This window comes from Nonomuraea sp. NPDC049655 (assembly GCF_044465465.1).
Lineage (GTDB): Bacteria > Actinomycetota > Actinomycetes > Streptosporangiales > Streptosporangiaceae > Nonomuraea.
In genome coordinates, this window is sequence record NZ_JBITLS010000009.1 from 302,441 (window position 1) to 358,365 (window position 55,925).

Annotated in this window: 50 protein-coding genes (1 of these 50 cut by a window edge); 27 read left to right on the top strand and 23 right to left on the bottom strand. The window is 73.6% G+C overall.

Annotation, left to right across the window (positions count from 1 at the left end; translation table 11 throughout):
• Nucleotides 1–129 precede the first annotated feature (129 nt).
• The 4 genes from ACIBQ6_RS28940 (at nucleotide 130) to ACIBQ6_RS28955 (ending at nucleotide 4,886) form a co-directional block, all read left to right on the top strand.
• The gene (locus ACIBQ6_RS28940) at nucleotides 130–1,200 is read left to right on the top strand and encodes a right-handed parallel beta-helix repeat-containing protein (protein WP_358297681.1); all 1,071 of its coding nucleotides are present in this window, start codon (nucleotides 130–132) and stop codon (nucleotides 1,198–1,200) included.
• 255 nt (nucleotides 1,201–1,455) lie between these two features.
• Nucleotides 1,456–2,763, top strand: a complete 1,308-nt coding sequence (locus ACIBQ6_RS28945; RefSeq protein WP_358297678.1) for a discoidin domain-containing protein — start codon at nucleotides 1,456–1,458, stop codon at nucleotides 2,761–2,763.
• On the top strand, nucleotides 2,764–3,954 hold the full coding sequence (locus tag ACIBQ6_RS28950; RefSeq protein ID WP_397215752.1) for an MFS transporter: 1,191 nt from the start codon (nucleotides 2,764–2,766) through the stop codon (nucleotides 3,952–3,954).
• Nucleotides 3,951–4,886, top strand: a complete 936-nt coding sequence (locus ACIBQ6_RS28955; RefSeq protein ID WP_397215754.1) for a TolB family protein — start codon at nucleotides 3,951–3,953, stop codon at nucleotides 4,884–4,886. Before ACIBQ6_RS28950 ends, ACIBQ6_RS28955 begins: the two co-directional genes overlap by 4 nt.
• A gap of 23 nt (nucleotides 4,887–4,909) precedes the next feature.
• On the opposite strand, the gene ACIBQ6_RS28960 is transcribed toward ACIBQ6_RS28955, so the two are convergent.
• Together ACIBQ6_RS28960 and ACIBQ6_RS28965 are read right to left on the bottom strand one after the other, a co-directional pair.
• A complete protein-coding gene (locus tag ACIBQ6_RS28960; protein WP_397215756.1) occupies nucleotides 4,910–5,533 on the bottom strand; it encodes a response regulator in 624 nt (207 codons plus the stop codon).
• On the bottom strand, nucleotides 5,530–6,726 hold the full coding sequence (locus ACIBQ6_RS28965) for a sensor histidine kinase (RefSeq protein ID WP_387682400.1): 1,197 nt from the start codon (nucleotides 6,724–6,726) through the stop codon (nucleotides 5,530–5,532). The genes ACIBQ6_RS28960 and ACIBQ6_RS28965 overlap by 4 nt, the downstream gene beginning before the upstream one ends.
• Nucleotides 6,727–6,926: 200 nt before the next feature.
• On the opposite strand from ACIBQ6_RS28965, the gene ACIBQ6_RS28970 reads away from it, so the two are divergent.
• The 5 genes from ACIBQ6_RS28970 (at nucleotide 6,927) to katG (ending at nucleotide 12,908) form a co-directional block, all read left to right on the top strand.
• On the top strand, nucleotides 6,927–7,484 hold the full coding sequence (locus tag ACIBQ6_RS28970; RefSeq protein WP_397215758.1) for a heme-binding protein: 558 nt from the start codon (nucleotides 6,927–6,929) through the stop codon (nucleotides 7,482–7,484).
• 57 nt (nucleotides 7,485–7,541) lie between these two features.
• Nucleotides 7,542–8,216 carry an ankyrin repeat domain-containing protein gene (locus tag ACIBQ6_RS28975; protein ID WP_397215760.1) on the top strand — a complete coding sequence of 225 codons (675 nt, stop codon included), beginning with the start codon at nucleotides 7,542–7,544 and terminating at the stop codon, nucleotides 8,214–8,216.
• A 270-nt stretch (nucleotides 8,217–8,486) separates the two neighbouring features.
• Nucleotides 8,487–10,112: an ABC-F family ATP-binding cassette domain-containing protein gene (locus ACIBQ6_RS28980; RefSeq protein ID WP_358297661.1), complete on the top strand. Its 1,626-nt coding sequence runs from the start codon at nucleotides 8,487–8,489 to the stop codon at nucleotides 10,110–10,112.
• A gap of 95 nt (nucleotides 10,113–10,207) precedes the next feature.
• Nucleotides 10,208–10,645: a Fur family transcriptional regulator gene (locus ACIBQ6_RS28985; RefSeq protein WP_352327424.1), complete on the top strand. Its 438-nt coding sequence runs from the start codon at nucleotides 10,208–10,210 to the stop codon at nucleotides 10,643–10,645.
• A 34-nt stretch (nucleotides 10,646–10,679) separates the two neighbouring features.
• Nucleotides 10,680–12,908 (top strand): catalase/peroxidase HPI, encoded by a 2,229-nt coding sequence (gene katG, locus ACIBQ6_RS28990; protein WP_358297658.1) that lies wholly within the window; start codon nucleotides 10,680–10,682, stop codon nucleotides 12,906–12,908.
• A gap of 104 nt (nucleotides 12,909–13,012) precedes the next feature.
• Here the strand turns inward: katG and ACIBQ6_RS28995 are convergent, their stop codons facing one another.
• On the bottom strand, nucleotides 13,013–13,600 hold the full coding sequence (locus tag ACIBQ6_RS28995) for a TetR family transcriptional regulator (RefSeq protein ID WP_358297655.1): 588 nt from the start codon (nucleotides 13,598–13,600) through the stop codon (nucleotides 13,013–13,015).
• Nucleotides 13,601–13,710: 110 nt separating this feature from the next.
• Between ACIBQ6_RS28995 and ACIBQ6_RS29000 the strand changes: the two genes are divergently transcribed.
• Both ACIBQ6_RS29000 and ACIBQ6_RS29005 read left to right on the top strand, forming a co-directional pair.
• The gene (locus ACIBQ6_RS29000; RefSeq protein WP_397215763.1) at nucleotides 13,711–15,954 is read left to right on the top strand and encodes an arylsulfatase; all 2,244 of its coding nucleotides are present in this window, start codon (nucleotides 13,711–13,713) and stop codon (nucleotides 15,952–15,954) included.
• Nucleotides 15,955–16,127: 173 nt separating this feature from the next.
• Nucleotides 16,128–17,312: an MFS transporter gene (locus ACIBQ6_RS29005; protein ID WP_397215765.1), complete on the top strand. Its 1,185-nt coding sequence runs from the start codon at nucleotides 16,128–16,130 to the stop codon at nucleotides 17,310–17,312.
• 20 nt (nucleotides 17,313–17,332) lie between these two features.
• Here ACIBQ6_RS29005 and ACIBQ6_RS29010 read toward each other — a convergent pair whose 3' ends face one another.
• From ACIBQ6_RS29010 to ACIBQ6_RS29020, 3 genes are read right to left on the bottom strand one after another with little or no spacing between them, the layout of a single operon-like run.
• Nucleotides 17,333–17,665, bottom strand: a complete 333-nt coding sequence (locus tag ACIBQ6_RS29010) for a metalloregulator ArsR/SmtB family transcription factor (RefSeq protein WP_364335006.1) — start codon at nucleotides 17,663–17,665, stop codon at nucleotides 17,333–17,335.
• Nucleotides 17,652–18,083, bottom strand: coding sequence for an SRPBCC domain-containing protein (locus tag ACIBQ6_RS29015; RefSeq protein WP_352365156.1), 432 nt, complete (start codon nucleotides 18,081–18,083; stop codon nucleotides 17,652–17,654). Before ACIBQ6_RS29015 ends, ACIBQ6_RS29010 begins: the two co-directional genes overlap by 14 nt.
• Before the next feature lie 60 nt (nucleotides 18,084–18,143).
• On the bottom strand, nucleotides 18,144–19,520 hold the full coding sequence (locus tag ACIBQ6_RS29020; RefSeq protein WP_397215767.1) for an MFS transporter: 1,377 nt from the start codon (nucleotides 19,518–19,520) through the stop codon (nucleotides 18,144–18,146).
• A 123-nt stretch (nucleotides 19,521–19,643) separates the two neighbouring features.
• On the opposite strand from ACIBQ6_RS29020, the gene ACIBQ6_RS29025 reads away from it, so the two are divergent.
• The 6 genes from ACIBQ6_RS29025 (at nucleotide 19,644) to ACIBQ6_RS29050 (ending at nucleotide 28,262) form a co-directional block, all read left to right on the top strand.
• Entirely contained in the window at nucleotides 19,644–20,408 is a 765-nt protein-coding gene (locus ACIBQ6_RS29025; protein ID WP_358297639.1) for an IclR family transcriptional regulator, read from the top strand.
• 25 nt (nucleotides 20,409–20,433) lie between these two features.
• On the top strand, nucleotides 20,434–21,282 hold the full coding sequence (locus ACIBQ6_RS29030; RefSeq protein ID WP_358297637.1) for a fumarylacetoacetate hydrolase family protein: 849 nt from the start codon (nucleotides 20,434–20,436) through the stop codon (nucleotides 21,280–21,282).
• Nucleotides 21,282–22,295 carry a zinc-binding dehydrogenase gene (locus tag ACIBQ6_RS29035; RefSeq protein ID WP_397215769.1) on the top strand — a complete coding sequence of 338 codons (1,014 nt, stop codon included), beginning with the start codon at nucleotides 21,282–21,284 and terminating at the stop codon, nucleotides 22,293–22,295. Before ACIBQ6_RS29030 ends, ACIBQ6_RS29035 begins: the two co-directional genes overlap by 1 nt.
• A 20-nt stretch (nucleotides 22,296–22,315) precedes the next feature.
• On the top strand, nucleotides 22,316–25,105 hold the full coding sequence (locus ACIBQ6_RS29040; protein WP_397215771.1) for an FAD-binding and (Fe-S)-binding domain-containing protein: 2,790 nt from the start codon (nucleotides 22,316–22,318) through the stop codon (nucleotides 25,103–25,105).
• 71 nt (nucleotides 25,106–25,176) lie between these two features.
• Entirely contained in the window at nucleotides 25,177–26,745 is a 1,569-nt protein-coding gene (locus ACIBQ6_RS29045) for a protein kinase (protein ID WP_397215773.1), read from the top strand.
• Nucleotides 26,746–26,918: 173 nt separating this feature from the next.
• Nucleotides 26,919–28,262, top strand: coding sequence for a cytochrome P450 (locus ACIBQ6_RS29050; RefSeq protein WP_397215775.1), 1,344 nt, complete (start codon nucleotides 26,919–26,921; stop codon nucleotides 28,260–28,262).
• Nucleotides 28,263–28,487: 225 nt separating this feature from the next.
• On the opposite strand, the gene ACIBQ6_RS29055 is transcribed toward ACIBQ6_RS29050, so the two are convergent.
• The 6 genes from ACIBQ6_RS29055 to ACIBQ6_RS29080 form a co-directional block, all read right to left on the bottom strand.
• The gene (locus ACIBQ6_RS29055) at nucleotides 28,488–28,787 is read right to left on the bottom strand and encodes a sensor histidine kinase (protein ID WP_397215777.1); all 300 of its coding nucleotides are present in this window, start codon (nucleotides 28,785–28,787) and stop codon (nucleotides 28,488–28,490) included.
• Complete coding sequence (locus ACIBQ6_RS29060; protein WP_397215779.1) at nucleotides 28,760–29,800, bottom strand: response regulator; 1,041 nt, start codon at nucleotides 29,798–29,800, stop codon at nucleotides 28,760–28,762. The genes ACIBQ6_RS29055 and ACIBQ6_RS29060 overlap by 28 nt, the downstream gene beginning before the upstream one ends.
• 107 nt (nucleotides 29,801–29,907) lie before the next feature.
• Nucleotides 29,908–30,879, bottom strand: coding sequence for a prolyl aminopeptidase (gene pip / locus ACIBQ6_RS29065; RefSeq protein WP_397215901.1), 972 nt, complete (start codon nucleotides 30,877–30,879; stop codon nucleotides 29,908–29,910).
• A 123-nt stretch (nucleotides 30,880–31,002) separates the two neighbouring features.
• Nucleotides 31,003–32,010 (bottom strand): FAD binding domain-containing protein, encoded by a 1,008-nt coding sequence (locus ACIBQ6_RS29070; RefSeq protein ID WP_397215781.1) that lies wholly within the window; start codon nucleotides 32,008–32,010, stop codon nucleotides 31,003–31,005.
• Nucleotides 32,007–32,522: a (2Fe-2S)-binding protein gene (locus ACIBQ6_RS29075; protein ID WP_397215783.1), complete on the bottom strand. Its 516-nt coding sequence runs from the start codon at nucleotides 32,520–32,522 to the stop codon at nucleotides 32,007–32,009. Before ACIBQ6_RS29075 ends, ACIBQ6_RS29070 begins: the two co-directional genes overlap by 4 nt.
• Before the next feature lie 170 nt (nucleotides 32,523–32,692).
• On the bottom strand, nucleotides 32,693–33,115 hold the full coding sequence (locus ACIBQ6_RS29080) for a nuclear transport factor 2 family protein (protein WP_397215785.1): 423 nt from the start codon (nucleotides 33,113–33,115) through the stop codon (nucleotides 32,693–32,695).
• A 135-nt stretch (nucleotides 33,116–33,250) separates the two neighbouring features.
• On the opposite strand from ACIBQ6_RS29080, the gene ACIBQ6_RS29085 reads away from it, so the two are divergent.
• From ACIBQ6_RS29085 to atpB, 5 genes are all read left to right on the top strand, one after another.
• Complete coding sequence (locus ACIBQ6_RS29085; RefSeq protein ID WP_352365705.1) at nucleotides 33,251–33,844, top strand: winged helix-turn-helix domain-containing protein; 594 nt, start codon at nucleotides 33,251–33,253, stop codon at nucleotides 33,842–33,844.
• A gap of 145 nt (nucleotides 33,845–33,989) precedes the next feature.
• Nucleotides 33,990–35,183, top strand: a complete 1,194-nt coding sequence (locus ACIBQ6_RS29090; RefSeq protein WP_397215787.1) for an MFS transporter — start codon at nucleotides 33,990–33,992, stop codon at nucleotides 35,181–35,183.
• A gap of 140 nt (nucleotides 35,184–35,323) precedes the next feature.
• Nucleotides 35,324–36,763 carry a histidine kinase gene (locus ACIBQ6_RS29095; RefSeq protein ID WP_397215789.1) on the top strand — a complete coding sequence of 480 codons (1,440 nt, stop codon included), beginning with the start codon at nucleotides 35,324–35,326 and terminating at the stop codon, nucleotides 36,761–36,763.
• Entirely contained in the window at nucleotides 36,760–37,353 is a 594-nt protein-coding gene (locus tag ACIBQ6_RS29100; RefSeq protein ID WP_358297601.1) for a response regulator transcription factor, read from the top strand. Before ACIBQ6_RS29095 ends, ACIBQ6_RS29100 begins: the two co-directional genes overlap by 4 nt.
• Nucleotides 37,354–37,449: 96 nt before the next feature.
• A complete protein-coding gene (gene atpB / locus ACIBQ6_RS29105; RefSeq protein ID WP_397215791.1) occupies nucleotides 37,450–38,226 on the top strand; it encodes a F0F1 ATP synthase subunit A in 777 nt (258 codons plus the stop codon).
• Nucleotides 38,227–38,230: 4 nt separating this feature from the next.
• Here atpB and ACIBQ6_RS29110 read toward each other — a convergent pair whose 3' ends face one another.
• Complete coding sequence (locus ACIBQ6_RS29110) at nucleotides 38,231–39,106, bottom strand: diacylglycerol/lipid kinase family protein (protein WP_397215793.1); 876 nt, start codon at nucleotides 39,104–39,106, stop codon at nucleotides 38,231–38,233.
• Between the two features lie 260 nt (nucleotides 39,107–39,366).
• Here ACIBQ6_RS29110 and ACIBQ6_RS29115 point away from each other — a divergent pair, with 260 nt between their 5' ends.
• The 3 genes from ACIBQ6_RS29115 to ACIBQ6_RS29125 are packed head-to-tail and all read left to right on the top strand — an operon-like array spanning nucleotide 39,367 to nucleotide 41,996.
• Complete coding sequence (locus ACIBQ6_RS29115) at nucleotides 39,367–39,942, top strand: hypothetical protein (protein WP_397215795.1); 576 nt, start codon at nucleotides 39,367–39,369, stop codon at nucleotides 39,940–39,942.
• A 51-nt stretch (nucleotides 39,943–39,993) separates the two neighbouring features.
• Complete coding sequence (locus tag ACIBQ6_RS29120) at nucleotides 39,994–40,665, top strand: response regulator transcription factor (protein WP_358297590.1); 672 nt, start codon at nucleotides 39,994–39,996, stop codon at nucleotides 40,663–40,665.
• Nucleotides 40,662–41,996, top strand: a complete 1,335-nt coding sequence (locus ACIBQ6_RS29125; RefSeq protein ID WP_397215796.1) for a sensor histidine kinase — start codon at nucleotides 40,662–40,664, stop codon at nucleotides 41,994–41,996. Before ACIBQ6_RS29120 ends, ACIBQ6_RS29125 begins: the two co-directional genes overlap by 4 nt.
• A gap of 83 nt (nucleotides 41,997–42,079) precedes the next feature.
• Here ACIBQ6_RS29125 and ACIBQ6_RS29130 read toward each other — a convergent pair whose 3' ends face one another.
• The 3 genes from ACIBQ6_RS29130 to ACIBQ6_RS29140 all read right to left on the bottom strand — a co-directional run bounded on the left by ACIBQ6_RS29130 (nucleotide 42,080) and on the right by ACIBQ6_RS29140 (nucleotide 45,432).
• The gene (locus ACIBQ6_RS29130) at nucleotides 42,080–43,042 is read right to left on the bottom strand and encodes a hypothetical protein (protein ID WP_397215797.1); all 963 of its coding nucleotides are present in this window, start codon (nucleotides 43,040–43,042) and stop codon (nucleotides 42,080–42,082) included.
• Nucleotides 43,043–43,132: 90 nt separating this feature from the next.
• The gene (locus ACIBQ6_RS29135; RefSeq protein WP_397215798.1) at nucleotides 43,133–44,245 is read right to left on the bottom strand and encodes a low temperature requirement protein A; all 1,113 of its coding nucleotides are present in this window, start codon (nucleotides 44,243–44,245) and stop codon (nucleotides 43,133–43,135) included.
• A 35-nt stretch (nucleotides 44,246–44,280) separates the two neighbouring features.
• Nucleotides 44,281–45,432: an IS701 family transposase gene (locus ACIBQ6_RS29140; protein WP_397215799.1), complete on the bottom strand. Its 1,152-nt coding sequence runs from the start codon at nucleotides 45,430–45,432 to the stop codon at nucleotides 44,281–44,283.
• 331 nt (nucleotides 45,433–45,763) lie between these two features.
• Between ACIBQ6_RS29140 and ACIBQ6_RS29145 the strand changes: the two genes are divergently transcribed.
• Nucleotides 45,764–46,645 carry a histidine kinase gene (locus tag ACIBQ6_RS29145; protein WP_358297577.1) on the top strand — a complete coding sequence of 294 codons (882 nt, stop codon included), beginning with the start codon at nucleotides 45,764–45,766 and terminating at the stop codon, nucleotides 46,643–46,645.
• Nucleotides 46,623–47,261 carry a response regulator transcription factor gene (locus tag ACIBQ6_RS29150; protein WP_358297574.1) on the top strand — a complete coding sequence of 213 codons (639 nt, stop codon included), beginning with the start codon at nucleotides 46,623–46,625 and terminating at the stop codon, nucleotides 47,259–47,261. Before ACIBQ6_RS29145 ends, ACIBQ6_RS29150 begins: the two co-directional genes overlap by 23 nt.
• 22 nt (nucleotides 47,262–47,283) lie before the next feature.
• On the opposite strand, the gene glgB is transcribed toward ACIBQ6_RS29150, so the two are convergent.
• The 7 genes in view from glgB to glgX are tightly spaced (at most 19 nt apart) and all read right to left on the bottom strand, a layout consistent with a single transcriptional unit that may run on beyond the window.
• On the bottom strand, nucleotides 47,284–49,179 hold the full coding sequence (gene glgB / locus ACIBQ6_RS29155; protein ID WP_397215801.1) for a 1,4-alpha-glucan branching protein GlgB: 1,896 nt from the start codon (nucleotides 49,177–49,179) through the stop codon (nucleotides 47,284–47,286).
• Nucleotides 49,179–51,161, bottom strand: coding sequence for an alpha-1,4-glucan--maltose-1-phosphate maltosyltransferase (locus ACIBQ6_RS29160; RefSeq protein WP_397215803.1), 1,983 nt, complete (start codon nucleotides 51,159–51,161; stop codon nucleotides 49,179–49,181). Before ACIBQ6_RS29160 ends, glgB begins: the two co-directional genes overlap by 1 nt.
• Before the next feature lie 3 nt (nucleotides 51,162–51,164).
• Complete coding sequence (locus ACIBQ6_RS29165) at nucleotides 51,165–52,472, bottom strand: NDP-sugar synthase (protein WP_358297565.1); 1,308 nt, start codon at nucleotides 52,470–52,472, stop codon at nucleotides 51,165–51,167.
• Nucleotides 52,469–53,641 carry a PP2C family protein-serine/threonine phosphatase gene (locus ACIBQ6_RS29170; protein ID WP_358297562.1) on the bottom strand — a complete coding sequence of 391 codons (1,173 nt, stop codon included), beginning with the start codon at nucleotides 53,639–53,641 and terminating at the stop codon, nucleotides 52,469–52,471. Before ACIBQ6_RS29170 ends, ACIBQ6_RS29165 begins: the two co-directional genes overlap by 4 nt.
• Before the next feature lie 9 nt (nucleotides 53,642–53,650).
• A complete protein-coding gene (locus ACIBQ6_RS29175; protein ID WP_358297559.1) occupies nucleotides 53,651–54,082 on the bottom strand; it encodes an ATP-binding protein in 432 nt (143 codons plus the stop codon).
• Entirely contained in the window at nucleotides 54,066–54,386 is a 321-nt protein-coding gene (locus ACIBQ6_RS29180; RefSeq protein ID WP_352329001.1) for an anti-sigma factor antagonist, read from the bottom strand. Before ACIBQ6_RS29180 ends, ACIBQ6_RS29175 begins: the two co-directional genes overlap by 17 nt.
• A 19-nt stretch (nucleotides 54,387–54,405) precedes the next feature.
• Nucleotides 54,406–55,925: the 3' portion of a glycogen debranching protein GlgX gene (gene glgX / locus ACIBQ6_RS29185; protein WP_397215808.1), read on the bottom strand. 613 nt of this gene lie beyond the right edge of the window; only the last 1,520 of its 2,133 coding nucleotides appear in the window; its start codon lies beyond the right edge, outside the window — the gene reads right to left on this strand; its stop codon occupies nucleotides 54,406–54,408.

Genomic DNA, 55,925 nt, shown 5'->3' on the forward strand with positions numbered 1-55,925 from the left:
CCCCAACCCTGCTCCTGGAAGTTAGCCGGGTGCCCGCCACCCCGTGCCGCCCCCCCCGGGGGGGGGGCCCCCCCCCCCCCGCCCGGGGCCCCCCCCCCCCCCCCCCGGCCCCCCGAAGGGAGGATCCCCATGAGACGGGCCCTGCTGACCGGCCTGCTGCCACTCCTGCTGTCCGCCCCGGCCGCCGCGACGCCACTTTCCGGAGAGACCGGTGCAGAGGTGGTCGAGGTGGTCGAGGTGGCCACGGCGGCCCAGCTCGCCGGCGCGCTGGCCGCGGCGGTTCCCGGGCAGACCATCAGGCTCGCGCCCGGCGAGTACCACGGCGCCTTCGTCGCCCGGCGCCCCGGAACGTCCGCCGCCCCGATCACGCTGACCGGACCGGCGGACGCCGTCCTGGTCAACGACGGTCCCTCCGGCGCCGCGCCGTCCTGCCCCGCGCCCGGCGGCGGCTGGGACTCCGGCTACGGGCTGTGGCTGTACGAGGCGCCGTACTGGCGGCTCACCGGGTTCACCGTCAAGGACTCCAAGAAGGGCGTCGTCCTGGACGCCTCCCCGCACGTGGTCATCGACGGCGTGTACGTGCACCACGTCGAGGACGAGGGCGTGCACTTCCGGCGCAGCTCGTCCGACGGCGTGCTGCGCGACTCCCGCATCACCCACACCGGCCTCGTCCAGCCCGGTTACGGCGAGGGCGTCTACCTCGGCTCGGCCGGCTCCAACTGGGGCTGCCACGGCAACACCGGCGGCGCGGACCGCTCGGACCGCGTCCAGGTCACCGGGAACACCATCGGCCCGTACGTCGCCGCCGAGCACATCGACGTCAAGGAGGGCACCAGCGGCGGCCTGATCAGCGGCAACACCTTCGACGGCACCGGCGTCAGCGGCCAGAACTCCGCCGACTCCTGGGTGGACGTCAAGGGCTCCGGCTACACCATCGAGAACAACACCGGCACGTTCGCCCCGCCCGGCACCTTCGCCAACGGCTACGAGACGCACAATCCGGCCACCACGCCGTCCTTCCTCAACGGCTGCGGCAACGTGTGGCGCGGCAACCGGTCCGATCTCGGCGGCGTCGGCGGGTACGCCATCAAGATCACCTCGACGTCGAAGTGCGCGGCCGATCCCAACGTCGTGCACTCCTCCAACACCGTCACCGGCGCCACCCGCGGCCTGACGAACGTCCCGGTGACCCCGGGCTGACGGCCCGCTCAGGACCGGCCGCCCGGCCTCCGGGCGGCCGTCCCGCCGTGCCGCGCGCCGCCCAGGTGAACCCCGCCCAGCAGGGTTAAGAAACCTTCCTAACTTCATTGACAGCCCTCAGCGCCCTGCGCCACGATCCCGGTAAGCGGCTCGGCGCGGCTTCCTTCCCCAGGATGTGACGCGCTCAGCGAAAGACCTCCTGCCCCGGCCGCCCACCGGACCGTGCTCCGATCTCTCACCCCCAGGAGAATCGCCATGTCCAGAGTCCGCCTGGCCGTCATGGCCGTGATCGGCCTGCTGGCCGGCCTGCTCGTGGCCGCCAACGCCTCGGCCGGCACCGCCGAGACGCTGCTGTCACAGGGCAAACCCGCCACCTCCTCCTCCAAGGAAGCCACCTCCTACGCCGCCGCCAAGGCCTTCGACGGCGACCTCGCCGCCACCCGGTGGGCATCGGCCGAGGGCCACGACCCCGAATGGCTGCGCGTCGACCTCGGCGCCGCCCAGCAGATCAGCCGGGTCAAGCTGACCTGGGAGGACGCCTACGCCACGTCGTACAAGATCCAGACCTCCCCGGACGGGAGCGCCTGGACCGACGTCTACTCCACCACCAGCGGCGACGGCGGCGTGGACGACCTCACCCTGACCGCCACCGGCCGCTACGTCCGCATGTACGGGACCGCGCGCGGCACCGACTACGGCTACTCCCTGTGGGAGATGCAGGTCTACGGCGGCGGCACCCAGCCCACCGACCCGCCGGGCGACACGTTCGTGGTGGCCGCCGCCGGTGACATCGCCGAGCAGTGCACCGCGAGCTCGTCCTCCTGCGTGCACCCGAAGACGGCCGCCCTGGTCGAGTCGATGAACCCCGAGTTCGTCATCACCATGGGCGACAACCAGTACGACGACGCCCTGCTGTCGGACTTCCGCAACTACTACGACAAGACGTGGGGCAGGTTCAAGGCCAAGACCCACCCGGTCCCCGGCAACCACGAGACCTACGACCCGGCCGGATCGGAAGCCGGGTACAAGTCGTACTTCGGCGCGATCGCCTTCCCGCAGGGCAAGAGCTACTACAGCTACGACCGGGGCAACTGGCACTTCGTCGCGCTCGACTCCAACCACTTCGACCAGTCCGCCCAGCTCACCTGGCTCAAGAGCGACCTCGCCGCCACCACCAAGCCGTGCGTGGCCGCGTACTGGCACCACCCGCTGTTCAGCTCCGGCGAGCACGGCAACGACCCCGTCTCCAAGCCCGTGTGGCAGGCCCTGTACGCGGCCGGCGCCGAGTTCGTGCTCAACGGGCACGACCACCACTACGAGCGGTTCGGGCCGCAGAACCCCAGCGCCCAGGCCGACACCGCGAAGGGCATCGTCGAGGTGCTCGGCGGGATGGGCGGCGCGTCGCCGTACCAGATCGAGAACGTGCAGCCGAACAGCCAGAAGCGGCTGAGCGGCACGTTCGGCGTGCTGAAGCTGACCTTCACCGGCAGCACGTTCGGCTGGCAGCTGATCGGGACCGACGGCTCGGTCAAGGACAGCAGCCCGACCTACTCCTGCCACTAGATGTACATCTCGCTTCTCGGCACCCGGCTGACCAGGGCGGTGCCCGCCAACGTGGTGGCGCTCGGCCTGGTCAGCCTGGTCACGGACGTCTCGTCGGAGATGGTCACCGCGGTGCTGCCGCTGTACCTGGTGGGCACGCTCGGGCTCAGCCTGGTGCAGTTCGGCCTGCTGGACGGCCTGTACTTCGGCGTCACCGCGCTGGTCAGGCTGGCCGGCGGGCACGCCGCCGACCGGTGGAGCCGCCGCAAGCTGGTCGCCGGGCTCGGGTACGGGCTCTCGGCCGTCTGCAAGCTGGGCCTGCTCGCGGCCGGCGGATCGGCCGCCGCGCTCGGGCTGGTGCTGGCCGCCGACCGCACCGGCAAGGGGCTGCGCACCGCGCCCCGGGACGCCCTCATCACCCTGAGCGCCCCGCCCGACCGGCTGGGCGGCGCGTTCGGGGTGCACCGGGCGATGGACACCGTGGGCGCCTTCCTCGGGCCGCTGGCCGCCTTCGCGGTGCTGACGGCGACGGCCGGCGCCTACGACGCGGTGTTCGTGACGAGCTTCTGCGTGGCCGCGCTGGCCGTGCTGCTGCTGATCCTCTACGTACGCGACCGGCGTGGCCCGCTGACCGTCCGCGTCCGGCTGCGGGCGGCGGTGACGCGGGAGCCCGGGTTCCGCCGGGCCTGCCTGGTGGCGGTCGCGCTCGGCCTGGTCACGGTCAGCGACTCGTTCGTCTACCTCGTGCTGCAGCGGCGGCTGGCGATCGCGCCCGAACTGTTCCCGCTGCTGCCGCTCGGCACGGCGGGCGCGTACCTGCTGCTCGCCGTGCCGCTCGGCCGGCTGGCGGACCGGTTCGGGCGCGCGGCGGTGTTCGTCACCGGGCACGTGGCGCTGCTCGCGGTCTACCTGGTGCTGATGGGCCCGGCCTGGCTGCTGCCCGCGCTGTTGCTGCACGGCCTGTTCTACGCCGCCACCGACGGAGTGCTGATGGCCCTGACCGGGCCGATGCTGCCCGAGAGCGCGCGCACCGGCGGGCTGGCGCTGCTGCAGACCGGGCAGGCCACGGCCCGGATGGTGTCGTCCATCCTGTTCGGCCTGCTGTGGGCGGGGACGGGGGAGGGGCCGGCGCTGGCGGTGATGGCCGCGGGGCTGGTGACGGCGTCCGCGATCGCGTGGCGGGCGCTGCGATCACAAGGAGGTCGTCCATGAGACGGGTGCTCGTGCTCCTGGCCGCGGTGGTCCTGCTGGCGGGCGGCGCGACCGCGTACGCCACCTGGGCGGCGTCCTCGCGGCAGACCGGGCCCGCCGTCGCGGGCTTCGACGCCGGCGAGCCGGGCCGGGTGCTGGTGCGCAGCGGCGGACGCGTCGCCTCCGTGCCGCTCGCCGACCCGGGCGCGCCGCCGCGGGTCAGCTCCCGGGCCTGCGACCGCTTCTACACGGCGAACGGCACCACCCTCTGCCTGGTCACCCGGCCCGGCCCGCTGCCGAAGACCGAGGCGCTCGTCCTGGACCGGTCGCTCAAGGAGACGCGCCGGATCAACCTGGCCGGCGTCCCGAGCCGGGCGCGCGTGTCGGCCAGCGGCCGGATGGCCTCCTGGACGGTGTTCGTCACCGGCGACTCCTACAGCACCGGCGGCTTCTCCACCTGGACCGGCATCCTCGACACCCGGACCGGCTACCTCGTCACCAACATGGAGGACATCCCGCTCTACCTCGACGGCCGCCGCTACCACTCGGCCGACGTCAACTACTGGGGGGTCACGTTCGCCGCCGACGACAACCGCTTCTACGCGACCGTCTCGACCAAGGGCAGGACGTACCTGGTGGAGGGCGACTTCGGGGCCTGGCGGGCGCGCGCGCTCAGGGAGAACGCCGAGTGCCCGTCCCTGTCGCCGGACGGGACCCGGCTGGTGTTCAAGAAACGCCTCTCGCCGGGCCCGTGGCGGCTGCACCTGCTGGACCTGGGCACGATGCGGGAGACCCCGCTGGGGGAGCGGGCCAGCATCGACGACCAGGCCGCCTGGCTGGACGACCGCACCGTCATGTACGCCAAGGACGGCGACGTGTGGGCGGCCGACGTCGGCGGCGGCCCGCCCCGACGGCTGATCCCCGGCGCGAGCTCCCCGGCCGCCGTCCGCTGACACGCGGCTCTGGCCGGGGGCGGTCAGGGGAGCCGGATGAGACGCCGCTCGACCGCGGCCGTGACCGCGGCCGTGCGCGTGTCCACGCCGAGCTTGTCGTAGATGTGCACCAGGTGGGTCTTGACCGTCGCCTCGGTGATGTAGAGCCGCCGGGCGATCTCCCGGTTGCTCGCCCCGCTGGCCAGCAGCTCCAGCAGCTCGACCTCGCGGGCGCTCAGCGCCGGGCCAGGCTCGCGCATGCGCCGCATCATCCGGGTCGCCACCTTGGCCGACAACACGCTCTCGCCCCTGGCCGCGGCCCGGATGCCCTGGAACAGCTCCTCCGGCGGGCACACCTTGAGCAGGTAGCCGATGGCCCCCGCGTCGACGGCCCGCATGATGTCGGCGTCGCTCTCGTACGTCGTCAGCACCAGCACCTGCGGCGGCGCGGGCAGCTCGCGGACCCGCCGGGTGACCTCCACGCCGTCGACGCCCTCCCCGAGTTGCAGGTCCATGAGGACGACGTCGGGGGAGCAGGCGGCGATGCCGCGCAACGCCTCGGCGCCGTCGGCCGCCTCGCCGACGATCTCCATGTCGGGCTCGCCGCCGAGCAGCGCCACCAGCCCCGCCCGGACCACCGGATGGTCGTCGACCAGGAACAACCTCATGCCCCACCGCCGTCCAGGGCCCGCGGCGGCCACGCGGCGGGCACCCGGGCCGCGACCGCCGTGCCCTCGCCGGGCGCGCTCTCGACGACCAGGACGCCGTGCACCTCCGCCAGCCGGTCGCGCATCGCCCGCAACCCGTAGCCGCGGCCGGGAGCGGGGGCCGGTTCGGCGAAGCCGACGCCGTCGTCGAACACGTCGAGCGTCACCTCGCCGTCGAGGTAGGACAGCGTCACCGTGACCGTCACGCCGGCCGCCGGGTCCGCCGCCGGGGCGGCGTGGTCGCGGACGTTGGCCAGCGCCGCCTGCGCCACCCGCAGCAGCGCCGCCTGCACCTCCGGCGCCAGCGGGTACTCCTCGCCCGCCAGCCGGAAGCGCACCCGCGGCCCGGTCTCGCCGGCGTCCGCGCAGAGCCGGGCGAGGGCCTCGGGCAGCGTGACGTCCACCAGACCGGGCGGCTGAAGGTCGCGGACGAACCGCCGCGCCTCGGCCAGGTTGTCGGCGGCGGCCGCGGCGGCCCGCCGTACGTGGGCGCGGGCCTGGGCCGGGTCGGTGGCCCACATGCGGTCGGCGGCCTGGAGCAGGATGCCCATGCTGGTCAGGCCCTGGGCGAGGGTGTCGTGGATCTCCCTGGCCAGCCGCTCGCGCTCCTCCAGGACGCCGGTGCGGTGACGGGAGTCGGCCAGCGTGCCGCGGGTGCTGATCAGGTCGTCGATGAGCAGCTGCCGGGCGGCGCTCTCGCGCTGCAGCTCCCCGAAGATCACCGCCGTCATGGCCGCGATGCCGACCGGCGCGAGGATCAGGCTGACGTCGAGCTCGCGGGCGATCTCCAGCTGGGCCACGATCACCACCAGGGTCAGCGCCGCGGCGGCCACCGCGAAGCCGTGCGCGTTGAGCAGCCGCAGGCACAGGAAGAGCAGGGGGACCGCGCACCAGCTGAACGACGGCGCCAGCACCACCAGCGCCAGCCACACCGCCGCCACGCCGCCCAGCCAGACCAGCCGCCCCTGCCGCCCCAGCCGGTGCCACCAGACGATCCCCGCCGCGTACGCCAGCGCGAGCAGGCCGCAGACGGCCAGCGACGTCACCGTCTGGGCGCTCATGCCGTGGCGGGACACCAGCCGCAGGGCCGAGGCGGCGAGCAGCAGGTAGAAGCCGACGTGCATGGCCCAGTTGAGCCAGGTGCGCTCCCTCATGGCCCTCCCCGTCGCCGCGCCCTTCGACACTATCCCCTGCCCGAGAATGGCCCCTGCCAGGGCGGCGGCGCATCAACCGATCGGTTGACCCGGCCCTCGACCGCTCGGCGCGCGCAGATCGCCCGTGCTCCCGATGGCCCGCGGCGGCCCGCCCGCAAATCTAGAGGTGTCCGACTTCGCCCTGACGAACTGGAGAAACCATGAACATCCGTACTCGCCTGGTCGCCGGCTCGCTGTCGGGGCTGGCCGTGCTGGCCGGCGCCGTCGCCGCCACCTCGCCCGCCCAGGCCGCCGACGCCGCCCACGGCGCTCGGGTCGCCCGGGTCGCCGCGGCCGAGCCCGTCGTGCAGACCGGCACGCTCTCCGCCGACGCCGCGCTGAAGATCGCCGACGCCGCCCTGAAGGAGGCCGTCAAGCAGAAGCAGCGCGTCACCGTCGTGATCGTCGACCGGTCCGGCGCGACCCGCCTGGTGCTCAAGGGCGACGGCGCGGGCCCGCAGACCGAGGAGTCGGCCCGGCGCAAGGCGTTCACCGCGGTCTCCTTCGGCCGGACGACGTCCGAGCTGGGCAAGGGCATCAACGGCGGCGGGCCGTCCATCGCCGACATCCCGGGCACCCTCTTCCTCGGCGGCGGCGTGCCGGTCGCCTCGGCCGGCGCCCCCGTCGCGGGCATCGGCGTCGGCGGCGCCCCCAGCGGCGACATCGACGAGTCCATCGCCCAGGCGGGCCTCAAGGCGGTCGCCGGGCAGCTGCGCTGACCGGTTGGACCGGCCCCCGGCGCGCCGCCGGGGGCGGGCGGACGGAAGGATGAGGGGATGAACCGCCGAGCCATCCTGACCTGGGGACTCGGTCTGATGCTCGCGGCCTGCGGCGGGCGCGAGGTGAAGGGAGCGGGAATGGCCGACGAGGAACTGCTGGCGGGAGCCGCGCGCGGGGACGCCGCCGCCGTCCGGGACGCGCTCGGCGCCGGGGCCGACGTCGAGGCCCGCGACGGGCAACGCCGTACGGCCCTGCTGCTCGCGGCGGCGGCCGACCACGTCGAGGTGGCCAAGGTGCTCGTCGCGGCGGGCGCCGACCCCGACGCCCAGGACGCCAGGAAGGACACCCCCTGGCTGGTCACCGGCGTCACCGGGAGCGTGGCGATGCTCAAGGCGCTGCTGCCCGCCGGGCCCGACCTGACCAGGCGCAACCGGTACGGAGGCGTCTCCCTCATCCCGGCCTGCGAGCGCGGGCACGTCGCGTACGTGCGCGAGGTGCTGAAGACCGGCATCGACGTCGACCACGTCAACGACCTGGGCTGGACGGGCCTGCTGGAGGCGGTCATCCTGGGCGACGGCGGCGAGCGCCACCAGGAGGTCGTGCGGCTGCTCATCGCCGCGGGCGCCGACGTCGACCTGGCCGACCGCGACGGCGTCACGCCGCTCGCCCACGCCGTCTCCAAGGGCCAGAGGGAAGTGGCCGCCCTGCTCCGCGCAGCCGGAGCCCACTGACCCGGCGGGGCCCGGCCTCGGCGGGCGCGCAGGAGGCAGGCGTCCGGAGCGCGGCAGGCGCCTGCTAAAGTGTGAAATGCTTGTGATTCTCAGCTAGGAGACCAGACATGGCAGGTGACGACGACATCTCCGGGTGATACCGGAGGGTGATCGGCCCCGGCGTGAGCGTGTGAGCGCCGCCGGTGTGGCCGCGTTCGTCGTTTCCCGAATCCCTGTCCTTTCAGCGGGCGGCTTCGGCATGCCCGCGTTCTCCGTCGAGGTCTTCTTCACATGTCCGACGCGTTCATCGTCTGCTCCAACCTGTCCTTCTCCTGGCCTGACGACACCCCCGTCTTCAGCGACCTGTCCTTCAGCGTGCCCGGCGGCCGTACCGGCCTGGTCGCCCCCAACGGCGCCGGCAAGAGCACGCTGCTCAAGCTGATCGCCGGGGAGTACCGGCCGCGCTCGGGCGGCGTGTCCGTCAACGGCGTGCTCGGCTACCTGCCGCAGAGCCTGCCGCTGGCCGGCGACCTGACCGTGGCCGAGGTCCTGGGCATCGCCCCGGTGATCGCCGCGCTCAACGCCATCGAGGCGGGCGACACCGCCGAGGAGCACTTCACCACAATCGGCAACGACTGGGACATCGAGGAGCGCACCCGTGCCCAGCTCGACCGGCTCGGGCTCGGCCACCTCGACTTCGCCCGCACCCTGCGCACGCTGAGCGGCGGGCAGATCGTCTCGCTCGGCCTGGCCGCGCAGCTGCTCCGGCGGCCCGACGTGCTGCTGCTCGACGAGCCCACGAACAACCTCGACCTCGACGCCCGCCACCGGCTGCACGCCGTGCTCGGCGACTGGAAGGGCTGCCTGCTCGTGGTCAGCCACGACCGCGCCCTGCTCGACCGCATGGACCGCATCGCCGAGCTCGACCGGGGCGAGGTGCGCTTCTACGGCGGCGACTTCACCGCCTACGAGGAGGCCGTACGCACCGAGCAGGAGGCCGCCGAGCGCAACGTGCGCACGGCCGAGCAGGAGCTCAAGCGCGAGAAGCGGGAGATGCAGCAGGCTCGCGAGCGCGCCGAGCGCAGGGCCGGCAACGCCGCCCGCAACCTCAAGAACGCCGGCCTGCCGCGCATCTTCGCCGGGAACATGAAGCGCGGCGCCCAGGAGTCGGCCGGCCGGGCGAGCCAGACGCACGCCGCCCGCGTCAGCGACGCCAAGGCCCGGCTCGACGAGGCGGGCCGCGCCCTGCGCGACGACCAGCGCATCTCCCTGCAACTGCCGGGCACCAACGTGCCCGCCGGGCGCACGGTCTTCCAGGGCGAGCACCTCATGGCCCGCGGCCTGTTCGCCGAGCCCGGCATCGACCTGGTCGTGCGCGGGCCCGAGCGCATCGCGCTGACCGGCCCCAACGGCGCCGGCAAGTCCACGCTGCTGCGCCTGATCACCGGCGACCTGGAGCCCGACGGCGGCGCCGCCAGGCGGGCCGACGGCCGGGTGGCCTACCTGTCGCAGCGGCTCGACCTGCTCGACGACGACCTCACCGTCGCCGAGAACCTGGCCGCCTTCGCCCCCGCGATGCCGGCCGCCGAGCGGATGAACCTGCTGGCCCGTTTCCTGTTCCGGGGAGCGCGGGCCCATCTGCGGGTAGGTGTGCTGTCGGGCGGCGAACGGCTGCGCGCCACGCTGGCCTGCGTGTTGTGCGCGGAGCCGGCGCCCCAGCTGCTGCTGCTGGACGAGCCGACCAACAACCTCGACCTGGTCAGCGTGGGCCAGCTGGAGAGCGCGCTCGGCGCGTACGAGGGGGCGTTCGTGGTGGTCAGCCACGACGAGCGGTTCCTGGCGGAGATCCGGGTGGACCGCAGGCTGGAGCTGTCCGGCGGGCGGCTGCTGGAGGGCGGCGGGCCGGAGCTGGGGTGACGTCCCCTGTAGGGGGCTATTTCCGGACATATTACTAAACTTGGATGGTTCGTTCTCTTGTGTCATTCAGGTTTGTATAGGTAGGTTTGGCGGCTATGACCGCATCGAAGGCTCCGACGACCGCCGAGGAGCTGCGCGGAGCCGGGCTGCGGGTGACCGCCGCCCGGGTCGCGCTGCTCGAGACCGTCCGCGAGGGTGACCACCTCGGGGTCGAGGCGATCGCGTCCGGGGTGCGCGAGCGCGTGGGTCATATCTCGTTGCAGGCCGTGTACGACGCCCTCCACGCGCTGGCCGCCGCGGGGCTCGTCCGCCGCCTCGACCCCCCGGGCAGCTCGGCCCTGTACGAGGGCCGCGTCGGGGACAACCACCACCATCTCGTGTGCCGGTCCTGCGGCGCCGTGGCCGACGTCGACTGCGCCGTCGGCCACGCCCCCTGCCTGACCGCCTCCGACGACCGCGGCTTCGCCATCGACGAGGCCGAGGTCATCTATTGGGGCCTGTGCCCCGCCTGTTCCACCGGCAGCAGTTCCTGAGCACCCAGATTCCGCCTCGTCCGGAAGGATTCCCATGTCTGAGAACCATGATGCGATCGTCACAGACGCCAAGTCGGAGGACTCGGGCGGCTGTCCGGTCGCGCACGAGCGCGCCCCGCACCCGACCCAGGGCGGCGGCAACCGCCAGTGGTGGCCGGAGCGGCTCAACGTCAAGATCCTGGCCAAGAACCCGGCCGTGGCCAACCCGTTCGGCGAGGACTTCGACTACGCGGCGGAGTTCAAGACCCTCGACCTCGCGGCCGTCAAGCGGGACATCGCCGAGGTGCTGACGACCTCGCAGGACTGGTGGCCGGCCGACTTCGGCCACTACGGCCCGTTCATGATCCGGATGGCCTGGCACAGCGCGGGCACGTACCGCATCAGCGACGGACGCGGCGGCGCCGGCGCCGGGCAGCAGCGCTTCGCGCCGCTCAACAGCTGGCCCGACAACGGCAACCTGGACAAGGCCCGCCGCCTGCTGTGGCCGGTCAAGAAGAAGTACGGCCGCAAGATCTCCTGGGCCGACCTGCTGATCCTCACCGGCAACGTGGCCCTGGAGTCGATGGGCTTCAAGACCTTCGGCTACGCCGGCGGCCGCGTGGACGCCTGGGAGCCCGACGAGGACGTCTACTGGGGCCCCGAGTCCACCTGGCTCGGCGACCAGCGCTACACCGGCGACCGCGAGCTGGAGAACCCGCTGGCCGCGGTCCAGATGGGCCTCATCTACGTCAACCCCGAGGGCCCCAACGGCAACCCCGACCCGCTGGCGGCGGCCCGCGACATCCGCGAGACCTTCCGCCGCATGGCGATGAACGACGAGGAGACCGCCGCCCTCATCGTGGGCGGTCACACCTTCGGCAAGACGCACGGCGCCGGCCCGGCCGACCACGTCGGCCCCGACCCCGAGGCCGCCCCGATCGAGCAGATGGGCCTCGGCTGGCGCAACACCTTCGGCACCGGCAAGGGCGGCGACGCCATCACCAGCGGCCTTGAGGGCATCTGGACGAACACCCCCACGACCTGGGACAACAGCTTCCTGGAGATCCTGTACGGCTACGAGTGGGAGCTGTTCAAGAGCCCCGCGGGAGCCAACCAGTGGCGGCCGAAGGACGGCGCCGGCGCCGGCACCGTGCCCGACGCCCACGACCCGGCCAAGCGGCACGCCCCGACGATGCTGACGACCGACCTGGCCCTGCGCGTGGACCCGATCTACGAGCAGATCACCCGCCGCTGGCTGGAGCACCCCGACGAGCTCGCCGACGCCTTCGCCCGCGCCTGGTACAAGCTCACCCACCGCGACATGGGCCCGCGCGCCCGCTACCTCGGCCCGGAGGTCCCGGCCGAGACCCTGCTGTGGCAGGACCCGCTGCCCGCGGTGACGCACGAGCTCGTCGACGCGGCCGACGTCGCCGCGCTCAAGGAGCAGATCCTCGCCACGGGGCTGTCGGTGTCCGAGCTGGTCTCCACCGCGTGGGCCTCGGCCTCCTCCTTCCGCGGCAGCGACAAGCGCGGCGGCGCCGACGGCGCGCGCATCCGCCTGCAGCCGCAGAGCGCGTGGGAGGTCAACGACCCCGACCGGCTGGCGACCGTGCTGGGCACGCTGGAGGGCGTCCAGAAGGCGTTCAACGGCGCCCAGACCGGCGGCAAGCAGGTCTCGCTGGCCGACCTGATCGTGCTGGCCGGGTGCGCGGGCGTCGAGCGGGCCGCCAAGGAGGCCGGCTTCGACGTCCAGGTGCCCTTCACGCCGGGACGCGCGGACGCCACGCAGGAGCAGACCGACGTGGAGTCGTTCGCCGCGCTGGAGCCGGTCGCCGACGGGTTCCGCAACTACCTCGGCAAGGGCAACCGGCTTCCGGCCGAGTACCTGCTGCTCGACCGGGCCAACCTGCTGACGCTGAGCGCGCCGGAGATGACCGTCCTCGTGGGCGGCCTGCGGGTGCTGGGCGCCAACCACCGGCAGTCGACGCTCGGCGTCCTCACCACGACCCCGGGGACGCTGACCAACGACTTCTTCGTCAACCTGCTCGACCTGGGCACGACGTGGCACTCGACCGAGGACGCCAACCTCTTCGAGGGCCGCGACGCCGCCACCGGCGAGGTGCGGTGGACCGGCACCCGCGCCGACCTCGTCTTCGGCGCGAACTCCGAGCTGCGCGCGGTCGCCGAGGTCTACGCCAGCGACGACGCCAAGGAGAAGTTCGTCCGTGACTTCGTCGCGGCGTGGGACAAGGTCATGAACCTCGACCGGTTCGACCTGGCCTGAGCCTGACCGGAACGCCCGGGGCGGCCGCCCCGGGCGTTCCGCGTGCCCGGCGACCGCGTGGCGGGCCGGGACGCCTTCCGCCCCGGCGCGGGCCCTCCCGGACGTCAGGCGGTGAGCAGGGCCTGAGAGGTGACGTGCAGGTCGGCGACGGCCGCCGCGGCCCGCCCGGCGTCGAAGGCGGGGTCGCACAGGCGCTGCTCCAGGTCGGCCAGCACCACGACGACGTGCAGGTTGAGCACCCGCAGGCGCTCCCGCGTCAGGCCGGGCAGCCGCCGCCGCAGCAGCACGGCCAGCTCGGCGACCCCGGGATGGTGGTCGCTGGAGTAGGGCCAGGAGCGGTAGCCGCCGGACAACACGTAACGGCTGGTGAAGCGCAGGTACCAGCTCGTGCCCGGGTGGCCGAGCACGTGCTCGGCCAGCGGGGCCAGGTACGCCGCGACCAGGGCGGGAAGGTCCTCCTCCAGGCCGCGGGCGCGCAGGTCGCCGATCAGCGCGCGGCGGCGCTCGTTGAGGGGGGTCATGCGGTGGGCGTACAGGGCGTCGATCAGGCCGGCCTTGCCGTCGAAGTGGTACTGGACCGCCGAATGGTTGCCCTGCCCGGCCGCGACGGCGATCTCCCGGAGCGAGACGTCGAGGCCGCGTTCGGCGAAGAGCCGTTCGGCCGCCAGGAGAATCTTCTCTTTGGCCTGCATTCCCACCTTTTCCGGATCACCGAGGTATCGTCGCGGATTAAGACAACCTGTCTTACTCTCGTGCCGTCTGCTGTCCAAGACCGTACGCCTCTCCTGGCAGGAGCCTCGCCGTGACCGCAGAACCGATCTTCCGCCGGGCCGGCCGCCCGCCGGAGCACGCTCCGAACGTCCTGGCCGTCGTCCTGGACGACACCGGCTTCGCCCAGCTCGGCTGCTTCGGCTCCGGCATCGCCACGCCGCACATCGACCGGCTCGCGGCCGGCGGCCTGCGCTACAACCGGTTCCACGTGACCGCGCTGTGCTCTCCGTCGCGCGCCTGCTTCCTCACCGGGCGCAACCACCACGCCGTCGGCATGGGCTTCCTCGCCGACATCCCGCTCGACCACCCCGGCTACACCGCCCGCATCCCGCGCTCGGCCGCGACCCTGCCGCGGATCCTGCGCGACCACGGCTACTCCACCATCGCCATCGGCAAGTGGCACCTCACGCCGCGCTACGAGCGCTCGGCCGCCGGCCCGTTCGGCCACTGGCCGCTCGGCCAGGGCTTCGAGCGCTACTACGGCTTCCTGCAGGGCGACACCAACCACTACGCGCCCAACCTCGTCCGGGACAACCACCACGTGGAGCCGCCCGCCACCCCCGAGGAGGGCTACCACCTCACCGAGGACCTCCTCACGCAGGCCGTCCGGCACCTCGACGACCAGCGCCACGCCGCCCCCGGCAAACCCTTCTTCCTCCACCTCGGCCTCGGCGCCACGCACTCCCCGCACCACGTCCCGCCCGAGTGGAGCGAGCCCTACCGGGGCCGCTTCGACCAGGGGTGGGACGCCTGGCGGGAGGAGATCTTCCGGCGCCAGACCGAGACGGGCGTCGTCCCGCCCGGCGCCGTGCTCACGCCGCGCCCGGAGTGGGTGCCCGCCTGGGACGGCCTCCCCGCCGACCGCCGCCGCCTGTACGCCCGCCAGCAGGAGGTCTTCGCGGGCTTCCTCACCCACGCCGACGCCCAGCTCGGCCGCCTGATCGCCCACCTGGAGGAGACAGGGCGGCTCCACGACACCATCATCGTGATCTTCTCCGACAACGGCGCCAGCGCCGAGGGCGGCGTGGACGGCAGCGTCAACGAGCACCGCTTCTCCGCCGGCATCCGCGAGTCCCCGCAGGACAACCTGGCCCACCACGACGACTGGGGCGGGCCGCGCACCTACAACCACTACGCGTGGGGCTGGGCGTGGGCCGGGAACACGCCGTTCCGGCTGTGGAAGCGCTACACCTGGCTCGGCGGCACCCGTACGCCGCTCATCGTGCACTGGCCGGCCGGGATCGGCGGCGGCGGCGCGGTGCGCGACCAGATCGTGCACGTCAACGACCTGTTCCCGACCCTGCTGGACGCGATCGGCATCCAGGCGCCCGACGTCGTGGACGGGATCGAGCAGCAGCCGGTGGACGGGGCCAGCTTCCTGGCCACCTTCGCCGACCCCGGGGCGCCCGCGCCGCGCACCACCCAGTACTTCGAGATGCTGGGCTCGCGCTCCCTCATCCACGGCCGCTGGAAGGTCACCACCGACCACGTGTCCACGGGCGTCCTGGACGAGGAGGAACTGCTCACCGGCAGCCGCGAGCTCGACGCCGACCACTGGGCGCTGTTCGACCTGGCGGCCGACTTCTCCGAGGCGGCCGACGTGTCCGCCGGGCATCCGGACGTGGTCGCCGAGCTGCGGCGGTTGTGGGACCGGGAGGCCGGGCGCAACAACGTCCTGCCGCTGTACGACGACCTGGTGGCCCGCCTCGGCGCGCTCATCGGGCCGGCGTGGCAGCCCGGCGACGACCGCACGTTCCGGCCCGGGGCCTCGCCCGTGTGCGACGAGTCGTTGCCGCTGCTGTTCGGCGGCTTCCGCTGGACGGCCGAGATCGAGGCGGCCCGCGAGCCCGAAGGCGTGCTGTTCGCGCTGGGCGACTGGAACGGCGGCTTCGCCCTGTACGTCACCGGAGGCCGCCTGGCCTTCACCTTCTCCCGCGCCGGGGAGCCGCTGGAGCTCACCGCCGACCGCCCGCTGCCCGCCGGCCGCCAGTCCGTGGACGTCGTGCACACCACGGGCCCCGCGGGTTCGGCCTTCCACCTGTCGCAGGGCGGGGTCGTGGTGGGCACACTGGCGTTCGACGGCCTGCTGCCGGTCGCGCTCCAGCACGGCGGGGCCGGGCTGCGGCTCGGCCACGACCTCGGGCTGCCCGTCTCCGGCCGGTACCGCGTCCCGGCCCGGTGGAACGGGCGGCTGCTCTCGGTCCGGCTCAGGACGCCGGGCGCCGCGACCCCCGACCTGCTCGCCGGCCTGCGGACCGCGCTGCACGCCGACTGACGGGCCCTTCCCGCGCATCGCGCCGTCGTCGGGGGCGGTTGACGGTGTGGTCCGAGGGTTGACGGTATGGTCCGGGGGCGGTTGACGGTGTGGTCCGAAATCGGCCGGTGCCAGGGACGTCGTGGCTGGTTGGCTGGGTCGCCGTAGATCAACCCCTGTCCTGGAACGGAACCATGGCCACCACCACCCTCGCCCCGCCGCGCCCGCCGCTGATCTCCTGGCTCGCGGTCGCCTCGATCACCCTGGGCATCTTCGCCATCGTCACCAGCGAGATCCTGCCCATCGGCCTGCTGACGACCATCGGCGCCGACTTCCGCGTCACCGACGGCACCGCGGGGCTGACCATGACGTTGCCGGGCTTCGTGGCCGCCGTCGCGGCGCCCGTCCTGACCGTGGCCACCGCCCGGCTGGACCGCCGGGTGATGCTTTGCGTCCTGATGGCGGTGCTGGCCGCCGCCGACGTGCTGGCGGCCGTGGCCGGGGCCTACTGGGTGGTGCTGGCCTCGCGGGTGCTCGTCGGGCTCACCATCGGCGGCTTCTGGTCGATCGCGGCGGGGCTGGCGTCCCGGCTGGTGCCGCCGGCCGCCGTGGGCGCCGCGACGGCGGTGATCTTCTCGGCCGTGCCGCTGGGCTCGGTGCTCGGGGTGCCGGCCGGAACCTTCATCGGCCACCTGGCGGGCTGGCGGACGGCGTTCCTGGTCCTGGCCGGGCTCTCGGTCCTCGTGCTGGTCGCGTTGCTGCGCGTGCTGCCGCCGCTGCCCGCCCGCCAGGTCACCGGCGCGCGCGTCCTGCTGGACCTGCTGCGGGTGCGCGGCACCGGGATCGCCCTGCTGGGCACGTTCCTCGTCGTGCTGGCGCACTTCGGCACCTACACCTACGTCACGCCGTTCCTGGAGCACGTCACCCGTCTGTCCCCGGCCGCCGTCAGCGCCGTCCTGCTGGCCTACGGCGCGGCGGGCATCGCGGGCAACTTCCTGGCCAGCCGGGCCGTGGCCACCGCACCCCGCCTGGCCTTCGCCGTCTGCGGCGGCCTGATCGCGGCGGCCACCCTGCTGCTGCCCCTGGCCGGCAACTCGCCGGCGGGCGCGGTCGTGCTGCTGGTGTTGTGGGGGCTGGCCTACGGGGGAGTGCCGGTCTGCTCCCAGGCGTGGTTCCTGCGGGCCGCGCCCGGCGCGCCGGAGGCGGCGACCGTCGTGTTCACCTCGTCGTTCCAGGCGACCTTCGCGCTCGGCGCGCTCCTGGGCGGCACGGTCGTCGACGCCTTCTCGGTCTCGGCCGCGATGGTCGCGGGCGGGCTGGTCGCGCTCGCGATGGCCGGGGCGTTCTCCTGGCTCACCCGTCCCCGCCGGGCCGCGTGAGCGGGGGAGGGGACGGGCGGTCAGCCGTCGAGGTGGTCGCGCAGGGCGTCGAGGCGGCCGTCCCAGTCGCTGGCCAGCGCGGCCAGGAACTGCTGGGCCACCCGCATCGGAGCCGAGCGCAGCCGGTAGCGGACGCGGCGGCGCTCACCGGGCTCGGCCGTCACCAGACCGGCCTCGCCCAGCAGCGTCAGGTGCTTGGCGATCGCCTGCCGGGTGATCGGCAGGCGGGCGGCCAGGTCGGTCGCCGTGGCCGGGCCCCGGGCGGCCAGCTCGGCCAGGACGGCGCGCCGGCTCGGGTCGGCCAGCGCGACGAAGACCTGCTCGGCGACCGCCTCGATGTCAGGCGGCGTCAAGGTGCCCGGCCAGCTCGCCCAGCTCGCTCGCCCACCCCTCGGTGTGGGCGTCGTACGCCTTGCGGTGGTGGTCGTCCGGCAACTGGGCGAAGCCGGTCTCGACGACGGTCAGCCGGGTGCCCGTGCCGGCCGGTTCGAGGGTGAACTCGACGTACGTGCGGCGCGGGTCGCCCTCCGGCATGCCGAAGACCGGCCAGGTGAAGCCGAACACCGACGGCTCCTCCACGCGCTCCACGCGCAGGTCGACGGTGTGCCCGTCGCTCCAGCTCATCCGCGCCGGCCCGCCGGGACGCAGCTCGATCGCCGCCTCCTGGCCGAACCAGGCGGCCAGCCCCTCGGGGGTGGTGAGCGCCGCCCACACCTTGCCTGGCGGATGGGCGAGCTCGACGGTGCGCTCGACCCGATCGGGGAATCCCATGACGACCTCCATATGCGGCAGGGAAAAGGTTGCCACACCCTCGTGGCGACAGGTGGACGGTCACCGCTCCGGGCGTGCGCGCCGGCGCAGGCCGTAGGAGACGAGGACGACGGCGGCGAGCGTCACCGCGACGTCCACCAGCAGGGCCAGGCGGATGCCGGCCGGCTCCCCGGCGCGCGTGGCGGCGACCGCGCCGAGGAGCGGGATGCCGACGGTGACGGCCACCTGCTGCGTCATCGACGTCAGCCCGGTCGCCAGCCCCTGCTCCTCGTCCGGCAGGCCCGAGGTGGCGGTGACGGTGTAGGCGACGATCGCGGTGACGTGCCCGAAGAACCCGACGAACAGCGCGGGGACCAGGATCGCCAGGACCGTCCAGCCGGTCCCGAGGAAGACGGCGGGAAGCGTCGCCAGCGCCTGGACCGTCATGCCGGCGACCAGGACGCGGCGGCTGCCGTGGCGTCCGACGAACCGCCCGGCGATCACCCCGGCGACCACCGAGGCCAGCCCGGGGATGCCGAACACCAGGCCGGTGACCAGCGGCGACAGGCCCAGCACCCGCTGGAGGTACACCGTCACCAGGAAGATCATGGCCGGCTCCATCGTGAAGATGACGAACCCGGCGAAGTTCCCCCACTTCACCGTGGGCCGCCGCAGGATGCGCACCGGCGCGAGCGGCGCGGGCGCGCGCAGCTCGATCAGCCAGAACGCGCCCAGCAGCAGCACGCCCGCGACGGCCGCCAGGAGGTTCGTCTCGACGGCCGCGTAGATCACCGCCAGCAGGCCGCCGGTCACGGTGACCGCGCCGGGCAGGTCGAGCCGCACCCGCTCCGGCAGCACGCTCTCCCGGATCAGGAACGGCGTCAGCACCACGATCGCCACCGCGACCGGCACGTTGAACAGGAACGCCGCCCGCCAGCTCAGCAGGCTGACCAGGGCGCCGCCGAGCAGCGCGCCGACGGTGAAGCCGCCGGACAGCAGGGCGCCGTTCAGCCCGAGGACGCGGGCGCGCAGCGGGCCCTCCTTGAAGGTGGTGGTGAGCAGCGACAATGCGGCGGGGACCGTCATCGCCGTGGCCAGGCCCTGCAGCACCCGGGCGGTCAGGAGCGTCGCGGGCCCGTCGGCGAAGCCGCCGAGCAGGGAGGCCCCGGCCAGCACGACCATGCCGGCGAGGAACAGGCTCCGCCGGCCGAACAGGTCGGCCGTCCGGCCGAACACCAGGGTGAACCCGGCCGCCGGCAACGCGTACGCCGAGGTGATCCAGGGCCACTGGGCCGGGTTCAGCCCGACGCCCGCGCCGGTCTGGGGAAGGGCGACGTTCAGGATGGAGAAGTCGACCGCCAGCATGAAACCGGCGCCGAGCAGGACGAACGCGATCAACCGCTGTCTGCCGTCGAGGCGTGGCGGGGCGGCCTCGACGGTCGCGACAGGAACACTCATTGCGGCCTCCACATAATAGCAACCGATCGGTTGCCACATTATGGCAACCGGCTGGTTGCGTCAATGCAGGGTGGGATCGGGGCAAACTTCCGTTTTCCGGAACGGTGGTCTAACCTTCGGAACATGTCCGACGGTGACGCCAAGCTGGTGGGGGCCGACCGCGTGCTGGCCGTGCTGGCCGAGCTCGCCCGGCACCCCGACGGCATCGGCCTGGAGGAGATGGCCCGCGCCGTGTCCAGCCCGAAGCCGACCGCCCACCGCGCCCTGGCCGCGCTGCGCCGCGCCGGGCTCGCCGTCCAGAACGGCCACGGCCGGTACGTGCTCGGCGACGAGTTCCTGCGCATGGCCTTCGCCCATCACGAGGCCCGGCCCGACCACGTCCGGGTCACCCCGATCCTCCAGGCGCTGTGCGACCGCTACGGCGAGACCGTGCACTACGCGGTGCTGGAGGGCACGTCGGTGGTCTACCGGTCCAAGCTCGACCCGCCGTCCGGCGCGGTCCGGCTGACCTCGGTCGTCGGCGGGCGCAACCCGGCCCACTGCACCGCCGTCGGCAAGATGCTGCTGGCCGGGACGCTGCGGGACGAGGCCGCCGTGCGCGCCTGGGTGGGCGACCGGCGGCTGGAGCGGCCCACCGAACGCTCGGTCGGCACCGCCGAGGAGCTGCACGCCGAGCTGGCACGCGTCCGCGCGCAGGGTTACGCGGCCGACGACCAGGAGAACGAGCCGGGCGTCAACTGCGTGGCGGTCCCGGCGTACCTGACCTCGCCCACCGTGCCGAGCGGCGCGGTCAGCATCAGCGGCCTGGCCTACCGCACCCCCTTGAGCGTGCTCGTCGAGGACGTGCCGGCCATCCGCGCCGTCGTCGCCGGGCGCCACCTTCCCTGACCCGTACAGAACCGGAGAGTCCCCCTTGTACCTCATGCGCATCGGCGCGCCCGGCGCCGAGAAGCCGGTCGTCCGCGTGGACGACGACCACTACGTCGACGTCTCCGACCTCACCCCCGACTTCGACGAGCGCTTCTTCGCCGCGGGCGGCCCCGCCCTGCTCGCCGAGCGGGTCGCCGCAGGCCCGCGGCAGGCGTTCGCCGGCGAGCGCGTCGGCGCGCCGATCGCCCGCCCGCACCAGATCCTGTGCATCGGCCTGAACTACCGCGACCACGCCGCCGAGACCGGCCAGGCCGTGCCCGCCGAGCCGATCCTGTTCACCAAGTCGCCCAACACCCTGGTCGGCCCGGACGACGACGTGCGCATCCCGCGCGGCGCCACCAAGACCGACTGGGAGGTGGAGCTCGGCATCGTGATCGGCCGCCGCACCTCCTACCTGGACTCGCCCGAGCAGGCCGCGGCCGCGATCGCCGGCTACTGCGTGGTCAACGACGTCAGCGAGCGGGCCTTCCAGATGGAACGCGGCGGCCAGTGGAGCAAGGGCAAGTCGGCCGAGACGTTCAACCCGGCCGGCCCCTGGCTGGTCACCCCCGACGAGCTGGCCGACGTCCGCAACCTGGGCATGTGGCTGGACGTCAACGGCGTGCGCCGCCAGACCGGCAGCACCAAAACGATGATCTTCGACCCGTACGTCATCGTGCACCACTTGAGCCAGTTCATGGTGCTGGAGCCCGGCGACCTGATCAACACCGGCACCCCGCCCGGCGTCGGCATGGGCCACGACCCGCAGATCTGGCTGCGGCCGGGCGACGTCATGGAGCTCGGCATCGACGGGCTCGGCAGCCAGCGCCAGCGGGTCGTGGAGCCCCGGTAGTGCGGGCGCTCGTCCTGACCGGGCCGGGCGCGGCCGAGGTCCAGGAGGTCGAGCCCCCCTCCGCGGGGCCCGGCCAGGTGGTCGTGGACGTCGAGCGCGCCGGCGTGTGCGGCACCGACATGGAGCTGTTCAGCGGCGGGATGAGCTACCTGCGCACCGGCCGCTCCCGCTACCCGCTGCGCCCCGGCCACGAGTGGTGCGGGCGCGTCGCGGAGCTGGGCGCGGGCGTGGACCCGTCGTGGCTGGGGCGGCGGGTCGTCGGCGACACCATGCTCGGCTGCGGGCGCTGCGACCGCTGCCGTCAGGGCCGCCACCACGTGTGCCCCGACCTGGCCGAGCTCGGCATCAGCCGGGGCGCCGCGGGAGCGCTGGCCGAGCGGCTCGCCGTCCCGGTCGCGGCGCTCCACCGGCTGCCCGATACGGTGGACGCTACCTCGGGCGCGCTGGTCGAGCCCGGTGGCAACGCCTTACGCGCCGTCCGCGCGGCGGGGCTGGAGGCGGGGGAGCGGTTGCTGGTTCTGGGCACGGGCACGATCGGCCTGCTGGCCGCGCTGTTCGCGCGCGCCGGCGGGGCCGAGGTGCACCTCATGGGCCGCGCCGAGCCCGACCTGCGCCTGGCCGCGGGCCTCGGGTTCCGGCACGCCCACACCCGCGCGACGCTGCCCGGCCTGCCCTGGCACGCCGTCATTGACGCCACCAACGCCGCCGCGATGCCCGCGCTCGCGCTCGGCCTGGCCGAACCCGCCCGCCGCGTCGTCTACATCGGCCTGGCCGGCACGCCGTCCACGCTCGACACCCGCGAGCTGGTGCTCAAGGACGTCACCGCGGTCGGCGTCCTGGGCGGCTCGGCGGGGCTGGCCGGGGCCATCGACGCCTACGCCGGCGGCTCGGTGGACGCCCGTCCGCTGGTGGCCGCCACGGTCGGGCTGGCCGAGACGGCCGGCGTGCTGGCCGGACGGCGACCGCCCGGCGCCGGCCCGGGGCCCAAGATCCACATCGATCCCCGGCAATGAACCTGGAAGAGTGCACGAGCATGACCCACCGTGAACCGCGACGGCTGAACGCGCCGGACGCCGCCGTCCTGGCGGCGGTCGAGACGGCCGTCCCGGGGATCACCCGCGCCCGCGCGAGCGACCGGCTCGGCATGGCCCACGACGCCTCCCACTACCTGCTGACCCCGCAGGCCGTGCTGGTGGCCGAGAGCGCCGGCCAGGTCGCCGCGCTGCTGCGCACCGGCCTGCCGCTGACCTTCCGCTCGGGCGGCACCAGCCTCAGCGGCCAGGGCGTCAGCGAGCACCTGCTCGTGGACACCCGCCGGCACTTCCGCTCGATCGAGGTGCTCGACGACGGCGCCCGGGTACGGGTCCAGCCCGGCGCGGTGCTGCGGCAGGTCAACGCCCGCCTGGCCCCGTACGGGCGCAAGCTCGGCCCCGACCCGGCCAGCGAGTCGGCCTGCACGATCGGCGGCGTCGTCGCCAACAACTCCAGCGGCATGACCTGCGGCACGCACGCCAACACCTACCGGACGCTGGAGTCGATGACACTGGTGCTGCCGAGCGGCACCGTCCTGGACACCGGCGCCCACGACGCCGACGAGCGGCTGCGCGCCCTGGAACCCGACCTCGCGGCCGGACTGGAACGCCTGCGCGACCGCGTCCGCGGCAACCCCGGCTCGGTGCGGCGCGTCCAGGAGCAGTTCTCGCTGAAGAACACCATGGGCTACGGACTGAACAGCTTCCTCGACCACGACGGCCCGGCGCAGATCCTCGCCCACCTGGTCATCGGCAGCGAGGGCACCCTCGGCTTCGTCGCCGAGGCCGTCTTCCGCACCGTCCCCGCCCACCGCCTGGCCGCCACCGGCCTGCTCGTCTTCCCGACGCTGCGCGAGGCGATGGCCACGGTGCCGGAGCTGGTCGCCGCCGGGCCCGCCGCCGTCGAGCTGCTGGACGCCGAGTCCCTGCGCGTCGCCCAGACCGACCCCAAGGCCGACGGGACGCTGCGCGCGATGACCGTCGCCGAGCACGCCGCGCTGCTGGTCGAATGGCAGGAGTCCGACGCCGGACTGCTCACCGAACGGGAGCAGGCCGCCGAGCGGGTCTTCGCCGGGCTGCGCCTGGCCGCCCCCGCCCGGCTGAGCAGGGAGGCCGGCGGCCGGGCCGCGCTGTGGCACATCCGCAAGGGCCTGTACGCCACCGTCGCCGGCGCCCGCCCCAGCGGCACGACCGCCCTGCTGGAGGACGTCGCCGTCCCCGTGCCCGCGCTGGCCGACCTGTGCGACGACCTGACCGCCCTGTTCGCCGAGCACCGCTACGAGCGCAGCGTCGTCTTCGGCCACGCCAAGGACGGCAACCTGCACTTCATGCTCAACGAGCGGTTCGCCACCGACCTCGACCGCTACGCCGAGTTCACCGAGGACATGGTGGAGGCCGTCCTGGCCAGGGGCGGCACGCTGAAGGCCGAGCACGGCACCGGCCGCGTCATGGCCCCGTTCGTGCGCCGCCAGTACGGCGACGAGCTGTACGAGGTGATGCGCGAGGTCAAACGCCTGTGCGACCCGGCCGGCACGCTCAACCCCGGCGTCGTCCTCACCGACGACCCGCAGGCCCACCTGCGTGACCTCAAGACCGTCGTCACCGTCGAGCCCGAGGTCGACCGCTGCGTCGAGTGCGGCTACTGCGAGCCCGTCTGCCCCAGCCGCGACCTGACCACCACCCCGCGCCAGCGCATCGTGCTGCGCCGCGAGCTGGCCGCGGCCCAGGCGGCCGGCGACCACGCCCTGGCCCGCGAACTGGAAGACGCCTACGCCTACGACGCCGTGGACACCTGCGCCGTGGACGGCATGTGCGCCACCGCCTGCCCCGTCCTCATCAACACCGGCGACCTGACCAAACGCCTGCGCGCCGAACGCCACGGCCGCGCCGCCGAGCGCGCCTGGACGAGCGCCGCCCGCCACTGGGACGGCGTCACCCGCGCCATGAACCTGGCCCTCGACACCGCCGCCGCGGTCCCGCCCGCGCTGCCCGAGGCCGCCTCGCGCGCCGCCCGCGCCCTGGCCGGGGCGGACGACGTCCCGCGGTGGAGCCGCGACCTGCCGCGCGGCGGCACCCGGCGCCGCCCGTCCCCGGCTGACGACGCCGACGCCGTCTACCTGCCGTCCTGCCTGAACACGCTGTTCGCCCCCGCCGACGGCGGCCCCGGCGTGATGACCGCCTTCCAGCGCCTGGCCGCCCGCGCCGGGCTGACGCTGCACGTCCCGGAGAAGATCGCGAGCCTGTGCTGCGGCACGCCGTGGTCGTCCAAGGGCTTCGCCGGCGGTCACGAGGCCATGGGCGAGCGCGTCCGGGACGTGCTCGCGCGGGCCACCGACGGCGGCCGGCTGCCCGTGGTGAGCGACGCCGCCTCCTGCACCGAGGGCTACGCCCACCTGGTGCCCGGCCTCCAGGTGGTCGACGCGGTCGCCTTCACCGCCGAGCACGTCCTGCCCCGACTGCCGCAGGCGCGCCGCCTGCCGTCGCTGGCGCTCCACCCGACCTGCTCCTCCACCCGCCTCGGCCTGGACGCCGCCGTCACCCGCCTCGCCGAGGCGGTCGCCGAGCAGGTCGTGATCCCGGACGGATGGCAGTGCTGCGGCTTCGCCGGCGACCGCGGCCTGCTGCACCCCGAGCTGACCGCCTCGGCCACCCGCGCCGAGGCCGCCTCCGTGGCCGAGGCGGGCTGCGCCGCGCACGCCTCGGTCAACCGCACCTGCGAGCTGGGCCTGACCCGCGCCACCGGCCAGACCTACCGGCATCTCCTGGAGCTCCTCGACGAGGCAACCGCCTGAGGGGGGCGCGGTTTACACCGATGTGTCAATAAGATCGTCGCTGTTGCGAAGATCCGGCGATCGGGAGCACGATGAGCGACCCCGGCGGCTTCGGCCCCCTGGAGATGGACGAACGCGAGCGCATCGGTCCCTACCGGATCGTGGGCCGCATGGGCGCGGGCGGCATGGGCGTGGTCTATGCCGGGGTCGCGCCCGACGGCGGGCGGGTCGCGGTCAAGGTCATCCATCCGGGGCTGGCCGCCGACCCGCACTTCCACGACCGGTTCGTGCGCGAGGTCGAGATGTTGTCGCGGGTGCGCGGGCGGTGCACGGTCGCGGTCCTGTCCGCCGACACCGCCGCCTCGCCGCCGTGGCTGGCCACCGAGTTCGTGCCCGGCCCCACGCTGACCGAGCACGTACGCGACCACGGGCCGCTGCCGCCGGACGACCTGGTCGCCTTCGGGGTGGACATCGCCGAGGCGCTCACCGACATCCACGGGGCCGGGATCGTCCACCGCGACCTCAAGCCGGGCAACGTGATCCTGGCCGCGTCCGGGGCGAAGGTGCTGGACTTCGGGATCGCCCGCGCCCTCGACGAGAGCGGGCTGACCGGCACCGGCGCGCTCATCGGCTCGCCTGGCTGGATCAGCCCCGAGCAGTACCGGGGCGACCAGGCCGACGCCGCCGCCGACGTCTTCGCCTGGGGCGCGCTGATGGTCTACGCCGCGACCGGACGGCCGCCGTTCGGCACGGGGGCGCCCGACGTGCTCGCCTACCGGGTCATGAGCGTCGATCCGGACCTGTCCGGGGTGCCCGAGGGCGTGCGCGACCTGGTCCGGGCGGCGCTCGCCAAGGACAGGGCGGCGCGTCCCGGGGCGGCGGAGCTGCTCGGCGCGCTCCGGTCGGGCACGCTCCTCCTGCCGCGGCCCCCGTCCGGCACGCTCCCTCTGACACCCCCGCCGCCTCCCCCCGGCACACTGCCCCTGACACCGCCCCCGCCCGGCGGGCAGGGACCGCTGGGGCCATCTTCGTCCGGCGCGCAGGGACCGCTGGGGCCGCCGTCGTCCAGGGGGCGGGCGCGGTCGTGGCCGGTGGCGGCCGCCGTGGTCGCGGTCGTCGCCGTCGTGGCGGTCGGCGCGGCGTTCGCGCTGAACGCGGCCGGCACGCCGGAGGCGCTGCCGTCCCCGGACGACGGGCCCACCTCCGCCTACACCGACCCGCCCGCCACCTCCGCGGACCCGGACCCGACGGACACCCCGGAGGAGAGCGGGACCCCCGAGGAGACCCACACTCCGGAGGACACCCCGACCGAGACCGACACGCCGGAGAAGACGCCCGAGGCGACGCCCACCAGGAGCAGGCCCCGCACGTTGCCGTGCGCCTCCTCGGGCTCGATCCTGCGCGAGGCCGCCGCGCTGAACGGCGGCAGCCTCCCGCAGGACGCCGTGGTCGCCCGCAAGCGCTGCGTCGGCTCCTGGGTCGCCGCCGAGCTGTCCTCCCCGAGCGTCGGCGCCATCGACCTGATCGCCCGGCGGAACGCCTCCCGGTTCCTCGACGCCCAGATCGGCAGCAACTTCTGCTCCCTGGAGGGCCGCCCGGCGCTGGTGGCGAGCGCGCCCGCCTCGATCAAGAGCTTCCTGTGCCCCAACGGCTTCGGCTGATCCGCACCCTTCCGCCGGCTTCGGCTGGTCGGTCCTGACGATCGGCGCCGGGTACGAGACCACCTTGATCTGGATCGCGCAAGCGTTGAGGATGATGCTCACCGACCCACACCTGGCGGCCGCGTCAACGGCGGACGCCTGGGCATCGACGAGGCCGCTCACGCCACCCCAACGTGCTGGAGGATTCGGTGCCCGCTTCCCATCAGTCCACTCCCGCCGCCAACCCCGACGACGCCGCAGCGGCCGCATCCGGCGATCAGGTGGTCCCCGTCATCACCTTGGATGAAAGCGGCGCCGACCACCACGGTGAAGCCGCCCGGTTACGTGCCGCCGGACCGGTCGTACGCGTCGTGCTGCCCGGCAACATTCCCGCATGGGCCATCACTGATCAGGACCTCCTGCACAGTGTCCTGACCGACCCCGGCATCAGCAAGGACTGGCGCCTTTGGACCTGCGTCCGCAACGGCGCCATCCCCGACGACTGGCCTCTCACCGGCATGCTCAAGGTCACCAACATGGTCACCGCCGACGGCGCCGCCCACCAACGGCTGCGCCGGCCGGTCACCCGCACCCTCACCGCACGGCGCCTGCAGGAGATGCGCCCCCGCATCACCGCCCTCATCACCGAGGTCATCGACGCGCTGCCCGCCCACGCCGACGGCACCGGCGCCGTCGACCTGCGCCGGCACTTCGCCTATCCCATCCCGATGGCCGTCGTCTGCGAACTCGTCGGCGTGCCCGAGAGCAACCGTCTCCACCTGCGCCACCTGGTCGAATCCATCTTCCGGTCCACCACGCCCCCGCACGAGGTCATCCGGACACAAGCCGGGATCACCAGCGTTCTCACCGAACTCGTCCGGCGGCACCACGACGAACCCGGAGCCGACCTCACCACCGACCTGATCGCACTCCAACGCGATGACCCTGACGCGCTCACCGACGCCGAACTCGTCGGCACACTGTGGCTGATGATCGCCGCCGGTCACGAAACCACCCTCAGCCTGCTCCTCAACGCGGTCCGCGCCCTGCTGACCCACCCGGGCCAGCTCAGTGCCGCCCTGGATCAGGCCGCGGCGAATCCGGCGGACACGTGGGCCGCCGTGGTGGAAGAGGTTCTGCGCTGGGACGCGCCGATCGGCAACTTCATGGCGCGTTACCCCCGCAGCGACCTGACCCTCGCGGGCGTCACCATCCCCGCCGGCGACGCCATCCTGGCCCCTTACAGCCTCCTCGGCCGTGACCGTGCCCAGCACGGCGCCGATGCCGCCGACTTCGATTGGCGCCGGCCGCCCAGCAGGCATCTGGCCTTCGGAGGTGGCCCCCACGCCTGCCCAGGCGCTTCACTGGCCCGTCTGGAAGTCACGCTCGCGCTGGCCGCGCTCTTCGATCGCTACCCCGACATGCGGCTGGCCGTGCCCGCCGGCGACCTCGTCCCCGTTCCGTCCCTGTTCTCCAACTCCGTCCAGTCACTCCCCGTACGCTTGTCTCCCCGTCGTCCGGCCGAGAGCCGTCACTGATCGCTGATCGCCCACTGCCGGCTGAGTGCTGGGCCGGCCCGCGTCCAGCAGCCCTGGCGGCGAGCTCGGGCAGGCCCGCGCCGGGACTTCGGGCGCGTGCACCTGGTCGGAGCAGCTGCAACGTGTGGGTGGAACGCAGGCTGGTCGGTCGCTCGGCCGGCTACGACGGCAAGAGCCTCACCCCGCGCAGATCTGTCATGCGACCTGTGGTGTGTCGGCGGGACGTCATTCGGCCGACGGCAGCGGGATGCGCACCGACACCAGCGTCCCCTCGCCGGGAGCGGCCTCGACGTCGGCGCTGCCGCCCACCGCGCGGGCGCTCTCCCGGATGGAACGGGCGATGCCGAGGCCGGTCGTCGGCGCGTCCGGGTCGAAGCCGCTGCCGTGGTCGAGCACGCTCAGCGCCAGCGTCCCGGACCGGCATTCGGCCGGTACCACGGCGTGCCGCACGCCCGCGTGCTTGCGCACGTTCGTCAGCGCCTCGCGCAGGATGCCGCTCAGCGCCTCGACGACCTCGGCCGGCATGCCTCGCGTTCCGGCGCCGAACGCAGCCGGCCCGCGTTGAACTCCACCCGCAGCCCGCTGCCGACCGCCTGCCGCACGACCTCCTCCAGGGCGGCGACGACGTCCTCGGCCGGATCGCCGTCGTCGCCGCGCAGGAAGGCGCGCAGCCACTGCGACTCCTCCGCCACCCGCGCCCTGACCGAGTCGTCGGCGATCCAGCAGTCGCGGGTCAGCGCCTCCATGGTCTGCAGGATCCGGTCGTGCAGCACGCGGGCCGTCCTGCCGCGCTCGCGCTCCTGCGACAGCTGCGCCGAGCGGCGCAGCTCCTCGGCCCTGGCCAGGTCCAGGTCGCCGGCGGTCCTGAACAGGATGCGCATGACGTACGCGGCCATCGAGGCGTTCGTGGTCAGCCCGGCGACGTGCGGGCAGCCCGGCCCCCCACGCCAGGTCCGCCTGGACGTACCCGAGGACCAGCGCGCCACCTGGGCGTGGGTGAAGCCCTGGGCGATGTAGGACAGGGTCTCCTCCTCCCGCGCCGACAGCCGGGGCCGGGCGTCGCCCTCCGAGCCGCCCTCCGAGCCGTCCTCGCCGTTCCCGGAGCCGTCGGCCGCGGCGGGCGGGCGGGTTTCGTCGTCCAGCTCGCTCTGCAGGATGTCGGCCAGGCCCGCCGACAGGTAGAAGCCGCCCGCGGCCACCGTGCGCACGGCGGCGACGATGAGCTCGGAGGGGGCGTCCTTGGTGACGTACCCGTTGGCTCCGCAGCGGATCGCCGCCAGCACGTCGGCGGGCCGTCCGGACGCCGACACGATGAGGACCCGCGTGACGGCCGACAACTCCTTGACCGCGGCCAGGCACGGCCGGTCCTCGGCCAGGTAGAGGTCGAGGATCAGCACGTCGTACCCGGCGTCGAAGCCGCGCAGGTCCCCGACGGACGAGCCCCGCAGCACCACCTGCAGGTCCTCGTGCCGGTGCAGGAGGTACTCCAGCCCATGGCGGATCAGCTCGTGGTCGTCGATCACGGCGATCCGGATCACGTCTTGCTCCGCGGCAGGCTGCGAACGAGGTGACATGTCAACAACGGTGAGCAGAAGCGTGCAAGGCCAGCAAGTCCTGCAAAACCACTACAAGTTCGCATTGTAGATCATGAATCCTGTGGTGCACGGGCGTTCGGACGGTAGCCGTCGGTGGCCCTGACGAGCTCGTGCAGCGTGCCGGGTTCGGCGCCGCCGTGGCCGGCGTCCTCGACGATCCGCAGCTCGGCCTCCGGCCAGGCGCGGTGCAGCTCCCAGGCGGCGTCGGGCGGCGTCTTCATGTCGTAGCGGCCGTTGACGATGACGCAGGGCACGTCCCGGATCGCGGCCACGTCGAGCAGCTCGCCCTCCCGCAGGAAGCAGCGCCGGGTGAAGTAGTGCGCCTCGATCCGGGCGAAGCCCAGCACCTCCCGGTCCGTCAGCGGAGGGGGAGGCGCGGGCAGCAGCGTGTTGGCCGCCAGCTCCCACGCCGCCCACGCCCGCGCCGCCGGCAGGTGCACCTCGGGGTCCGGGTCGAACAGGCGGCGGTGGTACGCGCCGAGCAGGTCGTCCCGCTCGGCCTTCGGGATCGCGTCCCGGAAGGCCGCCCACTCCGCCGGGAACAGCCGGGCCGCCCCCGAACCGGTGAACGCCCACGCCTCGTCGGCCGCGCTGGCCAGGTAGACGCCGCGCAGCACCAGCTCGGTCACCCGGCTGGGGTGGCGGCGCGCGTACGCCAGGGCCAGGGTCGCCCCCCACGAACCGCCGAACACCTGCCAGCGGTCGATCCCGAGCCGCCGCCTGAGCAGCTCCATGTCCGCGACCAGATGCCAGGTGGTGTTGGCCTCCAGCGACACCCCGGGGTCGGCGGCGTGCGGGCGGCTGCGCCCGCAGTTGCGCTGGTCGAACAGGACGATCCGATAGGCGGCGGGGTCGAAGAACCGGCGCTGCACGGGCAGCAGCCCGCCGCCCGGACCGCCGTGGAGGAGGACGACCGGTTTGCCGCCGGGGTCGCCGCAGGTCTCCCAGTAGATCTCCTGGCCGTCGCCGACGTCGAGCAGGCCGCTCTCGTAGGGCTCGACGGGCGGGTAGAACGTCATCAGCGTCATGGCTACCAGACCTACTCGCCCCGGCCGCCCGGCGCGCGGCCGATTCGCGCAAGTGCGGCCGATTCACGCTGCGCGGCCGATCTACGCTGTGCGGCCGATTCACCCTGTGCGGCCGAGTTACGACGGGCGCGCGAGTTCGGCGAGCGTGCGGCGGAGCAGCCGTGCGGCCAGCACCGGCTTGAAGGCGTTGTGCCGCAGCGGGCGGGCCTCGGCCAGCGCCACGCCGGCGGCCCGCGCGAAGGCGGACGCGTCCGGGACGGCGCCGGTCAGCAGGTCCTCGGCGGCGTGGGCGCGCCACGGCTTGTGCGCCACCCCGCCGAGCGCGACCCGCGCGAACACGATCCGGCCGTCCTCGACGTGCAGCAGCACGGCCGTGCTCACCAGCGCGAACGCGAACCCGGCCCGGTCCCTGACCTTCGCGTACGCCCCGCGCCCCGGCGGCGCGGGCGGCAGATCCACGCTCGTGACCAGTTCGCCGTCCCGCAACACGGTCTCCACCTGCGGCGTCCGGCCGGGCAGGACGTGGAAGCCGGTGAACGGCACGCTCCGCGTCCCCCGCGGCCCCGTCAGGTTGACGGTCGCGTCGAGGGCGGCCAGGGCCACGCACATGTCCGAGGGGTGGACGGCGACGCAGCTCGGGCTCGCCCCCAGGACGGCGTGCGCGCGGTTGAAGCCCTCCAGCGCGTCGCACCCCGCGCCGGGCACGCGCTTGTTGCAGGCGGCGGCGGTGTCGTAGAAGTAGCGGCAGCGCGTACGTTGCAGCAGGTTGCCGCCCACGGTCGCGCGGTTGCGCAACTGCGGCGAGGCGCCCGCCAGGATGGCGCGGGCGAGCACCGGATAGCGGCGCCGCACCCGCCTGTCGGCCGCGACCTTGGTGTTGCCGGCCAGCGCGCCGAGCCGCAGCCCGCCGCCGGGCAGGTCCTCGACGGCCGACAGCGGCAGGCGCGAGATGTCCACCACCCGGCCCGGCCGCTCGACCTCCTCCCGCATGAGGTCGACGAGGTTCGTCCCGCCGGCCAGGTAGCGGGCCGGGCCGCCGTCCGGCGGCGTCGCGGCCATCATCGCGGCCATCATCGAGACGGCCTCCGCCACACTGGCCGCCCGCAGGTAGGCGAACTCCCTCACCTCGCGGCGACCTCCCGCACGGCGGCGGCGATGTGGTGGTACGCCCCGCACCGGCACAGGTTGCCCGCCATGCGCTCACCGAGCTCGGCGTCGGTCAGCTCGCGCGGGGGAGCGGTCAGGTCGGGCGTCGCGGCGCTGGGCACGCCGTCCCGCAGCTCGGCCAGCAGCCCGGCGACCGAGCAGACCTGGCCGGGCGTGCAGTACCCGCACTGCAGGGCGTCGTGCCGGACGAACGCGTCCTGCACCCGCGCGCCCACCTCGTCGTGCGCCAGGCCCTCGACGGTGACGATCTCCATCCCCTCGCACTGGACGGCCAGCAGCAGGCACGCGTAGACCCGCGAGCCGTCGGCCAGGACGGTGCAGGTGCCGCAGGCCCCCTGGTCGCAGCCCTTCTTCGTGCCGGTCAGCCGGAGATGCTCGCGCAGGAAGTCGAGCAGGGACACGCGCGGGTCCGCCGGCGGCTCGTGCGGCCGGCCGTTGACGCGCAGGGGGAGCGGGGCGCGGCCGTCCATCCCATCCCTCCGGCCGTACGAACTGTGGCGATCACCGTAACCCGCATCTGGGCGGGACGACGCGGTCCGTGCGCCGGTCGAGGGACAAAACGGTGGCGGGCATTGCCGAATACGGATCATCAGGCGAGGATCCCGCCGTCGCCCGCGCCCCCACCGGCACTCCCAAGGGATCACCCCTTGGCGGTCATGGCCTCCGCGACCGTCAGGCTGTCCTCGTAGATGTGGCTGCGCGTGATCAGCCCGCCCTCGACCGTCAGGTGCAGCGCGAACGGCGTGGTGTAGGCGACGCCGGTCGCGCGCACGGTCTGCACGATCTGCCCCAGCACCACGGCGTCCGGCCCGTCGACCAGGATCTGCCGCACCGTGGTGCCGTTCAGCTCCGGCACGTGATGCGCCCCCAGCGAACGGTAGTGCTCGGCCACCTCGGCCCGCCCGGACCTGGGCCGGATCCACGGCACCGCCGGATGCCCCTCGACGGGCCAGCTGAGCTGCCAGTCGACCGGCTCGGCGAACAACTCCGCCACCCGCTCCGGATCGCCCTCGCCGATCCGCCGCAACAACTCCTGCACGATGTCCCGCGTGTCCCTCTCCATGCCCCCAGTCTTGCGGCCCGCCTGAACGCCGTCGATTACCCCGGAGGTAACCGCGGGCGGTATCCCGGCGGCATTCCGGCGGCATTCCAAAGGAATCCTTGACATCGCCGAGGCGGGTGACGGAACATTCCAAGCATGTCTTTGGAATCTGCGGGGCGGCGGCTGGTGCTCGACGATCCCGCCGCGATGCGGGCGTTCGCCCATCCGGTCCGGCTGGCGCTGCACGAGCTGCTGTTGCGGTCGGGGGCGACCACCGCCGCCGACGCCGCCCGCGAGGTCGGGATCAGCCAGGCGCTGGCCTCCTACCACCTGCGGCAGCTGGCCAAATACGGCCTGGTGGAGCAGGCCGAGGCGCGCGACGAGCGGGAGCGGCCCTGGAAGGTGACCGCGAGCGTCCAGGTGTGGGACGACGACGTCACCGGGTCAGAGCGGTCGGCCGCCCGCAGTCTGCTGGAGCAGGTCCTGGCCGAGCGGGCGCTGTCGCGGCTGGTGGAGTGGCAGGAGGCGCGGCGGGGCGAGGAGGAGCCCTGGCGGGGCGTCGGCGGCATCGGCAACACCTACCTCTACGTCACCCCGCAGGAGATCACGGCGCTCGGCGAGGCCGTCGCCGACCTGCTGCGGCCGCTGATGGCCCGCGTGGACGACGCGGCGGCCCGTCCGGAAGGGGCCCGGCCCGTGCTGGTGACGCAGATGGTGATCCCGCTCGCCCCGACGGCCTCCGGTGACTGAGCGACGTCCCCCGGCCGCGGAGACCGGCCGGGCCGGCGGGCGAACGGCCGAGGAGCCGCCGGGCCGGGAGAGCGCGGCTCGTCGGTGGCCGGCGCGGGGCGGTGGCGGGTGGGTGTCGCCCGGCGGCGGGCGGGGGTTCGGGCGGTTGCTGGTCGCGTCCCTCGTGTCCCAGACGGGCGACTGGGTGATCAGCACCGGGCTGGCCTTCCACGTCTACCGCCTGACCGGCTCCACGCTGTCCACCGCGATCATGCTGCTGGTCTCCCGGCTGCCCGCCGTCCTGCTCGGGTCCGTGGCCGGGGTGCTGGCCGACCGCTGGGACCGCCGCCGGTTGCTGGTCGTCACTGACCTGCTGCTCGGGCTCGGGTTGCTGCCCCTGCTGGCGGTACGCGGCCCCGCCCAGGTCTGGATCGTCTACGCGGTCGCCCTGTGGACCGGCGTGCTCGGCACCCTGCTCGCCCCGGCGCAACGGGCGCTCGTCCCGCAGCTCGTGCCCGCGTCCGGGCTGGTCCGGGCCAACGCCCTGCACGGCCAGAGCGGTCAGCTCGCCCGGCTGCTGGGGGCGATGCTGGGCGGCGTCGCCGTCACGGCGGGCGGGCTGCCCGCGATCGTCCTGCTCGACGTGGCCAGCTTCGTGATCTCCGCGGTCCTGCAGGCGACCCTGCGTGTCCCGGCCAGGTCGCCGGTCGTGGCGCGGGCGCCGTCCGTCCGCGCCCAGTGGGCCTCCGGGGTGCGGTCGGCCATGGGGAATCCCGGCATCCGGTTGCTGGTCGCGTACATGGTGATCACGGGGCTGGGCGAGGGGATCTTCGCCACGCTCGCCGCCCCCTTCGTGGCCGACGTGCTGGGCGGCCAGGGCGACGCGTACGGGTTGTTCCTGTCGGTGCAGGCGGTCGGCGGGCTGGCCGGTGGGCTGGCCGTGGCCCTGCACCGGCGCGACCCCGCCCCACGGGTGCTCCTCGGCTGGGGCACGGTCGCGTTCGGCCTGCTCGACCTGGCGCTGTTCGCCTACCCCCTCGCCCTCGACGCGCTGTGGCCCGCCCTCGTGCTGATCGCGCTGGCCGGGCTCCCGGCGGCGGCGGCGATGGCCGGGTTCGCGACGCTGGCCCAGACGGCCACCACCGACGAGCGCCGGGGCGGCCTCATCGGGCTGCTCGCGAGTGCCCAGGCCGTCACCTCGCTGCTCGGCATGGCGGCCGCCGGGGTGCTCGGCGAGGTCGTCGGCATCGTTCCCGCGTTGTGTCTGCACGCGGCGGGGCTCGTCACCGCGGGCGTGCTCGTGCTGACGAACCGCCCACCCCACCCCGGGCGCGCCGCTTCCGACGGGAGTCGACCATGACGTTTGTCATGGAGGCGTCTCTGACTGTCGGCACTACACCCGGCACCGCCACTCCCAGCAGGCTGGTCCCATGCTGAAACTCAAGGACGGCGGCCCCCGGCGGTCGCCGCGCCGGCCGCCGGGCGTTACCGTCGGGCCCTGTGACGGGTGAGGCGGCGGTGCGGGAGGTGGAGTTCGGCCGGGGCCGGACGGCGGCGCGCGCCGGGTCGTGCGGGTGGCTGCTGCTGGTGGTGTGGCCGCTGTGGTCGTTCTTCTCCTCGCGTCCCGGCGTGCTCGCGGTGGTGTGGGTGGTCGCGGCGGTCGCGATCTTCGTGGCGTGCTGGCTGCGGATCATGTGGCGGGTGCTCAGCGCCCTGGGCGCGGCGACGCTGACCTGGGCGCCGGTGGGGCTGGTGGCCGCCGCGCTGGCGCTGCTGCCGGTGCTGCGGGCGCCGTGGGCGTACGTCGGGTTCGTGTTCGTGGTCAGCGCCCTGTCGGCCTGCCTTTCGCGGGTCGCCTTCGTCGTGTCGGCGGCGGTGACGATGGTCGTGGTGGTGGCCGCGCTGGCGGCGTACGGGCGGCCGTTCGAGCAGGTCTGGTGGGTGCCGCTGGTGATCCTGGTCGAGGCGGTGACGGTGGCGAGCCTGAAGCACCTGGGCGAGATGGTCGCCCGGCTCGACGCCGCCCGCGCCCACGTCGCCCGGCTCGCCGTGGACAACGAACGCCTGCGCTTCGCCCGCGACCTGCACGACACGCTCGGCCACACGCTCACCTCGATCACCATCAGGAGCCAGCTGGCCGCCCGGCTGGCCCGTACCGACCCGGAACGGGCCGCCCGCGAGATGGCCGACGTGGAACGCGCCGCCCGCCAGGCGCTCGACGAGGTGCGCCACGCCGTCGCCGGCTACCGTGCCCCCTCGTTGTCGGGCGAGCTGCGCACGGCGGCCCACAGCCTGGACCTGGCCGGGATCCGGCTGGAGGTCTCGCCCGCCGCCGGGCCCGTCCCGGCCGCCGCCGAGACGCTGCTGGCCTGGACCGTACGGGAGGCCGCCACGAACGTCGTGCGCCACAGCCGCGCCCGCCACTGCCACATCGACCTCGCCGTCGACGACCACACCGCCACCGTCGAGATCCGCGACGACGGCCCCGGCCCCGAATCCTCCGGAGACGCGGCCCCCGGCCCCGCCACCCGATCCGCCGGAGACGCGGCCCCCGGCGACGACGCCCACAACCCCGGAGCCGAAGGGCTCGGAACCAGAGCCGAGGCGGCCGGGCCTGCGGCCTTCGGGGGCCTGGCCGACGGAGCCGGATCCGGGGCTGAGGGGGGCCTCTCCGGTGCTGAAGGGGCCGGTGCTGGAGGGGCCGGTGCTGGAGGGGCCGGGGCCGACGGGGACAGGGCCGACGGGGGCAGGGCGGAAGGGGACGCGGCCGGCGGGGTCGGGGTCGGGGGAGCGGTGGTTCAGGGGGGCGGGGCTGTTGGGGGCAATGGGCTGACTGGGTTGGCTGAGCGGATCGCTGCCGCCGGCGGACGTCTGGAGGCCGGGCCGCTGCCCGGCGGCGGCTACCGGCTGCACGCCCGAGTGCCCTTGGAGGTGCCGTGATCCGCGTCCTCATCGCCGACGACCAGGACCTCGTCCGCGGCGGACTGGCCGCGCTGCTCGCCCTGGAGGACGGCATCGAGGTGGTGGCCGAGGTCGGCCGGGGCGACCTGGTCGAGCCCGCGGTGGCCGAGCACCGCCCCGACGTGGTCCTGCTGGACATCGAGATGCCCGGCATGTCCGGCCTGGAGGTCGCCGAACGCCTGCGCGGCCACCGGGTGGTCATCGTCACCACGTTCGGCCGGCCCGGCTACCTCAGCCGCGCCCTCGACGCGGGCGTGTCCGGGTTCGTGGTGAAGGACGCGCCGGTGGCCGAGCTGACCGCGGCCGTGCGCCGGGTGATGGCCGGTGAGACGGTGATCGATCCCAAGCTGGCGGTGTCCGCCCTGACCGTCGGGCCGAGCCCGCTCACCCAGCGCGAGGCCGAGGTGCTGCGGACCGCCTCCGGCGGCGCGACCGTCGCCGACATCGCCCGCACCCTGTTCCTGACCGAGGGCACCGTACGCAACTACCTGTCCTCGGCGATCACCAAGACCGGGGCGCGCAACCGCGCCGAGGCCGCCCGCGTCGCCGAGTCCCGCGGCTGGCTCTGACCCCCCGGCCACCCCGCAACCCTGCAAGCCCGCAAGCCCCTAGCCCGGGAACCCCGCAAGCCCGTAACCCCGCAACCTCTCAAGAGGAGCTTCGCCATGCCCTCCGACGACTTCCGCCCGCCCGGACCGGAGTTGTTCGACTACCCCGCGCTGTGGGACGGCGCGCCGCTCTGGCTCACCAAGCCGGTGCTGCTGGCCGCCGCCGGCGTGCTCGTGGTGTGCGCGCTGGCCTGGGGCGCCTTCTCCCGGCCCAGGCTGGTGCCGCGCGGCCTGCAGAACGCGGGCGAGTACGCCTACCTGTTCGTCCGCGACCAGATCGCCCGCCCGTCGCTCGGCGCCGACGCCGACCGCTGGATGCCGCTGCTGCTCACGCTCTTCCTGCTGATCCTGCTCTGGAACCTGATGGGCGTGATCCCGCTGCTCCAGTTCCCGGTCACCGCCCACGTCGCCTTCCCCTGGGTGCTGGCCGGGGTGGTCTACCTGCTCAAGCTCTACCTCGGGTTCAGGCACCAGGGCCTGGCCGGCTACCTCAGGAACGCGATGTTCCCCGAGGGCCTGCCCAAGGCCCTGGCGATCACCCTGTACGCGCCGCTCGAACTGTTCTACATCTTCGTCACCGCGCCGTTCACCCATGCCGTGCGGCTGTTCGCGAACATGTTCGCCGGGCACACGCTGCTGGCCTTCTTCAGCGCGGTCGGCTACTGGTTCCTGGTGGAGCGGCCGACCGTGGGCGGCGTGGCGGTGGGCGTGCTGGGCGTGTTCATGACGTGCCTGCTGACCGCGTTCGAGATCTTCGTCATGTTCCTGCAGGCGTACCTGTTCACCATGCTCACCGCCATGTACCTCGGCCAGTCCCTGCACCCGGAGCACTGACCGGTCAGGACGCCGGCGGCGCCAGAACCCGCCAGGCGGACGGCCGCACGATCCAGGTGCGCCGCTCCGCCACCTGCTCCAGCTCACCGTCCACGCTGGCCGGGACGGGCCCGCCCGCCACGGTGATCCGCCTGCCACGGAAGGTCTGCACGTCGGGGCGGGCGGGGTGCCGGCCGCGGCGCAGCCCGGTGGCGAAGGCCAGCCGCGCCAGCGGTCCCGTGGCGTAGGAGACCACCACCTCGGCCAGCCCGTCGTCGGGCCGGGCCGCCGGGGTCAGCGGCGTGCCGCCGCCGATCGTGGCGCCGTTCCCGACGCCGGCCATGAGCACGCGGCGGCGGCCGGTGCACACCTGGGCGCCGTCCACCCTGATCCGCAGCCGCCATCCGCCCGTCCCCGCGCCCGCCAGCACCGCGCCCACCGCGTACGCGGCCCGGCTGAGCAGCGGCTTCAGCGGCGCGGCCCGCTCGGCGGCGTGCGCGCCCACGCCGAGATGCGCGGCGTTGACCACGATGCCGCCGTCGTCGTCGATCAGCAGGTCCACGGGTCGTTCGTGCCCCGCCAGCACGACGCGGGCCGCCTCGGCCGGGTCGAGCGGGATGCCCAGCGTGCGGGCCAGGTCGTTGCCGGTGCCCATGGGGATCAGCCCGACCGGGCCGGCGTCCAGGCGGCCGTGCTCCAGCAGCGCGGCGACCAGCGCGTGCACGCTTCCGTCGCCGCCCAGCACCACCGGGACCCGGTCGTCGTGCGACCGCGCGGCCTCCCGCGCGTCGCCGTCGCAGACCCGCACGTCGGCCTCCGCCCGCAGCAGCCGCAGCACCTCCCGCGTGCTGTCGTCGCCGACGCCGCCGGCCTGCCGGTTGCAGATCACCAGAAGTCTCACGGGTCCTCGCCTTCCCTTCCGCTGGGCGGATCGGTCTCTTCCCCGGGCGCCTGGCACAATGCCCCGCCGCCCGAACCCGTTCGCGGGGCGGAGGTCCGGCGCGCGGGACGCGACGGCGCGCCTTCCATGGCGTTGCTGAAGGTTCCCGACGGCTTCTATGGCGTTCCTAAGGTTCCCCGACGGTGGGGTGAAGGTGGCCGCGGTTGAGTTGCCGCAGCGGGCCGGGCCACCGGGGACCGGCCGCCAGAAGGGCAACCGACATGAACCCACGAAAGACCGCGCTGGCCCTCGGGGCGGCGGCGGCCCTGACGCTGGCCGCCTCCGGGGCGGTGCCGGCCGCGGCGGCCGGCCCGTGTGCCGAGGTCTCGTCGACGTGCGCGCCCGCCGACGTGGCCAAGGACCACGCGGGCGAGAAGACCGCCGGCGTGAAGGCCGGCGTGAAGGCCGGCGTGAAGGCCGGCGTGAAGGCCGGCGTGAAGGCCGGCGTACGGACCGACGTGCGGAAGGACCCCGGCGGCGGGAAGCCGCGCGACGGCAGGCCCGGCTGCGGCCCCGAAAAGACGGACCACCCAGGAAAGCCCGGCAAACCGGACAATAAGGACCACGGCATCTCCCAGGAGGCGTTCGCCAAGGCGCTCGCGGCCGAGCTGGGCGTCGGGTACGACCGCGCCCTGCGCGCCGTCAAGGAGCTGGACGCCCTGACGAAGAAGGGCCGCGTGGACCCGGACTCGGCCGGGTTCGGCGCGGTGGCCGAGCACCTCGGCGTCACGCCGGACCGGCTGGAGCAGGCCCTGCGGAACGTCAAACGAGCGCTGGCCGGCGCCGAGCCCGCATAGAGACCGGCACCGATCTTCCTCAGCCGGGGGTGCGGAGGGGAGAGTGGCACCATGCACGTCCTTGTTGCCGACGACGACGAGGCGGTCCGCCGCTCCCTGACCCACGCGCTCACCCGCGAGGGCTACGACGTCAGCGTCGCCGCCGACGGCCTGCGCGCCCTGGAGGCGGCCGGCGGCGGACGTCAGGACGCGGTGGTGCTGGACATCATGATGCCCGGCCTGGACGGCCTGGAGGTGTGCCGCCGCCTGCGGGCCGCGGGCGACCGCACCCCGATCCTGATGCTCACCGCCCGCGACCTGGTCGGCGACCGGGTCGCGGGCCTGGACGCGGGCGCCGACGACTACCTGGTCAAGCCGTTCGCGCTGGAGGAGCTGCGGGCCAGGCTGCGCGCGCTGCTGCGCCGCAGCGCGCCCGCGCAGGGCCTGCTCCGCCACGCCGACCTGGAGCTGGACCCGGCCGCCTGCCGGGCCAGCCGCGGCGGCCGGCCGCTCGACCTGACCAGGACCGAGTACACCCTGCTGAAGGTGTTCCTGCGCAACCCGGGCCGGGTGCTCAGCCGCGAAGTGATCTTCGACTCGGTCTGGGGGTACGACTTCGGGCCGTCCTCGAACGCGTTGTGGGTCTACATCAGCTACCTGCGGGCCAAGCTGGAGGCCGGGGGAGAGCCGCGGCTGATCCAGACCGTCCGCGGCCTGGGGTACGTGCTGCGGGAGGAGCCGTGAGGCTGCGCACCAGGGTCGCGCTGACGGTCGCCGCCGTGGTGGCCGCCGCGCTGCTGGCGGTCTCGCTGGTGGTCTACCCGGCGGCCGCGGCGGGGCTGGCCGGCCAGCACGACGGGGAGCTGGTGCTGGCCGCCGGGCAGGCGCCGCGGCTGCTGGAGTCGCTGAAGGCCGCCGACTCGCCGCTGCCGGCCAGGCCCCTCCCGGTGGGCAACACGCTGCTGCAGTTCTGCCCCGACCCGCTGCTGAACGGCCCGACCGACGGGTTCGTGCCGCTGGCCGAGCAGGACAAGGCGGTCGCGTTCGGCAAGCTGCCTCCCTACTTCCGGGACGTCACCCACGACGGCGTGCGCTACCGGCTCTACACCGCCCCGCTCAACCTGGGCAAGGGCGTCCTGGTGCGCACGGCCTTCCCGCTGAACCGCGACGAGGAGACGCTGAACGCGCTCAAGCTGCTGCTGGCCGCGCTGACCCTGGGCGGCGCGCTGGTCGCGGCGGCGGGCGCGCGTCTCCTCGCCGGCCGGGCGCTGCGGCCCGTCGCCCGGCTGACGGCCGTGGTGGAGCGGGTCACCGTCACCGGCACCCTCACCGCCGACGGGCTGGAGGGCATGGGCGCCGGACGGGACGAGGTGGCCCGCCTGGCCGGCTCGTTCACCACGATGACGCACGCGCTGCGCGAGTCGGTGCTGGCCCAGCGGCGCCTGGTCGCCGACGCCTCCCACGAGCTGCGCACGCCGCTGACCAGCCTCACCACGAACCTGGAGCTGCTGGAGGAGGGGCGCGGCACGGCCGACCCGCAGGCCCCGGCCCTGGTGCACGAGGCCCGCGTCCAGGCCGAGGAGCTGCGGGTGCTGGTGAACGACCTGGTCGAGCTGGCCAGGCACGGCGACGTCGAGCTGCACCTGGAGGACGTGCGGCTCGACCTGGTGGCCGGACGCGTGCTGGCCAGGGCCGCGGCCCGCGCCCCACACGTACGGCTGCGCGGCGAGCTGGCCGAGTGCCTGGTGACGGCCGACGCCGACGCGATCGAACGGGCGGTCTCCAACCTGGTGGACAACGCGATCAAGTGGAGCCCGCCCGGCGGCGTGGTCCTGGTACGGGTGGACGCCGCAGGCTCGTTGTCGGTGGCCGACCAGGGCCCCGGCATCGCGGCCCACGACCTGCCGTTCGTGTTCGACCGGTTCTACCGCGCCGAGTCGGCCCGTTCCCTGCCGGGTTCGGGGCTCGGCCTGGCCATCGTCCGCCAGATCGCGGAGGCGCACGCCGGATCGGTAAGCGCCGAGCCGCTGCGGCCCGGCGTGCGGCTGGTCCTCGCGCTGCCCCCGAGCGCGTGACCTGACACTGAGGGCGCGACCACGGGCGCGGACCCCCGCACCCGCGGCCGCGCCGGTCATGGGGCCGGTGGCCTGTCCGGCGGTCAGTGAGCCCCGGCGACGGGCACCGCGGGCGTGGCGGGCGCGGCGGGCCGGGGCATCGGGCGCGGCGGCAGCGCCATCAGCGCCAGGCCGAGCACCGCCCACAGCCCGAGCACCGTCAGCGGGACGGCCAGGGCGGCGCCGTCGAAGTAGACCACGCTGCGCACCAGTTCGAGCGCCGACCGGGTGGGCAGCACGTAGCCGAGCGCCGCGTACCAGGGCTCGATGAACGCGGCGCCGAACGGGCCGCCGCTGGCCGGCAGGCCGATCGGGATGAACAGCACGGCCGCCGCGATCACGCCGCGCGGCCCGAAGCGGCGCATCAGCCCGTTCACCGCCACCGAGACCAGGAAGATCACCGCGGCGGAGACGGCCAGGAGCCCGAGCGGGGCGCCGGTGAGCGCGCCGAGCAGGCCGTCGACGACCCAGGTGAGCGCCAGGCCGCCGGTCACCGCGCCGAGCGCGAGCACCGCCAGGCGCAGCCCCCGGTGCATCATCGGCTGCATGCGCATGGTGAGCACGGTCGTCGCCAGCGCGGTCAGCAGCAGGCCCAGCACGTAGAACATGCCGGACACGCCGGAGGAGTCGCCCTCGGCCAGCGGCCGCACGTCCTCGACCGCGAGCTGCCGTCCGGCGGCGCGCTGCATCCGGGCGATGAAGTGCGGGGCCGCCGTGTCGCCGCCCGCGCTGGCGACCAGCAGCCGGCCCTCGCCCGCCAGGTAGGCGGCCTCGACCTCGCGCCGGAGCACCGCCGCCCGCGCGCCGGCCGCGTCGGCGTACGGGCGCGCGTCCACGGCCCCGCCCGCGGCCTGCTCCAGCCGGGCGGCGTCGGGGCCCACCACGGCGAGCGGCACCCCGTGCGGAACCGGGTGGTGCAGCGCTCCGACGAACGAACCGATGATCACGGCGCCGACGACCGCGGACACCAGGTAGGCGACCGCGACTCGAACAGCGGGATTCTTCATGACGCTCCTCAGTTGTCCACCCGGCTCAGGTCCTGGTGGCGGCCCGCACGACGGGCGCCGCCGCCCTCACCCTGCCGGTTAGAGCGCGCGCTAAGTCAAGGCGTCGGACTCGGATCTGGCCCGCGAATGTTCCAGGAAGTTGAACGTCATCACCACGAGCACCAGGGCGGTCACGGACAGCAGCGCCGGCGCCTGCAACGCGATCGGGATGATCGCCAGGCTGGCCACCGGCATGGCGAGCTGCGGCCCGGACCACTTGCCGAAGATGTGCCAGCGGGCGTAGCAGAACGTCGCGAAGTACAGGGCGCAGCCGCCGAACAGCAGCGCGGTCACGGGTGGGGCGAAGACCTGGCCCGGATGGGAGACGACCTCGGCCATGCCCACCGCCATCGCCATGATCGACCCGATGAAGGCCAGGTGGCCGTAGGAGAAGACGCGCCGGATCAGGTCGGTGCGGATCACGGCCTCGTCCAGGGCCTTGGGCAGCGACTCGGCGGCGAAGATGAAGTACACCCACCACAGAGCGCAGGCCAGCACGAACGTCGCGGCGACCGCGCCGATCGAGCCCACGGCCAGCGGGCGCGCCGCCGACGCCTGCGCGCCGATGGCCAGGATCGGCTCGCCCATCGCGATGATCAGCAACAGGCCGAACCGCTCGGGTAAGTGATGGGGGTGGAAGGTGACCCGCACCAGGTGGCTGCGGGTCAGCACCGGCGCGGCCAGGTCGATGGCGGCGGCCGCGGCCCAGACCCACACCCGGGTGCCGCTGTCCAGCAGGCCCCCGGCCAGCAGCAGCGGCCCGGTCACGCACACCGAGAGCGTGAAGGGGTTGACCAGCTCGAACGGCCGGCCGCGGAAGTACAGGGCGGCCAGCAGCGAGCGCTGGGCGAAGTAGGCGGCGCCGAACATCAGGCCGCGCTCCTCGTAGGCCAGGGGGGTGGCCAGCGCCATGAACAGGCCGCACAGGCTGAGCGCCAGGATGCCCAGCCGGTCGGGGGTGTTGTTGACGTCGCGGGTGTTGGCGTGCACCGCCATGCCCACCCAGGCCCAGTACGTCGGCACCAGCACGACGACGGCCTGCCCCACGCTGCCCCAGCCGTGGCCGCGGTGGAGCAGGTCGGACAGCTGGGTGACGGCGAACACGAAGACCAGGTCGAAGAAGAGCTCGACCCAGGTGACTTGCTTGTCTGCTTTCGGCTTCATCGAGCGGTGTGACTCCTCGTACGTCGTGCGGGTGCTCACGCGGGCAGCAGCGCGGGCTCGGCGCCCGCGGCCAGCCGCCAGCGCACGTCGAAGGCGTAGGCGGCCGAGGCCAGCGTGACGTGGTGGTGCCAGCCGTGGAAGGAACGGCCCTCGTAGTCGAACAGCCCGAAGCCCTCGGCCAGCTCGCCGATGGCGTGGGCGGCCCGCCAGCGGGACTTGGCCAGCGCGACCAGCTCCTGCGCCGGCACGGACATGTTCGTCAGCCAGAACGCCCGCGGCCGCGGCCGGCCGAGCGGCCACTCCACCAGCAGCCTGCGCGAGCGCGCGTGGTCGTCGGAGACCGGCAGGAGGACGAACTGCGAACGCAGCGACCGCCCCCGCGGCCCCTCCCACCAGGCCACCGTGCGCCGCTCCGCCGCGGCCGCGGCCTGCGCCGCCTCGGCCAGCGCGACGCGGGCCCGCGGGCCGCCCCCGCGCACCACGCTCATCGAGGCCCGGACCCGGTGGCGGGCGTCGACCTCGACGACGTAGTCGAGGCCGCGGTCCTCCAGGCCGCGCAGCAGGTCGGCGACGCCCCGGACGTGGGTGAGGTCGGCCACCAGCGGCGCGACGGGCGTGCCCCAGTCGAGCGTCAGGTCGTCGACCAGGTCGATCACGTGCTCGCCGAAGGGCCGGTGCCGCTCCTGGTCGGGCACGTGCGCCCGGGTCCGCCGGTCGTGGTCGGCCTCCCACGACCGCGGCAGGCACAGCCGCCAGTTGACCGGCACGGCCGCCTCGCCCGAGCTCATCAGCACGGCCGCGCCCACCTGGCAGTTGACCGTGCGGCCGAGGCCGCGCACGTACTGGCGCTCGACGCCCGCCGACCAGCGGCCGTGCTTGGCGAAGGCCACCTCCTCCACCAGCCAGGCGGCCGGGGGCGCGCCGGCCGCCAGCACGTCGGCGACGGTGCGGCGGACCGGGCGCGGGTCCCAGCGGCTCTGGTTGACGAACTGCTGGAGCGACTGGCCGTTGTGCGGGCCGCCCACCTCGTCGGCGATGCGCTGGATGGACTTGCGCCCGCCCGCGTGCAGCAGCCCCAGCACGTACGACTCGGCCGCGCTACGCTGGTCGGAGCGCGGCAGCGAACCGAATATCGTACCGAAGAATTCTGCGAACTCTTCACGCTCGTTCACCGCGAGTTCTCTCATGACCGCCCCTCACCTGCATTAGAGAAGATCCGTAATGGCGAACGCGGTCAGGATCGCAGTTAAGTTTTGGTTCGCACAAGAGAGTAACACCAAGGTGGCAGCGCAGCTGTCCGGGAGTATTAAAGGGAGTACTCCCGGAGGCATCTACCGGGTGCTCATCGATAACCCGGTATTACATCACATGCGGCCTCAGTCAGGATGTGCGGGTAAAGGACTTGCCGCCCGATGAGTCTGGAGTGCACTCTTGCATCCGCCGGAATCATGTGATCATATGATGCGGGGATCTGCGCCGGTGACTGAGTAAGGCGACACACACTACGGGGGATGACCAGTGCAGTGCAACATCCAGCCCACGGTTGTGATAGCCGAACGGATCGAGGCCCATAAGGCTGCGATCTTGGCACAGCTGTGCGGCGAAATTGAAGAATCAACTTCCGGGGCCGCTCCCGGCGAGTGCGCGGAGTTGGCGGAAGAGCTCCTCGACCTGATGGTGGCCCGGCTCAAGGCCAGTACGGACCGCTCTCCCGGAGCCCTGGCCGGGGCGACGGACGGCGGCCGCGCCGACGCCCGGGAATGGCGGCGAATTTCCCGCGACCTGCACGATCGGGTGGGCCACGAGATCAGCGTGGCGAGCCGGCAGCTGGAGCTCGCCGAAATCGGTCACGCACGTGGTACGGACGGTTTCCCGGTGCATGTGAAGGAGGCGAAGGCCGCGCTGCTGAGAGCCCACCAGGAAATCCGCGACGTCATATCCGACCTGCGCGTTCACGCCTATTGGCCGGGAATGGAGCAAGCGCTTGTGCGGCTCATGACGACCATTGTGGACCCGCGGCTGGAGCATCGCATCACCCTTATCGGCGATGTCGAGGGCCTGCCTCCGCGCATTCGGGACGAGTTATTCCTGATATTACGCGAAGCCATTACCAACAGCATCTCCCACGCGGGCGCCGACCTGCTCGAAGTGTGCGTCAAGATTGCGCACGACCGGATCACAGCAATTGTGCGGGACAACGGCCGGGGTTTCTCGGGCTGGCGCGCGAAACAGGGGAACGGCCTGACCTCCATGCGCGAGCGCGGGGTCGCTCTGGGCGGCCTGGTGACCATAGAGAGCACCCCCGGGAAGGGCACCGAGGTCGTCTTCCGTGCCCCTGTCCGGCCTGTCCGGGACGAGCGGCCGAAGGAAACATCGGATGCAAAGAGAAGGCAGCATTGACGTCCTCATCGCCGACGACCACACGATCCTGCGGGAGACGCTCAAGCAGACGCTGGAGCTCGAACCCGACCTTCGTGTCGTCGCCACCGCGGGGGACGCGCGCGCGGCGGTGAAGTCGGCCGAGGCGCTGCGGCCGGACGTCGTGGTGCTCGACGTGGAGATGCCCGGCGACGGCGTCGTGCGCACCACCACCCACATCCACCGGGTCTCGCCCCGGTCCCGCGTCATCGTGCTGAGCATGTACGACGACCCGGTGCTGGTGCAGGAGCTCATCGCCCACGGCGTGCGCGGCTACCTGCTCAAGAGCGTCGGCCGGGAGGAGCTGGTGCAGGCCATCCGCGGCGTCTGCGCGGACGCCGAGCGCGTCGTCCTGTCGGTGTCGCGGGAGAGCCTGATGATGTCCGGCCGGCCGCGCGCCGGGAAGCTGTCCGAGCGGGAGCTGAGCGTGCTGTCCCTGGCCGCCCAGGGCCTCAGCAACGCCCAGATCGCCACCCGGCTGATGATCGCCGAAGGCACGGTCAAGCGTCACCTGCGCAACATCTTCACCAAGCTCGACGCCACCTCCCGCCTCGACGCGGTGAACAAGGCCATGGCCGCCTCACTGCTGACGCTCTGACGCCTCCTCCGCCATGGCCGCGTCACCGCTGACGTTCTGACGCCTCCTCTCCGGGGACCAGCCAGAGCGTCGCCAGCGGCGGCAGCAGCACCTCGGCGACCGCACCCCCCTCCGGGCAGGTGACCGAGCCCAGGTTGCCGAGGTTCCCGCCGCCGTAACAGGCGGCGTCGGTGTTGAGCGCCTCCTGCCAGCGTCCCCCGGAGGGGAGCGCCAGCCGGTGCCCGTGCCGCGGCACCGGCGACAGGTTGCTCACGCACACCAGCGGCGCCCCCCACCGGTCCCAGCGCACGAAGGAGTAGACGCTGGAACCGGCGTCGTCGGCGTCGATCCAGCTGAAGCCGCCGGGGGAGCAGTCCAGCCGCCACAGCGCGGGGGTGGCGGAGTAGCGCCGGTTCAGGTCCCTGACCAGGTCGCGCACGCCCTTGTGCCGCGGGTCGCGCAGCAGCGCCCAGTCCAGCTCGCGGTCATGGGACCACTCGCTGCGCTGCGCGAACTCCTGGCCCATGAACAGCAGCTTCTTGCCCGGATGCGCCCACATGAAGGCCAGGTACGCGCGCAGGTTGGCCAGCCGCTGCCACTCGTCGCCCGGCATCTTCCCGGCCAGCGAGCCCTTGCCGTGCACCAGCTCGTCATGGCTGAGCGGCAGCACGAAGTCCTCCGCGTACGCGTACGTCAGCCCGAACGTCAGCGCGTGATGGTGGTACGGCCGGTGCACCGGGTCGCGCCGCATGTAGCCGAGCGTGTCGTGCATCCAGCCCATGTTCCACTTGAAGTCGAACCCCAGCCCGCCGGCGGACGTCGGCCGGGTCACCCCCTCCCACGCCGTGGACTCCTCGGCGATCGTCAGCACCCCGGGACAGCGCCGGTGGACGGTGTCGTTCAGCTCCCGCAGGAACGCGATCGCCTCCAGGTGCTCCCTGCCGCCGTGCGCGTTGGGCCGCCAGGCGCCGTCCGGGCGGGAGTAGTCCAGGTACAACATCGAGGCGACGGCGTCCACGCGCAGCGCGTCGACGTGGAACTCCTCGCACCAGTACAGGGCGTTGGCGATGAGGAAGTTGCGCACCTGCGGGCGGCCCAGGTCGAAGGTGAGCGTGCCCCAGTCGGGCTGCTCGCCGCGCAGCGGGTCGGGGTGCTCGTACAGGGGGCCGCCGTCGAAGCGGGCCAGCGCCCAGTCGTCGCGCGGGAAGTGCGCGGGCACCCAGTCGAGTATCACCCCGATCCCGGCCAGGTGCAGCGCCTCGACCAGGGCGCGGAAGTCGTCCGGGGTGCCGTAGCGGGAGCTCGGCGCGTAGTAGGAGGAGATCTGGTAGCCCCACGAGCCGCCGAAGGGATGCTCGGCCACCGGCATGAGCTCCACGTGGGTGAAGCCCATGCCGCGCAGGTACCCGGGCAGCTGCTCAGCCAGGTCGCGGTAGGTCAGGCCGCGCCGCCAGGAGCCCAGGTGCAGCTCGTACACGCTCATGGGCGCCTCGCGGGCCGGGCCGTCGCCGCGGGCGGCCAGCCACGCGCCGTCGCGCCAGCGGTGCCGCGAGGTGAACACCACCGAGGCGGTGCGCGGCGGGTGCTCGGCCGCCAGGGCCAGCGGGTCGGCCTTGCGCCGGGTACGGCCGTCCGCGCCGGTGATCTCGTACATGTACCGGCAGCCGTCGCCGGCCCCGGGCACGAACAGCTCCCACAGGCCGCCGCCGGGCGCCCGGCGCAGCGCGTGCCCGGCGCCGTCCCAGCCGTTCAGGTCGCCCACCAGCCGCACCTCGCGCGCGCCCGGCGCCCACACCGCGAACGAGACGCCCGCCACGCCGTCCACCGTCCGGGTGCGCCCGCCCAGCGCCCGCCACAGCTCCTCGTGCCTGCCCTCGCCGATGAGGTGCAGGTCCAGCTCGCCCAGCACGGACGGCCCCCCGCCGGTCAGGACGTCCATCACCGCTCCACCGTCAGGATGTGCGCCGGCTGCCTGGACGGGTCCAGTCGCACGAAGTTGCGCGCCCCCCACTGGTAGACCTCGCCGGTCAACTCGTCGCGCACCCGGAAGGACGGCCCGAGGTCGGGCAGGTCCAGCGTCACCGTGGCCTGCCGCACGTGGTGCGGATCGAGGTTGACCACGACGATCACGGTGTCCTCGCCCGCCTGCTTGGCGAAGCAGAGCACGGCGTCGTCGTCGGCGTGCTGGAAACGCAGGTTGCGCAGCAGGCGCAGGGCCGGATGGCGGCGGCGGACCCGGTTCAGCGCGGCCAGGAAGGGCGCCAGCGTGCCGCCCGCCGACCAGTCGCGCGGCCGGTACTGGTACTTCTCCGAGTCCTTGTACTCCTCGCTGCCCGGCGCGGCCGGCTCCCGCTCGCACAGCTCGAACCCGGCGTACACGCCCCAGGTCGGGGAGGCCGTCGCGGCCAGCGCGGCCCGCACCCGGAACGCGGCCGGCCCGCCCTCCTGCAGGTAGGCGTGCAGGATGTCCGGGGTGTTGACGAACAGGTTCGGCCGCATGTACGCCGCCGCCTCCCCGGCCAGCTCGCCCAGGTAGCTCTCCAGCTCCGGCTTGGCGTTGCGCCAGGTGAAGTAGGTGTAGGACTGCTGGAAGCCGACCGCGGCCAGCGTGTGCATGATCGCCGGTCGGGTGAACGCCTCGGCCAGGAAGACGACGTCCGGGTCGGTGCGGTTGATCTCGGCGATCAGGCGTTCCCAGAAGAACACCGGCTTGGTGTGCGGGTTGTCCACCCGGAAGATCCGCACCCCGTGGCCCATCCAGTGGCGCAGCACCCGCAGCGACTCGGCCAGGATGCCGCCGGGGTCGGCGTCGAAGGAGATCGGGTAGATGTCCTGGTACTTCTTGGGCGGGTTCTCGGCGTAGGCGATGCTGCCGTCGGGCCGGTGCTCGAACCACCGCGGGTGCTCCCGTACCCACGGGTGGTCGGGCGAGCACTGCAACGCGAAGTCCAGCGCCACCTCCAGGCCCAGCTCGGCGGCCCTGGCCACGAAGAAGTCGAAGTCGTCGATCGTCCCCAGGTCGGGGTGGACGGCGTCGTGCCCGCCCGCCGCCGAGCCGATCGCCCACGGCGAGCCGGGGTCGTGCGGCCCGGCGATGGGCGAGTTGCCCGGCCCCTTGCGGTTGGTCCGGCCGATCGGGTGGATCGGCGGCAGGTAGACCACGTCGAAACCCATCGCCGCGACGGCGGGCAGCCGCTCGGCCGCGGTTCGGAAGGTGCCCGAGCGCGGCGGGTGACACCCCGTGGGGTCCACCACGGCGCCCTCGGAGCGGGGGAAGAACTCGTACCAGGCCCCGTACAGCGCCCGTTCCCGCTCCACCAGCAGCGGCAGGTCCTCACCGGCCGTCACGTGGTCGCGCAGCGGCCGGCGGGCCAGCGTCCGCAGCACCGGCTCGGCCAGCGCGATCGCCAGCCGCGCCTCGGGGTCCAGCTCGCCGTCGCGCAGCGTCGCGGCGGCCACGCGCAGCAGCCGGGCGTCGGCGGGCGGCACCTCGGGCTGGGCGGCGGCCCTGGTCAGCAGCCGGGCGCCGGCCTCCATCGTGACGGCCACGTCGATCGCGGCGGGGATCTTCACCTCGGCCACGTGCAGCCAGGTCGCCACCGGGTCGCTCCACGCCTCCACCCGGAACGTCCACTCGCCCTCCCGGTGGGCGGCCACCTCGGCCGCGTACCGGTCGGAGCCCTGGGAGACGGCCGCCATCGGGATCCAGGCGGCCTGCTTGCCGTCGGGGTCGGTGAGCACGACGTTCGCGCCCACCACGCCGTGCCCCTCACGGAACAGCGTCGCCGACACCTCGAACGGCTCGCCCGGCACCGCGCGCGCGGGCCGGCACCCGCCCGCCACGACGGGCCGGACCCCCACGACGGGCACGCGGCCCGCGGCGATCTCGGAGATCTCGGTCAACACCAGCGTCTCAGTCATGTGTCACGCGTCCTGCAGGTCGGCGATGGTCTCGAACGAGGTGCCGGCGGCGGCCTCGCAGTGCGCCGGCACGGTCAGCCCCGGGTACACCGTCACCCCGGACAGCCGCACGCCGGCCTGAACCGTCACTCCGTTGCCCAGCGCGCTGTAGCCGCTCAGCACGGTCACGCAGTCCACGAACGACTCGACGGTGACCATCGTCCCCACATGGGTGTCGGTGAGCCGCGCCCAGGGGCCGATGATCGCGCCGTCCAGGCAGGCCACCCGCTGCAGCCGGCACCCGGTGTGCAGGTCGACGCCGTCGCCGATCGCGGAGTCGGAGACGACCACGCCGGGGCCGATCTCGACGTCCCGGCCGATGTGCACGTTCGGCCCGATCCTGACCAGGCCCGCGCTGATCTTCTCGGCCAGCGTCATGCCCGACGTCGCGTCCCGCTGGCGCAGCGAGGACTCGTGGATGCGCACGTTGCCCGGGTAGGCCCGCAGCATGCCCTTGAGCACGTGCGGGTAGCCGCCGCTCAGCGCGTCGGTCAGCGTGCCGAGATAGTCGCGCAGGTTGCCCAGGTCGCCCAGCTTGGCGATGGGCGCGATGCCGACCCGGTGCCCGGCCTCCACCAGCCACGGGAGCAGGTCGTGCCCCCAGTCGAGCCGGTGGCGGGCCAGCTCGGCCAGCGCCGGCTCCCCGGCCAGCTTCCGCAGCCGCCCGCAGTCGACCAGGTAGAGCCCGGCGTTGACGGGCACCCGGGCCGGGTCGGCGGCCAGGGCGTGCACCTCGGCCAGCGGTGGTTTCTCCACGAAACGCCGGATCTGCCCGGACGCGTCCGTGACCATCGTGCCGTACTTGCCCGCCACCTCCTCGGCCGGCCGCTCGACCACGGCCACGGTGACCACCGCGTCGCTGTCGCGGTGGCGGCGGACCAGCTCGTCAAGGTCGAACTCGAACAGCGAGTCGGTCGGGAAGACCAGCGCCAGCCCGTCGAGCTCCCAGTAGTCCAAACTGCTCAGCGTCGCCTCGCCGGAACCGGTGTTGGTCCAGTCCATCCGGGGCCGCGAGTAGCGCACGCGCACGCCCAGCCCCTCGCCGTGGCCGAGCACGTCCTTGGCCTGGTAGCGGTTCTCCCGGCCGTTGGCGATCAGGTAGAAGTCGCTGACCCCCTGGTCGCGCAGGGCCATGATCTGCCATTCGATGACCGGCCGTCCGGCGAAGCAGACCGTGGCCTTGCTCCGCAGGTGGCCGGGGGCCTCCAGGGTGAGCGGCCGGGCCCTGAGACCCTGTCCGCCCGCCAATGCGATTCCGGCGATCTCGTTCATTGTCCGTACTTCCCCGTGGGTGTCCTACGTAGAGCGATCATGGTGATGTCGTCGAACTGTTCGGCGGACCCGATGTGCGCGCTGATCTCCCGTTCGAGCCTGTCCAGCAGGTCGTCCGCGCCGGTGGCGGGCTGCGAGACGAGGGTCAGCATGAGCTCCTCGCTGAAGAAGCGGCCAGACTCGTCCCTGGCCTCGGGCACGCCGTCGGTGTAGGCGAACAGCAGGTCCCCCTGGTCCAGGTGGGCCCTGCCGACCTCGAAGACGGAGTCGGGCACCAGCCCCAGCGCCGGCCCGGTGGGACGCAGCAGGGTGTGGCCGCCGCCCGCGTGGCGGATGATGGGCGGGTTGTGCCCGCAGTTGATGTAGACCAGCGCGCCGGTGACCGGGTCGAGCACGCCGAAGAACAGCGTGGCGAAGTAGCCCTGGCGCAGGTGGTTGGCGGTCAGGTAGTCGTTGGTCGCGATCACCGCGCGCAGCAGCGGCGTGGCGTCGTCCTGGACGGTGTCGGCCTCGCCGGTCCCCACGTGCGCGGCGGTGTGCCGCAGCAGGGTCCTGATCAGGGCCATGAACAGGGCGGCGCCGACGCCCTTGTCGCACACGTCGGCCACCACGAGCCCGATCCGCGACCCGCCCAGCAGCTCCAGGGCGTCGTAGAAGTCCCCCGCGACCTCCCTGGCCGGCTGGAACCGGACGGTGAGCTGCCAGCCGGCGCGGGCCGGCAGCGCGTCGGGCAGGAAGCCCGCCTGGATCTCCCGCCCGATCTGCAGCTCACGCTCGTACTTCAGCAGCGCCTCCTCCTCGGCGCCCGGGAAGCGGCCGAACACCTGGCCCGCCCGCAGCCTGCGGTGCAGCAGCTCCGGCACGAAGGGCGGGACGACGTAGTCCAGCCCGGCCAGCACGTGCGGTTCGAGCTGACGCAGGTCGCCGTCGGTGAACGCGACCACGACGGGCGGCCGCGCGCCGGCCTGGACGACCCGCGTCACCTCGCGCACGACCTCCACGTCGAGGCTCGCGTTCACCAGCAGCAGACCGGTGGGCGGAGGCGCCTCGGCCAGCAGCTGCTCGGGGGTGCGCCTGGCCACGGGAGCGCCGTCGGCGGCCAGCAGCAGGCACAGCTCTTCCGCTGCTGGTGATGGGCCACTGACGACGAGGGTCACCTCCGCATCCATCGGTACCTCCTAGACGCGGTTCATGATGATGGTCGTCCGGTTACGACCCGAGCTGTACTCGTAGCGGACCTGGTCGGCGACCGTACGGGCCAGGTAGACGCCCAGCCCGCCCGGCCGGCGCTCGCCCAGCGGCCGGTCCAGGTCGGGAACGGCCTCGTAGGCGGTCGGGTCGAACGGCGGCGCCGAGTCGGTCAGGCGCAGCCACACCCGGCCCGGCTCCACCCCGCCGGTCAGCTCCAGCTCGCCCGGCCGGTCGCGGTGGCCGTGGGTGATGATGTTGACGATCAGCTCCTCGGCGGCCAGCCGCAGCCAGTGGGCGCGCGTGCGGGTCAGCCCGCCGAGCGCGCTCAGCGTCTGCACGTAGGCCATCAGCTCGTCCAGCGACTCGGGTTCGGCGGGAAGCCTGAGCCGCTCCATCGCCTGCCTACTCGGGGATCGCATCGCTGAAGTCCACGCTGTGGTGGAAGCCGACCAGCCGGATGGTCTGCTCGATGGCGTCGTTGGCGCCGACCAGCACGATGCGCACGTCGTCGGCCAGCTTCTGCCGGGCGAACACCAGCCCGCGCAGCCCCGCCGAGGACATGTAGCTGAGCTGCGACATCTCCAGCACCAGCAGCTCGGCCGCGGCCTCGGCCGCGCGCTCCACCTCCCTCCTGAAGGTCTCGGCGGTCAGGGCGTCCAGCTCGCCCTCCAGCGTGATCAGTGCGGTGCTGCCGTCGTGGGTCAGGATCGCGTTGAACGACATGGGATCTCCTTCGGGGATTTCAGTGAGGGGCGCGGCCGACCAGCGCGACCGCGGCCCGCGGGCCGACGACGATCCGCCTCTGGTCGGCCAGCGGCGGCTCCTGGCCCGGTGAGTGGACGTCGCCGGGGGCGGCGGCCGCGGTGTCGGCGAACAGGTGCCACACCGCGCCGTCCGGCAGGGCGGGCAGCTCCAGCTCCCGCGCCTGCCAGTGGGTGTTGGCGGCCAGGTACAGATGCTCCGCGCCGCCGCCGGCCGCCGGGCCGCTGCGCAGCATCGCCACCAGCGTGCTGTCCGGCGACCAGTCGGGCCGGCCGGCCCGCTCGCCGTGCCAGGACACCTGCGGCAGCCCGCCGGCGCCCTCGTCGCCGCACGGGTGGCGGCGGTCGCGCACCATCGGGTGCGCGGCGCGGAAGGCGACGCACTCGCGCACGAACCGCAGCAGCTCGCCGTTGCGCTCGGTCAGGCCCCAGTCGAACCACGACAGCGGGCCGTCGTGGCAGTAGGCGTTGTTGTTGCCCTGCTGGGTCCGGCCGACCTCGTCGCCGGCCAGGATCATCGGGATGCCCTGGCTGAGCAGGAGCAGCAGCATCGCGTTCCTGGCCTGCCGCCCGCGCAGCGCCAGCACCTCGGCGTCCTGGGTCGGGCCCTCGGCGCCGCAGTTCCAGCTCTGGTTGTCGTCGTTGCCGTCGCGGTTGTCCTCGCCGTTGGCCTCGTTGTGCTTGCCGTCGTAGGCGAACAGGTCCGCCAGCGTGAACCCGTCGTGGCAGGTGACGAAGTTGACCGAGGCCAGCGTGCCGCGGGAGGCGTACAGGTCGGGCGAGCCGACCAGCCGGGTGGCCAGCTCGCCGGCCGAGCCGGGGGCGGCCTTCAGGAAGCGGCGCAGCGCGTCGCGGTAGCGGCCGTTCCACTCCGACCAGCGCTGGTAGCCCGGGAAGGAGCCCACCTGGTACAGGCCGCCCGCGTCCCACGCCTCGGCGATCAGCAGGCAGTCGCGCAGCAGCGGGTCGTGGGCCAGCGTCTCGATCAGCGGCGGGTTGGCCAGCGGCGCGCCGTCCTGGCCGCGGTCCAGGATCGCGGCCAGGTCGAAGCGGAAGCCGTCGATGTGGTACTCGCCGGCCCAGTAGCGCAGGCAGTCGAGCACGTAGTCGCGCACCACCGGGTGGTTGCAGTTGAAGGTGTTCCCGGTGCCGCTGAAGTTGTAGTAGTAACCCTCCGGCGTGAGCATGTAGTACGTGCCGTTGTCCAGGCCGCGGAAGTGGATGGTCGGGCCGTTCTCGTTGCCCTCGGCCGTGTGGTTGAAGACCACGTCCAGCACCACCGCGATCCCGGCCCGGTGCAGCTCCTTGACCAGGTTCTTGAACTCGTCGGACTGCATGCCGTACCGGCCGGTGGCCGCGTAGCCGGCCTTGGGCGCGAAGAAGCCCAGCGTCGAGTAGCCCCAGTAGTTGTACAGGCGCTCGCCGGTGACCGGGTTGACCCGGCTCATGTCGAACTCGTCGAACTCGAAGACCGGCATCAGCTCCACGCAGTTGACGCCGA

Excerpts from the sequence above, each read along its gene's own strand:
- ACIBQ6_RS28940 (WP_358297681.1), top strand. The coding sequence starts at position 130 with ATGAGACGGGCCCTGCTGACCGGCCTGCTGCCACTCCTGCTGTCCGCC.
- ACIBQ6_RS28945 (WP_358297678.1), top strand. The coding sequence starts at position 1,456 with ATGTCCAGAGTCCGCCTGGCCGTCATGGCCGTGATCGGCCTGCTGGCC.
- ACIBQ6_RS28950 (WP_397215752.1), top strand. The coding sequence starts at position 2,764 with ATGTACATCTCGCTTCTCGGCACCCGGCTGACCAGGGCGGTGCCCGCC.
- ACIBQ6_RS28955 (WP_397215754.1), top strand. The coding sequence starts at position 3,951 with ATGAGACGGGTGCTCGTGCTCCTGGCCGCGGTGGTCCTGCTGGCGGGC.
- ACIBQ6_RS28960 (WP_397215756.1), bottom strand. The coding sequence starts at position 5,533 with ATGAGGTTGTTCCTGGTCGACGACCATCCGGTGGTCCGGGCGGGGCTG.
- ACIBQ6_RS28965 (WP_387682400.1), bottom strand. The coding sequence starts at position 6,726 with ATGAGGGAGCGCACCTGGCTCAACTGGGCCATGCACGTCGGCTTCTAC.
- ACIBQ6_RS28970 (WP_397215758.1), top strand. The coding sequence starts at position 6,927 with ATGAACATCCGTACTCGCCTGGTCGCCGGCTCGCTGTCGGGGCTGGCC.
- ACIBQ6_RS28975 (WP_397215760.1), top strand. The coding sequence starts at position 7,542 with ATGAACCGCCGAGCCATCCTGACCTGGGGACTCGGTCTGATGCTCGCG.
- ACIBQ6_RS28980 (WP_358297661.1), top strand. The coding sequence starts at position 8,487 with ATGTCCGACGCGTTCATCGTCTGCTCCAACCTGTCCTTCTCCTGGCCT.
- ACIBQ6_RS28985 (WP_352327424.1), top strand. The coding sequence starts at position 10,208 with ATGACCGCATCGAAGGCTCCGACGACCGCCGAGGAGCTGCGCGGAGCC.
- katG (WP_358297658.1), top strand. The coding sequence starts at position 10,680 with ATGTCTGAGAACCATGATGCGATCGTCACAGACGCCAAGTCGGAGGAC.
- ACIBQ6_RS28995 (WP_358297655.1), bottom strand. The coding sequence starts at position 13,600 with ATGCAGGCCAAAGAGAAGATTCTCCTGGCGGCCGAACGGCTCTTCGCC.
- ACIBQ6_RS29005 (WP_397215765.1), top strand. The coding sequence starts at position 16,128 with ATGGCCACCACCACCCTCGCCCCGCCGCGCCCGCCGCTGATCTCCTGG.
- ACIBQ6_RS29015 (WP_352365156.1), bottom strand. The coding sequence starts at position 18,083 with ATGGGATTCCCCGATCGGGTCGAGCGCACCGTCGAGCTCGCCCATCCG.
- ACIBQ6_RS29020 (WP_397215767.1), bottom strand. The coding sequence starts at position 19,520 with ATGAGTGTTCCTGTCGCGACCGTCGAGGCCGCCCCGCCACGCCTCGAC.
- ACIBQ6_RS29025 (WP_358297639.1), top strand. The coding sequence starts at position 19,644 with ATGTCCGACGGTGACGCCAAGCTGGTGGGGGCCGACCGCGTGCTGGCC.
- ACIBQ6_RS29040 (WP_397215771.1), top strand. The coding sequence starts at position 22,316 with ATGACCCACCGTGAACCGCGACGGCTGAACGCGCCGGACGCCGCCGTC.
- ACIBQ6_RS29045 (WP_397215773.1), top strand. The coding sequence starts at position 25,177 with ATGAGCGACCCCGGCGGCTTCGGCCCCCTGGAGATGGACGAACGCGAG.
- ACIBQ6_RS29055 (WP_397215777.1), bottom strand. The coding sequence starts at position 28,787 with ATGCCGGCCGAGGTCGTCGAGGCGCTGAGCGGCATCCTGCGCGAGGCG.
- ACIBQ6_RS29075 (WP_397215783.1), bottom strand. The coding sequence starts at position 32,522 with ATGGACGGCCGCGCCCCGCTCCCCCTGCGCGTCAACGGCCGGCCGCAC.
- ACIBQ6_RS29080 (WP_397215785.1), bottom strand. The coding sequence starts at position 33,115 with ATGGAGAGGGACACGCGGGACATCGTGCAGGAGTTGTTGCGGCGGATC.
- ACIBQ6_RS29085 (WP_352365705.1), top strand. The coding sequence starts at position 33,251 with ATGTCTTTGGAATCTGCGGGGCGGCGGCTGGTGCTCGACGATCCCGCC.
- atpB (WP_397215791.1), top strand. The coding sequence starts at position 37,450 with ATGCCCTCCGACGACTTCCGCCCGCCCGGACCGGAGTTGTTCGACTAC.
- ACIBQ6_RS29115 (WP_397215795.1), top strand. The coding sequence starts at position 39,367 with ATGAACCCACGAAAGACCGCGCTGGCCCTCGGGGCGGCGGCGGCCCTG.
- ACIBQ6_RS29120 (WP_358297590.1), top strand. The coding sequence starts at position 39,994 with ATGCACGTCCTTGTTGCCGACGACGACGAGGCGGTCCGCCGCTCCCTG.
- ACIBQ6_RS29130 (WP_397215797.1), bottom strand. The coding sequence starts at position 43,042 with ATGAAGAATCCCGCTGTTCGAGTCGCGGTCGCCTACCTGGTGTCCGCG.
- ACIBQ6_RS29135 (WP_397215798.1), bottom strand. The coding sequence starts at position 44,245 with ATGAAGCCGAAAGCAGACAAGCAAGTCACCTGGGTCGAGCTCTTCTTC.
- ACIBQ6_RS29140 (WP_397215799.1), bottom strand. The coding sequence starts at position 45,432 with ATGAGAGAACTCGCGGTGAACGAGCGTGAAGAGTTCGCAGAATTCTTC.
- ACIBQ6_RS29150 (WP_358297574.1), top strand. The coding sequence starts at position 46,623 with ATGCAAAGAGAAGGCAGCATTGACGTCCTCATCGCCGACGACCACACG.
- glgB (WP_397215801.1), bottom strand. The coding sequence starts at position 49,179 with ATGGACGTCCTGACCGGCGGGGGGCCGTCCGTGCTGGGCGAGCTGGAC.
- ACIBQ6_RS29160 (WP_397215803.1), bottom strand. The coding sequence starts at position 51,161 with ATGACTGAGACGCTGGTGTTGACCGAGATCTCCGAGATCGCCGCGGGC.
- ACIBQ6_RS29165 (WP_358297565.1), bottom strand. The coding sequence starts at position 52,472 with ATGAACGAGATCGCCGGAATCGCATTGGCGGGCGGACAGGGTCTCAGG.
- ACIBQ6_RS29170 (WP_358297562.1), bottom strand. The coding sequence starts at position 53,641 with ATGGATGCGGAGGTGACCCTCGTCGTCAGTGGCCCATCACCAGCAGCG.
- ACIBQ6_RS29175 (WP_358297559.1), bottom strand. The coding sequence starts at position 54,082 with ATGCGATCCCCGAGTAGGCAGGCGATGGAGCGGCTCAGGCTTCCCGCC.
- ACIBQ6_RS29180 (WP_352329001.1), bottom strand. The coding sequence starts at position 54,386 with ATGTCGTTCAACGCGATCCTGACCCACGACGGCAGCACCGCACTGATC.